We start from the raw sequence: 57,245 nt of genomic DNA, 5'->3' as shown, positions 1-57,245 counted from the left end.
TCGGCGAGGCGCCGACCGTGGACGTCATCACCAAGGTGATCGATCAGATCATCCTCCCCGCAGCACTCAAGCCGAGCGTCCTCAAGAGGGAGCTCGCCTTCGCCCACCCTTCCGCCACCAAGGAGAAGAAATGACCACCACCGCCCCCCTCACCGGGGACACCGCACCACCCGAGGGCGGCAGCCGCCACCTCGGCTGGGCGCTCGTCCTCATCTGCGTCGCGCAGCTGATGGTCGTCCTCGACGGCACCATCGCGAACATCGCGCTGCCCTACATCGGCACCGATCTCAAGATCTCCCAGGCCAACCTCACCTGGATCGTCACCGGCTACGCCCTGGCCTTCGGCGGCCTGCTGCTCCTCGGCGGCCGCCTCGGTGACCTCTACGGCCGCCGCCTCATGTTCATGTCGGGTCTCTCGATCTTCGCCGTCGCCTCCCTCCTCGGCGGCCTGGCGCAGAACGAGGGCCTCCTCCTCGGCGCCCGTGGCCTGCAGGGCGTCGGCGCTGCGCTCGCCGCTCCGGCTGCGCTCGCGCTCATCGCCACCACGTTCCCGGCCGGCCCGCAGCGTGCCCGCGCGATGGGTGCCTACGCCACCATGTCCGGGGTCGGGGCCGCCATCGGCCTCATCCTCGGCGGCTGGCTGACCGGCCTGGACTCGGTCTTCGGCCTCGACGTCGACGGATGGCGCCTGACCTTCCTCATCAACGTCCCGATCGGCATCATCGCCGCCCTCCTCGCGCCGCGCGTCCTGGCAGAGTCCGAGAAGCACCACGGCGAGCTCGACATCCCGGGTGCCGTCACCGGCACGCTCGGCCTGCTCGGCATCGTCTTCGGCCTCTCCCGTGCCGGTGAGGAGGCCTACGGATGGGGCAACTGGCAGACCCTCGCCTCGCTCGGCGCGGGCGTCGTGCTGCTCGCCGTCTTCGTCCTCATCGAGTCCCGCGTTGAGCACCCGCTGCTGCCGATGCGCATCTTCGCCGACCGCACCCGCGTCACCAGCTTCATCGCGATGATGATCGCTCCCGCCGCGATGATGGCGATGTTCTTCTACCTCAGCCAGTTCATCCAGCTGATCATGGGCTACAGCTCACTCCACGCCGGCTTCGCATTCCTGCCGTTCTCGGTCGGCATCGTGATCGGCGCGGGCCTCTCCTCCAACCTGGTGAGCCGCATCGACCCGCGCTACCTCGCCGGCGTCGGCACGCTGATCGCCACCTTCTCGCTCTACATGTACTCCCAGGTCCCGGTCCACGACTCGGCCGCCGACGTGCTCAAGGCGATCGGCGCCAACCAGCCGGTAGGCCACGACATCAGCTACTGGGGTCACCTGTTCCCGTGGATCGTCGCCATGGCGATCGGTATGGGCATGGTCTTCGTGCCGATGATGCAGACGGCGATGCACCACATCTCCGACCACGACTCGGGCATCGGCTCGGGCGTGCTCAACACGATGCAGCAGGTCGGTGGCGCCATCGGCGTCGCGGCCCTCTCCACCGTGGCGCTGCACTACTTCAACGGCACCTCGGACAAGATCGCCGGCCCGCTGGCGCAGGCACTCGGCGACAAGGGCTCGGCCCCCGTCCCCGGCTCCGACATGACCGTCCTGCAGGCTGCCGTCTACCAGGGCAGCTTCCCCGAGGGCGCCACCCACGCGTTCCTCGTCGGCGCGGTCATGATGCTCGTCGCCTCGGCGCTCATCTGGGTCTTCCTCAACGTGAAGCACTCCGAACTCGCCACCGACGGCCCCGAGGGTGTGCATGCGATGTAAGTGAGCGGCCGAGCCGCTTGCGAGCTCATGCCGCGAGCGCACGAGCAACGGCGCGAAGCGTCGTCCGTCGGCTGACGACTGACCCAGCAACACCACGCGGCGGCCGCCCCGATCGGGGCGGCCGCCGTCGTCGTACGTCGACAGGGATTCAGACGTGCGCGGGAGTCAACTTCTCCTCGATCGCGGAGACGAAGGCGGGCAGGTCGTCGGGCTTGCGACTGGTGATCAGGTTGCCGTCCACGACGACCTCCTCATCGACCCACTCGGCGCCGGCGTTGCGCAGATCCTGCTCGAGGCTCGGCCAACTGGTGAGGCGGCGGCCCTTCGCGAGTCCCGCATTGACCAGGAGCCACGGGCCGTGGCAGATCACGGCGATCGGCTTGCCCGCACCGTCGGCCTCACGGACGATGCGCTGCGCCTCCTCCTCCAGCCGGAGATGATCGGCGTTGACGGTGCCGCCGGGCACGACCACCGCATCGACGGCGGTCACGTCGAGGTCGGCCAACGAGCCGTCCACCTCGACCTTCTGGGACTTGTCGGTGTCGCCCTGGACTGCCTGGATGGCCTCGCCGCTGGCCGAGTAGACCCTGACCTCGGCTCCGGCCTCACGCAGCCTGTCGCGCGGGACCAGCAGCTCGGGCTCCTCGAAGAAGTCGGTGGCGATGATGGCGATCTTGGTGCCGCTCAGGTGGGACATGGGTACCTCCTTGTGGTGAGAGTGCTCTCCACAAGGAGGTACCCGACGGACAGGGAGGGATTCAGGCGCTGATGGCCTCGGGCTCACCCGGGGCGGTCAGCGTCGTGCCGTCCGCCGTGCGAACGGAGATCTTGCGCGGGCGGGCGCGCTCTGCGACGGGGATGGACAGGCGCAGGACGCCGTGCTCGTAATGGGCGTCGACCTGCTCGAGGTCGAGGTTGTCGCCGAGGACGAGCTGGCGGCTGAAGAGGCCGGTCGGACGCTCCGACGCCAGCATCTCCCAGTCACCGTTGCGCGCCGGGCGCTCCGCCTTCACCGTCAGGACGTTGCGCTCCACGTCGACGTCGAGCGTGTCCGGCGCGATGCCGGGCAGGTCGAACTCGACGATCAGCTTCTCCCCTTCGCGCCAGGCGTCGATCGGCATGACCGCCGGCCTGGTGCTCGTGCCATTCCCGAGGACCTCGCGGGCAAGCCTGTCGAAGTCTCGGAACGGGTCGGTCCTCATCAACATGGTTCACCTCCAATAGGAATGGGTTGTCGCGACCTGTCTGGTCGCTCACCTCCTGAAATAGCACCGGTTGAAGCCCCTTTCAAGGGCTGATTCTCAACCGTTCAGCGACGCGGCGCTGGTGCGCGCGAGGGCCAGCGCGGCCCGGGCGTCCGGAGCGCCGGCGAGGCCGCACGACGGCGTGATCACGAGCCTCTCGCCGACCTCCTCGGGGTCGAGACCGAGCATGTCCAACCAGCGCAGGCCCCGCTCCGTGACCTGCTTGTCCCCGGTCAGCTCACCGGTCGCCGGTACGACGCCCAGCGCGACTCCCACGCCTGCGTCGAGTGCCTCGCCGAGCTCGTCGAGATCCGCAGCGCGGAGCATCGCGCAGTCGGCGCTCAGCGTGGCCGCTCCGGCTCCGCGGACCAGGCCCCATGGCACGCCCGGAGCACATGAGTGCACCCACGGCTCGGCACCCTCGTCCGCGATCGCAGCGAGGACGCTGGCCAGAAGGTCCGACGCCTCAGGGATGTCGATCCGACGGTGCCTGCCGAACCCGCTGGCCGTCGGCACCTGGGCGTCGAGCACCGCAGCCAGCGCCGGCTCGTCGACCTGGATGATCAGCCGTGTTGCTCCGCTGATGCGGCGACGCAGCTCGCGGACATGGTCGCGTGCGGCCTCGGCGAGGGCCTGCGCCAGCTCGCGGCGGGCACCGTGGTCGGCCAGCAGCTTGTCGCCGCGGGGCCGCTCGACCGTGGCCGCCAGCGTCCACGGCCCGGCCAGCTGGGCTTTGAAGGCACCCTGATAGCCCTGCGTCAGCTCCTCGACCGTGTCGAGGTCCTGCGCGAGCAGCGAGCGCGCACGTCGCTGGTCGAGGCCGGCCGACCCGTCGGTGCCGGTCAGTCTCCAGCCGGCGGGCTGGAGGTCGGCGTCGAGCGGGAGCAGGGACAGCGTGCGACCGATCATCGTGGCACCGGCTCCGCGGACGGGCAGCTCGACGACGTACGGCAGGCCGACGGGCTCCGCAAGCTCGCCGAGCACGATGCGCTGGGCTTCGGCGAAGTCCTCGCCGGGCATCGACCCGATGCCCGTCGCGATCATCGCCACAACCCCACAAATGCACGGTTGCGCGCCGGCGCATCGGCGGGCACGCGGCGCGTAACCCCACAAATGTGCCGTTGTGGCCACGCCGCGGGACGGACGTCCATCATCCGGTGACCCGGACCGTCGAGGCGATCGTGCAGGAGCCGACGACACGGGTGCCGTCGTAGATGACCGCCGCCTGCCCCGGGGCGATGCCGTACGCCGGGTCGAGCAGCTCGATCTCGACGCCATCGACACCGACGGTCACGACGGCGCGGTGCTCGTCGCCGTGCGCGCGGAGCTGGACGGTGCACTCGGTGGGGACGCCGCCGGCTGGAGAGGCGCCGGCCCAGAGGGGGCGGATGCCCGAGATGTGCGAGACGGCGAGGTGCTCGCGCGGCCCGACGGTGACCGTGCCCGAGACGGGCTCGATGTCGAGGACGAAGCGCGGCTTCCCATCCGCTGCAGGCACGCCGAGGTGGAGTCCGCGGCGCTGGCCGATGGTCATGCCGAGGGTTCCGCCGTGGCGACCGACCTCTGCTCCGGCCTCGTCCACGATCACCCCCGGAGTGGTCCCGACGATGTCCGGCATCTTCTCGGCCAACCAGCCGGAGGTGTCGCCGTCGGCGACGAAGCAGATGTCGTGCGAGTCCGGCTTGTCGGCGACGAGCAGCCCGCGTCGAGCAGCCTCCTCGCGCACGAGCGGCTTCGGGGTGTCCCCCAGGGGAAAAAGCGAGTGCGCGAGCTGCGACTGGGTCAGCACGCCGAGCACATAGGACTGATCCTTGCGGTCGTCCGACGCCCGGTGCAGCTCCACGAGCCCGTCAGCACCCGAGCGGAGGACGGCATAGTGCCCGGTCGCGACGGCGTCGAAGCCCAACGCCAGGGCACGGTCGAGCACCGCGGCGAACTTGATCTTCTCGTTGCAGCGCAGGCAGGGGTTGGGCGTGCGGCCGGCGGCGTACTCGGCCATGAAGTCCTCGACCACGTCGGCATGGAAGCGGTCGCTCATGTCCCAGACGTAGAAGGGGATCCCGAGGACGTCGGCGGCACGGCGGGCGTCGTTGGAGTCCTCGATGGTGCAGCAGCCCCGTGCTCCCGAGCGGTAGGACGCCGGGTTGCGCGACAGCGCGAGGTGGACGCCGGTCACCTCGTGGCCGGCCTCGGCGGCGCGTGCTGCGGCCACAGCCGAATCCACACCGCCGGACATGGCAGCGAGCACCTTCACGAGAGCGGGCCTCCGGAGCCGCCGGCGCGCCGGGCGCGCTCCACGCACGGACCGAGCGCGGCGAGCAGTGTGTCGACGTCGTCCTGGGTGGAGGTGTGGCCGAGCGAGAAGCGCAGCGAGGCACGCGCCATCTCGTCCGAGGCGCCCATGGCGATGAGCACGTGCGACGGCTGCGGCACCCCGGCCGAGCACGCCGATCCGGTAGAGCACTCGATCCCCTGGGCGTCGAGCAGCATCAGCAGGGCGTCACCCTCGCAGCCCGGGAAGGAGAAGTGCGCGTTGCCCGGCAGGCGGTCGATCGGGTCCCCGTTGAGCACCGCATCAGGAACCACCGAGAGCACGCCGCGGATGAGCCGGTCGCGCAGGGCACCGACCCGGTCGGCGTACTCACCCTGCGTCTTGACCGCAAGCTCGACCGCGGCGGCGAAGCCGGCGATGGCGGGCACGTCGATGGTGCCGGAGCGGATGTCGCGCTCCTGCCCGCCACCGTGGACGAGCGCGGTGATGGAGAGCTCGCGCCGGGCGAGGAGGGCGCCGACGCCGTACGGGCCGCCGACCTTGTGCCCCGTCAGCGTCAGCGCATCCACTCCGACCGAGGCGAAGTCGACGGGCAGCGCGCCCACGGCCTGCACCGCGTCCGAGTGCACCGGGATGCCGTACGCCGTGCACAGCTCGACCACGTCGGCGATCGGCTGCACGGTGCCGACCTCGTTGTTCGCCCACATCACACTGACGAGCGCGACGGACGCAGGGTCACGCTCGATGGCCCCACGCAACGCCGGCAGCGACACGCGGCCCGCTGCGTCGACGGGCACCAGCTCGATCGAGAAGCCTTCGGCGGTGGAGAGCCAGTGCAGCGGGTCCAGCACGGCGTGGTGCTCCACGGCGGTCGCGAGCACGCGCACCCGGCGGGGATCGTCGTCGCGACGGGCCCAGGCGATCCCCTTCAGCGCGAGGTTGTCGGCCTCGGTGCCGCCGGAGGTGAAGACGACCTCGCCCGGCCGGCAGTCGAGCGCGGCGGCGATGGTCTCGCGCGACTCCTCGACCACGCGGCGGGCGCGCCGGCCGGAGGCGTGCAGCGAGGAGGCGTTGCCCACGTCGCGCAGGTGCTGCGTCATCGCCTCCAGCGCCGCGGGGACCATCGGCGTGGTCGCGGCGTGATCGAGGTAGACGGTGCTGCTCATGACCTCCCAAGACTAGGTCGTCACCGCGCGTTCACCGAACGCCCCTAGCCTCGCGGATGTGATCGAAGACCTGCGTGAGTACATCGACCGACTCCAGATCGACGGCCACACGATCGGCGAGGACCACGACGACGACCCGTTCCTGATCGACGCGACCGGCCGTGCGGTCGACACCTGGCGTGAGAACTATCCGTACGAGGAGCGGCTCGGCCGCGACGAGTACGACCTGCAGAAGTACGCGCTGCAGGTGGAGCTGATCAAGTTCCAGAACCACCAACAGAAGACCGGTGAGCGCCACGTCCTGCTCTTCGAGGGCCGGGACGCAGCCGGCAAGGGCGGCACGATCAAGCGCTTCATGGAGCATCTCAACCCGCGCCACGCCCGCACCGTCGCGCTGGTGAAGCCGAGCGAGCGTGAGCGCACGCAGTGGTACTTCCAGCGCTATGTGCAGCACCTGCCTGCCGCCGGTGAGCTGGTCCTCTTCGACCGCAGCTGGTACAACCGGGCCGGCGTGGAGCGGGTGATGGGCTTCGCCTCAGACGAGGAGTACGAGACCTTCATGGACCAGGCGCCGAAGTTCGAGAAGATGCTCGTCGACGCGGGCATCAAGGTCACCAAGCTGTGGTTCTCCGTCACGCAGTCCGAGCAGCGGACGCGCTTCATCATCCGCCAGATCGACCCGGTCCGGCAGTGGAAGCTCTCCCCCATGGACCTCGAGTCGCTCGACCGCTGGGACGCCTACACGGCCGCGAAGGAGGAGATGTTCCGCCGCACGGATACCAAGGCCGCGCCGTGGATCACGATCAAGTCCAACGACAAGAAGCGCGCCCGCCTCAACGCGATCCGCTACTTCCTCTCCACGGTCGACTACGACGGCAAGGACGACATCGTCGTCGGCTCCCCCGACCCCAAGATCGTCAAGCGCGGCCGTCGCGCCGTCGGCGACTGAGCGTCAGTACGCACTGAGGACGCGCTCGGCCTCGCGGGCCGCACCTTCGTTGAGTACGCCGGCACGCGACCCGGCGAGCTTGGCAGCGATGTGCTCGTCGACGGTCACCGGTGCATAGATCGCCGGGTGCTCCTCGTCCACGAAGGCCGGCAGCGGCCCGATCACGGCCTCGGGGTCGCCGTCGAAGAAGAGCGCGGCGGAGCGGCGCCGGTTGATGGTGCCGATGCCCTGCTCGTCGACGACGATCGGCGGCTTCACCCGGTGCAGCGTCGAGAGCCACTGCTCATTGGTCAGCCGCGTGGTGAGGTCGCCGAGGTTGATCAGCAGCGCACCGTCGGCGGGCTGCACGTCATGCCACCCGCCGTCGCCACCAAGCACCTGGAGTCCCTTCACCTGGTCCGCCCAGAGGATCGTCACGATCCCGTAGTCGGTGTGCTCGCCCATGCCGATGAGGTCCTCGTCGAGCTCGATCCGGGTGCCGGCGGGCAGCGCGTAGTTGTTCATCCGCAGGACCTCGATGGGGTTCCGGGAGAGGCCCGCGAAGAAGCCGCGCTCGAGGCCGAGGGCGTCCTCGAAGATCTCCGTCATGGTGCGGGCGACGCGGCCCGCCTCGGCGAACCACTCCTGCACCGCATCCTGGAACGACACCACGTCCGGCCAGGTGTTGCCCTCGCGACCGATGTTGAAGGCCTCGAAGAAGTCCTTCATCCGCGTCTCGGACTGCACGCCCGCACTCAGCGCGAGCGACTCGGACTTCGGAGCGGTGTAGCCGCGGTTCTCCGAGGCGGGGCGGATGAGGGCGCACTTCGCGTCGAGCGGCTGGTCGAAGAACGTGTCCATCGCGGCCGCGAAGGCGTCAATGGTCTGCTGGGCGATCCCGTGGCCGACGATCTGGATGAAGCCCACGTCGCGGCAGGCCCCGTCGATCTGCGCGGCGACGCGCTCCCGCTCGGCGGACGAGCCGTGGTCGACGTACGGCGTGATGTCGACGGTGGGGACGATGAACTCAGGCATGACGACTCCCTTGGTTCCCGGAGGTGTCTGGCCCCTGACGGCCGCCGTTGGAACTCGGGTGCGTTCAGTCTAGCCGCGGTGGGTTGCTGCTGTGTTACAGCAGGACGAGGTCGTCGCGGTGGATGACTTCACGGGCGTGGTCGGCGTCCAGGTCGCCCGTCGACCGGCCGGCGAGCTCTGGGATCTCGTCGGCGTCGAAGGCCACGAGCCCGCGTGCCACGACCGCGCCGTCGGGGCCGACGACGTCGACGGGGTCGCCGGCGTGGAAGCCGCCCGTCGCACCGGTGACACCCGCGGCCAGCAGCGACGCACCCCGCTCCACCAGGGCCCGTACGGCGCCGGCGTCGACCTGCACGGCGCCCGCAGGCTCCGTGGCGTGGGCCAGCCACAGCTGACGCGCCGAGGCTCTGCGGCCGGTGGCGTGGAAGAGCGTGCCGGTGTCGTCGCCGCCCAGAGCGGCGGCCGCACGGTCGGCGGCGGTCAGGACGACGGGGATACCCGCCTCCACTGCGATCCGGGCGGCGTCGATCTTGGTGACCATGCCGCCCGTGCCGATGCCGGCGGCACCGGCCTTGCCGATCACCACGTCCTCGAGGTCGGCCAGGGAGCGGACCTCGTCGAGGCGCTGAGCGCCGGGCTGTGACGGCGGGGCGTCGTAGAGACCGTCGACGTCACTGAGCAGTACGAGCAGGTCGGCCCGGACGAGGTGGGCCACGAGTGCGGCGAGGCGGTCGTTGTCGCCGAAGCGGATCTCGGAGGTGGCGACGGTGTCGTTCTCGTTGACGATCGGGAGCACGCCGAGCTCGAGAAGCTTCGCGAAGGTCTGACGCGCGTTGCGGTAGTGACTGCGACGCGTGACGTCGTCGACCGTCAGCAGGATCTGGCTGGCCGTCAGGCCATGACGGGCGAGCTCCTCGGTGTAACGGTGGACGAGCAGGCCCTGGCCGACCGAGGCCGCGGCCTGTTGCGACGCGAGGTCATGGGGCCGACGCGAGAACCCCAGCGGCGCAAGGCCTGCGGCGATCGCGCCCGAGGAGACGAGGACCACTTCGGCCCCACGCTTGCGTGCCTCGGCCAAGGCATCGACCAGCGCGCTGACCCGCTCGGGGTCGATGCCGCCCGCGGCGGTGGTGAGCGAGGAGGATCCGACCTTGACGACGATCCGCTTCGCGCTGGTGACCTGCGACCTCAACGACGTCGTCACGGACTACTCGCTCTTCTCCGCAGGCTCCCCGGGGTCGGACTCCGAGAGGTCGAAGAGGTCGGCGTCCGGGTCCTCCGCGGAGCCGATCTCGTAGCCCATCGGTCCGTCGACGTAGTTGTTCCTGTCGAGGCGGCGGGCGACGTCGGCGCGGGTCTCGCCCTCGGCGCGTTCCTCCATCAGCTCCTGGATGTCGCGGCGTCGCTGGGCGGCCGGACGGTCCTCGGTGAAGCGCTGGTCCTCGCCGCGGCGGCCGAGCATCTCGGCTCCGGCCTGGACGGAGGGGCGGAAGTCGAAGACGACGGCGTTCTTGCCGGGGTCGCCGATGATGACGGCGTCGCCCTCGTGGGCGCCGAGTTTGGTGAGCTGGTCCTCGACACCGAGGCGGTTGAGCCGGTCGGCGAGGTATCCCACGGCCTCCTCGTTGTTGAAGTCGGTCTGGCGGACCCACCGCTCGGGCTTGTCGCCGCGGACGACCCAGCCGTCGTCGGACGGGGTTATCTCGAAGTCGACGTGCGTGCCGAAGCCGCGAGGGCGGAGCACGATCCGCTGCGGCTCGACGGCGGGCTTCTCCTGACGCGACTCGGAGACGATCTGCGCCATCGCGAAGATCAGCTCACGTGTGCCCTCGCCACTCGCGGCCGAGATCGGGAAGACGCGGTAGCCCTTGGCCTGCAGGTCGTCGATCGTCATGTCGGCGATGTCGCGGCCGTCCGGGACGTCGATCTTGTTGAGCGCGACGAGGCGAGGACGGTCCTCGAGGCCGCCGTGACGGGCAAGCTCGTTCTCGATGATGTCGAGGTCGTCGAGCGGGTTGCGGCCCGGCTCGATGGACGCGGAGTCCAGCACGTGCACTAGCGCGGCGCAGCGCTCGATGTGGCGCAGGAACTCGTGACCGAGCCCGCGACCCTCGCTCGCACCCTCGATCAGGCCGGGTACGTCGGCCACGGTGAACGTGGTGTCACCGGCCGTGACGACCCCGAGGTTCGGGACGAGCGTTGTGAACGGGTAGTCGGCGATCTTCGGCCGGGCGCGGGAGATGGCCGCAATCAGGGAGGACTTGCCGGCGCTCGGGAAACCGACCAGGCCGATGTCGGCGACGACCTTGAGCTCGAGGCCGATCTCGCGCTCCTCGCCGGGCTCGCCGAGGAGGGCGAAGCCGGGGGCCTTGCGCTTGGACGAGGCCAACGCGGCGTTGCCGAGACCGCCGCGACCGCCCTCGGCGATGACGAGCTCGGTGCCCGCGCCGACCATGTCGGCCAAGACGTTGCCCTTCTCGTCCGTGACGACGGTGCCGTCCGGGACGGGCAGGATCAGGTCGGCGCCGTGCGCGCCGTTCTTGTGGTCGCCCGCGCCCTGGCCACCGTTGGTGGCGGTGCGCTTGGGTGAGTGGTGGTAGTCGATCAGCGTGGTGACGTCGGGATCGACGCGCAGGATGATCGAGCCTCCCGGACCACCGTTTCCGCCGTCGGGGCCGCCGAGCGGCTTGAACTTCTCGCGGTGGACGGAGGCCACGCCATGGCCGCCCCGCCCCGCAGCGACGTGGAGACGCACGCGGTCGACGAATGTGGGAACAGCCATGGGATCAGTCTTTCAGTAGAACAGTTGAAGAAATGGACGAAGGGCGTCCCGTATTCGGGACGCCCTTCGGTTCACGCTTGGTTGCGGAGCGTCACTCCGCGGCCGGGACGATGTTGACCACGCGACGACCACGACGCGTGCCGAACTCGACCGCACCGGCGGTGAGGGCGAACAGGGTGTCGTCGCCGCCGCGACCCACGCCGGAGCCCGGGTGGAAGTGCGTGCCGCGCTGGCGGACGATGATCTCGCCCGCGTTGACGACCTGGCCGCCGAAGCGCTTCACGCCGAGGCGCTGGGAGTTCGAGTCGCGGCCGTTCTTGGTGGACGCCGCACCCTTCTTGTGAGCCATCTCTTCAGTCCTTTTGAGTGATCGAAATGAGGGAGATCAGTCAGCCAACAACGCTCACGCGTTGATCGCGGTGACCTTGACCTGGGTGTAGTGCTGGCGGTGACCCTGGCGCTTCTTGTAGCCGGTCTTGTTCTTGTACTTCTGGATGATGATCTTGGGGCCCTTGGTGCCACCGACGACCTCAGCCGAGACGGACGCCTTGTCGAGACCGGTCGCGGTGACCTTCTCGCCGTCGACGAGCAGGACGACAGGGAGGGTGACCGAGGTGCCGGCCGTCGAGCCGCGCTTGCCCTCGACAAGGTCGATCTCGATGACGTCGCCGACGGCAACCTTCTGCTGCTTGCTGCCAGCCTTCACGATCGCGTACACCGCGGTCTCCTTCAACGAACTGTCGTACTGATGGATGAATCTGAGTCTTGTGGCTGTGCGCGCACGCCAAGCCGATACGGGGCACACACAACGAGGGTCAATACTAGGCGGCGGGCGTCGACACGGCAAAACCGCGACGACCCGCGCCACCTCACGCGCGGCTGGCGCCCCGGCGGGTGCGGGTGACGACCTTCGGCGGCGGCGTCGCCTCCACCGGAGGAGCGGCGGGAACATCGTCGGCACTGACCTCGACGACGGCGGCCTCGCCGGTCGAGATGACCGCCGTGCTGGCACCACGACGACCGCGGGTCCGGGTGATCACCTTCGGCGCCTGCGGCTCCGCCGGTACGTCGACCACGAGCTCGTCCGGCGCCGCGTCGGGCGTGCTCTCGGGCTCGATCTCGACCACGACCTCATCGGTCAGGTCTGCGGTGGTCTCGAGCTCCTCGTTGCTCTCCAGGACGGTGTCCCCGTCGAGCGGAGCCGCCTCGGCGTCACTCTCGGCCAGCGCGTCGTCGGCGTGGACGACCTCGTCGTCGTACTCGTGGCGCGGGAGGGAGGCGATCACCTTGGGCGACGGGATCGCCGGGGTGGGCTCGGGCGTGGGGGCCTCGTCGCCACCGCCGTTGCGACCCTTGCCGCCGCGACGACGGCGGCCGCGGGGCTGCTCGTCGGGCTCGACCTGCGGGGCGCCGGAGGTGGCGACCGGGTGGTCGTGGACGACGATGCCGCGGCCCTGGCAGTGGCTGCAGGTCTCGGAGAAGGCCTCGACGAGGCCGGTGCCGATCCGCTTGCGGGTCATCTGGACCAGACCGAGCGAGGTGACCTCGGCGACCTGGTGACGGGTGCGATCGCGGCCCAGGCACTCCACCAGACGGCGGAGCACGAGGTCGCGGTTGGACTCGAGGACCATGTCGATGAAGTCGACGACGATGATGCCGCCGATGTCGCGCAGCCGGAGCTGGCGGACGATCTCCTCCGCGGCCTCGAGGTTGTTCTTGGTGACCGTCTCCTCGAGGTTGCCGCCGGAGCCGGTGAACTTGCCGGTGTTGACGTCGACGACCGTCATGGCCTCGGTGCGGTCGATGACGAGCGAGCCGCCCGAGGGCAGCCAGACCTTGCGGTCCAGGCCCTTGGCGATCTGCTCGTCGACGCGGTAGACGGCGAAGAGGTCGGGAGCCTGCTCCTGGTACTCCTTGCCCATCGCGTCGGTCGCCGTGCGGGTCGTCTCGTGCTTCTCGAGGCGCTCGGCCAGGTCGGGTGCGACGTGGTCGACGTAGTTCTTGACGGTCTCCCATGCGTCGTCGCCCTGGATGACGAGCTTGGCGAAGTCCTCGGTGAAGAGGTCGCGGACCACCTTGAGCGTCAGGTCGGGCTCACCGTAGAGGAGCTGGGCGTTGCCACCCTTCGCGGCCTTGCCCTCGATGTCCTCCCAGCGGGCCTTCAGGCGCTCGACGTCGCGGGTGAGCTCCTCCTCGGACGCACCCTCGGCCGCCGTACGCACGATGACGCCGGCGGTGTCGGGGACGATCTCCTTGAGGACCGACTTGAGGCGGTTGCGCTCGGTGTCGGGGAGCTTGCGGGAGATCCCGGACGTCGTGCCGTCGGGGACGTAGACGAGGAAGCGGCCGGCAAGGGAGATCTGCGAGGTGAGGCGTGCTCCCTTGTGGCCGACCGGGTCCTTGGTGACTTGGACGAGGACGGTCTGGCCGCTGGAGAGGACGGACTCGATCTTGCGCGGCTGGCCCTCCTTGTGGCCGAGCGCGGACCAGTTGACCTCGCCGGCGTAGAGGACCGCGTTGCGACCCTTGCCGATGTCGATGAAGGCGGCCTCCATGCTCGGCAGCACGTTCTGCACGCGGCCGAGGTAGATGTTGCCGATCATCGAGGTCTGGGACTCGCGGGCGACGTAGTGCTCGACGAGGACCTTGTCCTCGAGGACACCGATCTGCGTGAGGTCGCCACGCTGGCGGATGACCATCACGCGGTCGACGGACTCGCGGCGGGCCAGGAACTCGGCCTCGGAGACGATCGGGGCGCGGCGGCGGCCGGCCTCGCGGCCGTCGCGCCGGCGCTGCTTCTTGGCCTCGAGGCGCGTGGAACCGGAGATCGAGGTGATCTGCTGTTCGAGCGGGCGGGACTCACGGACCTTGACGACGGTGTTGACGCCGGGTTCGTCGTCCGAGCCACCACCGGAGTCACCGGCGCGGCGACGGCGACGACGGCGACGGGAGCTGCCGCCCTCGCCGTTGCCCTCGGAGTCGTCGTTGTCCTCGTCCGTGTCGGTCTCGCCGGCCTCGGCGCTGTCGGTGTCATGGCCCTGCTCGGCGGAGTCCTCGGAGTCGTCCTCCTCCCCCGCGTTCGCGGAGGCGGGCTTGCGTCGGCGGCGACCACCACGACGGCGACGACGGCGGGCCGGCGTGGAGCCGTCCTCGTCCTCACCGTCGGCGTCGCTCTCGGTATCACTCTCGGTGTCGTCGACGTCCTCGTCGTCGGCACCGCCGGCAGCCTCAGGGATCTCGGTGGCCTCGACCTCATCCGTCACGAGCACACCGTCGGAGAGAACCTGGGCTTCGGCATCCTCCTCGTCCGCCTCGGACTCACGCTCGACGACCGGCTCCGGCTTGGGCGCGGCGGCCTTGCGGGTGCGCTTGCGCGGAGCGGCCTTCTCGGGCGCCTGGAAGAGCGCGGCCGGAGCGGCGGGACCGGTGGAGGCCTCGGGCTCGGAGGCGGCGGCCTCGACGACCGTCTCGGCGGCGGGGTCGGTGACCGCACCGTCGGTCAGGTCGGGAGCAGGGCCGTCGGCGAGGGCGTCGGGGGCCTTCTTGGCGGTGGTCTTCTTCACCGCGGTCTTCTTGGCCGCGGTCTTCTTTGCGGCGGTCTTCTTCGCAGCGGTCTTCCTGGCCGGCTTCTCCGGCGCCTCGACAGCCGCCTCGGAGAGGGCGGTGGCCGGGTCGACGACGGTCTCGGCGACGGGGTCGGCGGCGTCCGCGGTCAGGTCGGGTGCCGGGCCGTCAGCCAGGGCGTCGGGAACCTTCTTCGCCGCCGTCTTGCGGGGAGCCCGCTTGGCGGGCGCCTTCTTCGCCGCCTTCTTGACCGGGGCGGCGCTCTCGCCCGCCTCGACGGCGGGACCGGATTCGGTCGTGGTGGAGTCGACGGTCAGGTCGTCAGCCATAAGGGCACTTCTCCTCGGCCCCGCCGTGAGCGGCAGGGCGTGTATGGCGCCGTGGGCGCAAAAGCTTGTCAGGGCGACGACGCGTCCTGCGCGCTCGCATCAAGGATCGGTATCGCCCGCCACCTGCCGCGGTCGCATGCTCTCTCACTGACAGCCCCTGTCACCGGCTGCCGAGCCGCGTCGCGTCTGGCGACTGACGTGTCGTCCCCGTGTCTCCCGCTACCCGGGGGTGCTGGGCGTCGAGATGACGGATGAGTCGTCGGGTCCCACTCAGCACCTGCGGTACAGCCACGTGCTATCGCGAAACCGTGGTCAGTATCGCACACGGATGGTGTTCACCCGTGGTCAACGCGCAGTTCAGAGCGCCGGCTGGCTCGAGAACGGGTCGCTGATGGCGCCCGTCGACTCGTCGAACGGACCCTGCGTGAGGCGCGTCAGGAGCGGCAGGCCGCCGTACTCCGCCCCCACCTGGAGGCCGCCGAGGGAGGCCAGCCCGGACATCACATCGTCCGGTCGTACGGCGGGCGTACCGTGCTTCAGGACCAGCGAGATGCGGACGCCCTCACCGAGGGACTCGACGCTCATGGAGACGACCGCGGCGCGGGCATCGAAGGAGCGCATGCCCTTCTTGGTCATCCGCTCGACCGGGACCTCGTCGGCCTTCAGGAAGACCTCGACGGCGGCGGCCGCCTGGATCGGCGGCACCGGTACGTCGATGTGCCAGCTCGAGGCCTGCATCAGGTCGGCCAGCGAGCCGCCCGGTGACTCCACGACCTCCTCGATGTCGAGACCGACCGGCAGCGCCCCGACCAGGAGTGCCTTGACGTGGGCCGGGTCGACGACCTGCGCGAGTCCGATCTCGACGTACTCGGCCTCGCTCGCCGCCCCCGTCGGGGACGCGCCGGCGTACGAGACGCGCGGGTGCGGGTTGAACCCCGAGGAGTAGGCCATCGGGATCTTGGTGCGCATCAGGGCGCGCTCGAAGGCGCGGGAGAAGTCGCGGTGGGATGTGAAGCGGAGCCGCCCGCGCTTGGCGTAGCGGATCCGAAGCCGCTGGACCGGCGGTGCCTGCTGTTCGGGGATCTCGCGTGCCACGTGGGCATTCTCGCTGAGAACGCGGCGGCCGACCGAATCGGCTACTCGAGGCTGTCGAGGTCGACCGTCCCGCCGGTGCGCCAATAGAAGCCGTCGCGCCGGGTGAGGAACTGCTCCTCCACGAGGTAGCGGCGCAGGGCCGCGACGTCGGGATGGAACCGGCGGAGACGGCCGTTGACCTCGGTCTCCGGGTAGACCTCGCCGAGCTCGAAGGACTGGGCGAGATGGTCCAGGACGAGGAGGCGCTTGCTGCGCTTCGCCGGGATCGAGGTCAGGCTGCCGTCGGTCGCGAGGAAGCGCGCCAAGGTACGGGCGTCCTGCTCATCCACGGGCGCGACATTAATGGATGAGCAGGCGCCCCCTGCTGAAAGTCGGCGGCGCACATACCTTGCGCCGGCTTGCCTCCGATGATAGGATCGGCACAAGCACTAGCACCCACGCCGACCGCGGGAGAAGCGATGGCAGACACCCCCACCACGGACGACATCCGCGGCTTCGGGATGTCCATCGCCCGGCCGATCGACGGCGACCTGGACAGCATCTGCACCGAGCTCGGTGAGCTCGAGACGCTGAAGCACCAGATCGAAGCCCGCCAAGCTGCTCTCGCCCTCGAGGTCGACCGGATGATGCGCGAACGTGCCGCGGCCCAAGGGATTCCTGCTGAACGGCAGGGCAAAGCCGTGGCCGAGACCGTCGCCCGCGCCCGACGGATCTCGCCGGCCCACGGCCGGACGGTCATGTCCCTGGCGAAGCAGCTCCGGGCGCTGCCACGGACGTTCGCTAGGTACGCCGCCGGGGAGCTGTCCGAGTTCCAGGCGACGCTGGTGACTCGCGAAGCCAGCATCCTCGAAGGCCCGGATGCGCAGGCCTTCGACCGGCGGTTCGCGAACACTGCCGGCCTCAGCGAGCTGGGCAACCGCAAGATCGCCCACCGCGCCCAGACCATCGCCCTCGCTCTGGACGAGGAGGCGGTCGTACGCCGTCGGGACAAGGCCGTCGAGGACCGACACATCACCGCCACCCCCACCGATCGTGGCGACGGGATGGGTTGGCTCAAAGCCCTCATGCCCATCGAGCAGCTCGCCGCCGTCAAGGACACCCTCGAGGCTTCTGCGGACACCGCCCTCGCCCTGGGTGTGGACGCCACCCGCGGCCAGGTCATGGTCGACACGCTCATCGCCCGCCTCACCGGTGCTGACAGCGGCACGCCCGCCACGGTGGCGTTGGAGCAGCCCTCCCACCCGGTCACGATCAACCTCCTCATGACCGCCGAGGCGTTGTTGGACAACGACCACACCCAGCCTGCGATCCTCGCCAGCCACGGACCCATCCCGACGAGCCTCGCCAAGCGGCTCATCGAGACCGCGATCCTGAGCCTGCAGAAGGTCGAGCTCCGCCGCCTCTTCACCGCACCCCACACCGGTGAACTGGTCGCGATGGAGTCCAAAGCACGGCTCTTCCCCAAGCAGCTCGCCCAGTTCATCCGACTCCGCGACCAGATCTGCAGGACACCGGGCTGCGGCGCGAGGATCGCCCACATCGACCACGTCGAGGACTGGGACTCGGGCGGCGAGACCACCGTCGTCAACGGTGAAGGCACCTGCCGCCAATGCAACTGGGCCAAACAGGTCATCGGCCACCAGGACAGTGAGCCACCACCCCTGCGAACACCGCCAGAGCCCGGCGTACGACCACGCCACCACCTCGTCGTGGCCTACGACAGCGAGTTCACCCTCGCCGCCTAGGCCTCCCTGCGCTCAAGTCGGTAGTGCAGACGGGTCACCCAACGACCTCGGAGGCGGAGCTCATGATCAGTCCGCAGGACACCGGCGGGGTCGACGTACACGTGGAACGTCTCGTGCAGAGGGACTCTGACAGCGTGCGCGGACCCGCGCTCCTCGACGACCACATATGCACCGTCCTCCCCGAACCGACCTGACGGAGACTCGAGGAGCAGAGCGCCCTCCGCCGTGACGCTCGGACGGAGGAAGACCTGGACGTTGCCGGCCTCCAGTGGAAAGGCGACGTGGACACTCATGTGGTCAGACCCCGGCAGGCGCCGTGCCGAGTAACAGCCGCTGAAGACGTGGCGCCCGCTCCCCCGCAGCATCCGCTCCCAGGCGGCACCGACCTGAGCGCCCGCAGCGTCGCTGATCAGGGTCACGCGACTGTCCATTCCGTGTGCGACGTCGAGCGGCCGCATCGGCAGGGCGAGTTGCTCGACCCGACGGCCATAGAGACGGGAGATGAGTTCGCCGCCCGGCCAGAAGAGGGGCGACCAGGCGGACCAGACCTCGAGGCGCCAGTCGGCGGTGTGCTCGTAGAAGTCCCGGATCTCTGGACGGAGCGCGGCAGCCGAGAACCCGGGACCGTCCAGCATGGCCATGGAAGGCAGTAGCCCTCCGCCGACGGAGTTGTGCTCGAGGCGCCCGCCGAGCCGCTCGGCCTCCGCGTCCAGCCACGAGTCGGCTACCCGGGGCGACAGGCTCGTCGGCGCGGCCAGCCAACTGTCATCGCCCGCGAGGTTTACGGCTCGACCCGCGACGCGCCAGAACCCTCTGACGCCCGCATCGAGCCAGTGGCTCACGGTCAGACCACCGAGAGCGGCAGGAGCTTCTGACCCGTCGGGCCGATCTGGATCTCGGTGCCCATCTCCGGGCAGACGCCGCAGTCGTAGCAGGGGGTCCAGCGGCAGTCCTCGATCTCGATGTCCTCACCGTTGGCGGCCGCGAGGGCGTCCTCCCAGTCACCCCACAACCAGTCCTTGTCGAGGCCGGAGTCGAGGTGGTCCCAGGGCAGGACCTCGTCGTAGCCGCGCTCGCGGATGGTGAACCACTCGGCGGTGACTCCGGTCCCGGCGAGAGCCTTCTCGGCGGCGGACATCCAGCGCTCGAAGGAGAAGTGCTCGCTCCAGCCGTCGAAGCGGCCCCCGTCGCGCCACACCTCTTCGATGATCCGGCCCACGCGACGGTCGCCACGCGAGAGGAGTCCCTCGATCATGCCGGGCTTGCCGTCGTGGTAGCGGAAGCCGATCGCGCGACCGAAGCGCTTGTCCTGCTGGACCTCCGCGCGCAGCTTGCGCAGCCGCTCGTCGGTGGTCTCGTGGTCGAGCTGCGCGGCCCACTGGAACGGCGTGTGCGGCTTGGGCACGAAGCCACCGATGGAGACGGTGCAGCGGATGTCGTTGCGACCCGACACCTCGCGGCCGGTCGCGATCACGCGCTTGGCGAGGTCGGCGATGGCCAGCACGTCCTCGTCGGTCTCGGTCGGGAGGCCACACATGAAGTAGAGCTTCACTTGGCGCCAGCCGTGGGAGTATGCCGCCGCGACGGTGCGGATGAGGTCGTCCTCGGTCACCATCTTGTTGATCACCTTGCGCATCCGCTCCGACCCGCCCTCGGGGGCGAACGTCAGCCCGGAGCGACGGCCGTTGCGCGAGAACTCGTTGGCGAGCGTGATGTTGAAGGCGTCGACGCGGGTCGACGGCAGGGAGAGGGAGACGTTGGTGCCGTCGTACCGATCCGCGAGGCCGCTGGCGATGTCACCGATCTCGGTGTGGTCGGCCGACGAGAGCGAGAGCAGCCCGACCTCCTCGAAACCGGACTTGGAGAGGCCGTTCTCGACCATGGCGCCGATGGTGTTGATCGAGCGCTCGCGGACGGGACGCGTGATCATGCCGGCCTGGCAGAAGCGGCAGCCACGCGTGCAGCCGCGGAAGATCTCGACGCTGAAGCGCTCGTGCACGGTCTCGGCGAGTGGCACCAGCGGCTTGGCCGGGTAGGGCCAGGCGTCGAGGTCCATGAGCGTGTGCTTCCGCACCCGCCAAGGGGCGTCGGGGTGGTTGGGCGTGACGGCCTCGATCTCTCCGGTCTCGGCGTACGCGACGTCGTAGAACTTCGGGACGTAGATGTTCCCGCTGACGGCCAACCGCCGCAGCACCTCGTCCCGCCCACCGGGGCGGCCCTCGGCCTTCCACTCACGGATCACCTCGGTGATCGCCAGCACGGCCTCCTCGCCGTCACCGAGGACGGCGGCGTCGATGAAGTCGGCGATCGGCTCGGGGTTGAAGGCTGCGTGGCCGCCGGCGAGCACTACGGGATCGTCGATTCCCCGGTCGGCGGCGTGCAGCGGCATGCCGGCCAGGTTGATCGCGGTGAGCATGTTCGTGTAGCCGAGCTCAGTGGAGAAGGAGAGCCCGAGGACGTCGAAGTCACGCACGCTGCGGTGCGCGTCGACCGTGAACTGCGGGATGGCCTCGCTCCGCATGATCGCCTCGAGGTCGGGCCACACCGAGTACGTGCGCTCGGCGAGGACGCCGTCACGCTCGTTGAGGATCTCGTAGAGGATCGCGACGCCCTGGTTGGGCAGGCCGACCTCGTAGGCGTCGGGGTACATCAGCGCCCAGCGGACAGTCTGTCCCGAGGGCGTGTCCGCGCCGCAGTCCCAGTCCTTGACCGTCGAGTTGAGCTCGCCGCCGACGTACTGGATCGGCTTGGAGACCCGGCCCAGGTGGGGCTCGAGACGGGGGAAGAGGGACTCGCCGGACATAGGTCAAGCCTAAGTCCGGAGTACGGCGACGGCCGAACCCGCGAGCAGCCGGAACTCAGACGACGTCGTGCCCGGCGCCGCCCGCGACCTCGGCCTCCTTGGCGGCCCGCTGTGCGGCAGCCGCCGAGGCGGCGTTCGTCTCGCGCAGGACCACCTCTGGCATGAAGAGGAGCACCAGGAAGGCGAGCAGCCCGATCCCGACGATCATCACGAAGACATGGGTCATCGAGTCCGCGAAGCCGACCTTGAAGGGGTGCGCGACCGGAGCACTCATGTCGTTGATGACCGAGGAGTCCTTCTGGATACCGGCCAGCAGCGACGAGTCACCGGAGAGCACCTGCTTGTCGACCGCGTTCGGCGTCAGGGTTCCGGCCTGCACCTGCGCGGCGACCTTCGGCAGTTCGTCCTTCATCGCCGAGGAGATGTTTCCACCGACCGTGCTGAAGAGCACGGAGAGGAAGACCGCGACGCCGATGGTGCCGCCGATCTGGCGGAAGAAGGTGGCCGAGGCCGTCGCCACACCGATCGCCTGAGGCGGAACCGCCGACTGCACCGTGAGGATCAGCGGCTGCATACAGTTGCCGACGCCGTAGCCGACGATGAGCATGAAGAGCATCACGACCCACAGGTGGGTGTCGGCGCTGATGGTGGTGAGCAGGAACATCCCGAGCGCCATGAAGAGCGAGCCGATGATCGGGAAGATCCGCGGGCGACCCGTCTTCGAGGTGATCCGACCGGAGATCATGGCGGCCGACATCAGCCCGACGACCATCGGCAGCATCAGCAGGCCCGACTGCGTCGGCGAGGCGCCGTGGACGATCTGCATGTAGAGCGGCAGCATCATCATGCCGCCGAAGAGGCCCATGCCGACCAGGACGCTCGCGACGACGGTGACGGCCGCGGCACGGATCTTGAAGAGTGAGAGCGGGATGAGGGCGTCGCGTCCCATGAACGCCTCGGCCGCGATGAAGAGCACGAGGCCGACGGCACCGACGATGAAGCACAGCAGCGCGCGGCCCGAGCCCCATCCCCAGTCCTGCCCCTGCTCGGCGACGGTGAGGAGCGGCACGAGGCAGATGACGAGGGCGACGCCGCCCATCCAGTCGATCTTCGCCTCGCGCTTCACGTGGTGGACGTGGAGTGTGCGGTAGACGACGACGAGCGCGAGGATCCCGATCGGCACGTTGACGAGGAAGACCCAGCGCCACCCGGCGATGCCGAGGATCGAGTTCGCGCCTGCGAGGAGCCCGCCGATGACCGGCCCGAGCACGCTCGAGGAGCCGAAGGTGGCCATGAAGTAGCCGGTGTACTTGGCACGCTCGCGGGGGCTCACGATGTCGCCCACAATCGCGAGCACCAGCGTGAACAGACCGCCGGCGCCGAGGCCCTGGAAGGCGCGGAAGGCGGCCAGCTCGTACATCGAGGTGGCGATCGTGCAGAGCAGCGACCCGACGATGAAGACAGTGATGGCGAACATGAAGAGCTTCTTGCGGCCCCAGAGGTCGCCGAGCTTGCCGTAGATCGGCGTCGTGATCGTCGACGTGATGAGGTACGCCGTCGTGACCCAGGCCTGGATGTTGAGGCCGTGCAGGTCGTCGGCGATCGTCCGGATCGACGTCGAGACGATCGACTGGTCGAGCGCACCCAGGAACATCCCGAGCAGCAGACCCGTGAGGATCGTCAGGATCTGCCGGTGGGTGTACTCACCCTGTGCGGAGTCGGACGCGGGGACGGGGGTCGAGGAGTTCGTTGCCATCGTCAACGAGCCTAGCCCCCGCGGCTCACAGTGCGACAGCGGCGCGACGGACCCACCCGTGGCGGTTGCGCCAGGCGCCGATCCCTCGACAGACGAGATAGATCGAGAACGAGATCGTGGTGACGTAGGGGCTGATCGGCACACTGCCGCCCAGGGCGAGCAGGATCCCGCCGATCACCGAGACGAAGCCGAAGAGCATGCTGAGCAGCGGCATCACCCGGGGCGACGCGGTGACACGCATCGCCGCGGCCGCAGGCGTGCAGATGATGCTGAGCACCAGCAGGGCACCGATGATCTGGATCGAGATCGCGACCGCCAGCCCGAGCAACAGCATGAAGACCGGCGACAGGAGTGCGACCGGCACACCGCGCGCGGCGGCGAGCTCCGGGTCGGTGCTCGCGAAGACGAGCGGGCGCCAGATCACCAGCAGGCCGACGACCACGACCGCCGCCGTGAGGATCAACCACTTCAGCTGGGGCGTGTCGATCGCCACGATCTGGCCGGTGAGCAGTCCGAACTTGTTGGCCGCCCGGCCGTGGTAGAGCGCGAGGAAGAGCACGCCGAGTCCGAGCCCGAAGGGCATCAGGACACCGATGATGGAGTTGCGATCGCGCGCCTTCGCCCCGAGCGCGCCGATGATGACGGCCGCGATGAGCGAGCCGACCAGCGAGCCGGCCACCACGCTGACACCCAGCAGCAGCGCCGCCGTCGCACCGGCGAAGGAGAGCTCGCTGACGCCGTGGACGGCGAACGGCAGGTCGCGCATCATCACGAAGCTGCTGATCAGGCCGCCCACCAGCCCGAGCACCGCACCGGCGATGAGGGAGTTGTGCACCAATGGCAGCAGCTCGCTGTAGTTCGCGAAGTTGAAGATCTCGTGCCAGACGTCGGTGCTCACAGCGCCGGCTCCCCGTGGTGGTCGTGGGCATGGTCATGGTGATGGGCGTGCTCGGGCGAGTCGGGGATGCCCGCGACCAGGATGCGGCCGCCGGTGCGTACGACCTCGATCGGTGCTCGGTACAGCGCGGTGAGGGTCTCCGAGGTGAGCACCTCATCGACCGTGCCGACCCGGAAGGCTCCGCCCGCGAGGTAGAGCACGCGGTCGACGTACGGGAGAATGGGGTTGATCTCGTGGGTCACGAAGACGACCGCCGTTCGGTGCTCGCGCCGGCGGCGGTCGACCAGGCTCGTGACCACCTGCTGGCTGGCGAGGTCGAGCGAGAGCAGCGGCTCATCACACAGGAGCAGCTCGGGATCGGAGACCAGCGCCTGCGCGATCCGGACGCGCTGCTGCTCACCTCCGGAGAGCAGTCCCACCGGCATGTCGGCGAACTCGCGCGCGCCGACTCCCTCGAGAGCCTCCTCGACCGCACGCCAATCGGTGCGACCCGGGATGCCGATTCCCCACCGGTGGCCGTCGAGACCCTGGCGTACGACGTCGCGCGCCCGCAGCGGGGTCGTCGGGTCGAGGCGTCGCTGCTGCTGGATGTACCCGATGTGCCGGCTTCCGCGGCGCGCGGGCCGCCCGGTGACCTCGAGCGAGCCGGCGCTGAGTGGCTGGAGCCCGAGGATCGCGCGGAGCAGGCTCGACTTGCCCGAGCCGTTCGAGCCGAGCACGGCGAGGAACTCCCCCGGCTGGAGGTCGAGGTCGAGCCCGGACCACAGGCGATGTGTCCCGTAGCTCAGCGCGGCGCCGTGGAATCGCAGCGCTGAGCCGCGGGAAACCTCCGTCATGTGATCCATCGTCGCCGATCAGCCGAGTGCCGACTGAATCTGGGCGAGGTCGTCAGCCATCCATGCGAGGTAGTCCTGTCCGTCGGGAAGGGTCTCGCGCACGCCGACGACCGGGATGCCGTTCTCCTTGGCTGCCTTCAGCACGGCGTCGGTCTCCGGGCCGGTGGTCTGCTCGTTGTAGGCGAGGATCTTCACGGCCTTCGTCGCGAAGAGGTCGGTGGTCTCCTTGAGCACGGCCGGGGAGACGTCCGTGCCCTCCTCGATGCCCTCGCTGAACTCCTCCGGCGTCTTGTTGACCAGGCCGGCCGCCTCGAGCAGGTAGAGCGGCACCGGTTCGGTGATCGCGGCACCCTCGCCGGCGTGCTTCGCCTTGATCGCGGCCTCGGTGGCCTCGAAGCCGGCGAGCTTCTCGTCGAACGCCTTGGCGTTGGCGGCGTACGTCGACGCGTGGGTCGCATCGGCCTTCGCCAATGCGGCCTCGATCTGGTCGGCGATCTTCTGCACCGAGGGGAAGTCGTACCAGATGTGCTCGTTGAGCTCCCCGCCTGCCGGAGCGGTGTGACCCGAGATGTCGACCGCGTTGAGCACCATCGGGTCGCCCTTGGCGGTCTTGAGCATCGAGTCGATGAAGTCGTCGTACCCGCCGCCGTTCTCCACGACGAGATCGGCCTTGGAGAGCGCCAGCTGGTTCTGGGTGTTGGCCTCGTAGGAGTGCGGGTCCGCGTCGGGGTCGGAGATGATCGACGTGATCTCAACCGTCGATCCGGCGAGGTCGCCCGCGACCTGCTTCACCACGTCGCCCCACACGTTGGTGGACGCGACGACGTGGACGGCCGTGTCTCCGTCCGACGCGCCGCTCGTGCCGCAGCCGGCCGTGACAGCCATCATGACCGCGACACCGACACTCCACTGCAATGACCTCATGTCTCGACCCTAACCTACTAATGGGAATCGTTCCTAGTCCCACCTACGTTGGATGCGGGAATGATTCCCGGATAGGTTGGCTGCGTGACCACCTCGCCCGAGCGCCGGCGCTCCACCACCCAAGGAGACGCCGTCAAGGACGCGTTGCTCGGCCAGGACGGTTTCCGCTCGGCCCAGGACGTCTACGCCGACCTCCGCGCCGGTGGCCAGAAGATCGGCCTGTCGACGGTCTATCGACACCTGCAGGCCTTCACCGACCACGGCCTCGTGGACGTGATCCACAACGCCGACGGGGAGACGACCTACCGGTACTGCGGCGACTCCGCCGCCGGTCACCACCACCATCACCTCGTCTGCCGCCGCTGCGGTCGCGCGGAGGAGGTCGAGGGCCGTGCCGTCGAGCGATGGGCCGACGAGATCGCCAAGAAGTTCGGCTACGCGGACGTCGACCACACCATCGAGGTCTTCGGCACCTGCCCCGACTGCGCCGCGGCGACTCAGCCGTAGAGCGGCTGGGCGTCTCGCAGGCCGAGTCGGCCGCTCAGAGCAGCCGGACTCGCCGCCTGGCTCGCGTGCATGTTCTGCAGCAGCCCGATGGCGAGCAGGCTGGCGAACATCGAGCTGCCGCCGTACGACAGGAGCGGGAGGGGGACGCCGGTGACGGGCATGATGCCGAGGCACATCCCGATGTTCTGGAAGGCCTGGAAGCCGAACCAGCAGGCGATGCCCGCAGCCGCGACCCGGCTGAAGGGGTCCTGCGCGCGGCGGGCGATCGAGAGTGCCCGCCACAGGACCACACCGAGCAGCAGGATGATGGCGGCCGCGCCGACCAGGCCGAGCTCCTCGCCCGCGACGGTGAAGATGAAGTCGGTGTGCTGTTCGGGCACGAAGCCCGCACGCGTCTGGGTCCCGTGGAAGAGACCCTGGCCGAAGAGGCCGCCGTTGCCGATCGCGATGCGCGCCTGCTCGGTGTTGTAGCCGGCGCCCTGGGGGTCGAGCGCGGGGTTGGTGAAGGCCATGAAGCGGTCGACCTGGTAGGCCTTGAGCACTCCCCCGGCGACGGCGACGACGGCCGCGAGGATGCCGCCGCAGGCCAGCAGCGCGAGCCACGGTTTGGGCGCACCGGCGGCCGCGAGCACACCGAAGACGGTGGCGGCGAGGACCAGCGTGGTGCCGAGGTCGGGCTGCGCGATGATCAGCAGCGCCGGGAGCGCAGCCACCGCAAGCATCACGAGGACGTCGCGACCAGTGACGCCCCACAGGCCGCGCGAGCGCTCCGACAGGACGAGCGCCATCCCGACGACGACCGCCAGCTTGGCGAACTCCGAGGGCTGCAGGCTCATCCCGCCGACGTCGAGCCACGAACGGGAGCCGTTGATCGTCACACCCGAGGTGAGGACGAGAAGAAGCCCCGCGATCGCGCCGAGGTAGATGAGCGGAGCCGCGATCCGCATCCAGCGGTGGCCGACGATCCACGCGGCGGCCATCAGTGCGAGGCCGATCAGCACGTTGGTGAGCTGCTTGCGGAAGAAGAGCCCGGAGTCACCGCCGGTCAGCGCGTCACGGTTCGCCGTGGCAGACCAGACCAGCAGCACCGACAACGTCACGAGGGCCAGGACGGCGCCGAGCAGGAGACAGTCGATCCGGCGCAGCGGGTTGAGGGGGTTCACTTCGAGTCCTTCGCGGTGGACACGGGCGGCAGGATGGCGCCGTCCTTGGCGAAGGTGGGCAGCGCCTTGGGCGGCGTGAGACCGGGGATGGCCGTCTTGGACGCCTTCGGGCTGCCGTCGTCCTGGATGCCGTACAGCGTCTTCCAGATGTTCTCCACCGGGACGCCCGCGGTGCCGGAGCCGGTACCGCCCTGGGTGACCATCATCAGGACGACGTAGTTCTTGTCGTACGTCGCGACCCACGATGTCGACTGCTTGTTCTCCACCTCGGCCGAGCCGGTCTTGCCGCGGATGTGGACCTTGTCGAGGTCGATGTCGTGGAACTTCCACGCCAGGGTGCCGACCTTCGGCGTGCCGAGCAGCGCGTTGTTGACGTAGTCGATGCTCTTCTTGGAGACCTTCACGTGGCGCACCAGCGTCGGCTTGATCTCCTTGAGCACGGTGCCGTCCTCGGAGACGATCGCCTTGCCGACCGTGGGCTCGTAGAGCTTGCCGCCGTTGGAGATCGCGGCGTACGCCCGGGCGAGCTGGAGGGGCGTGACCATCGTGTCGCCCTGGCCGATGGTGAAGTTGGCCGCGTCACCCTGGCGGAAGTAGTTGCCCTCGAGGCAGAACTCGTGGGCGTAGACCTTCATGAAGGCGGAGGTGTCCTTCGCCTTGCCGGCCTTGATCTTCTCGTCCAGGTCGCAGTAGGTCTGCCGGGTCTGCTGGAAGTAGGCGTTGCGCCAGATCCGGTCTCCCACGCGGCCGCTGGCCTCACCCGGGAGGTCGACGCCGGTCGGCTTGCCGAACCCGAACGAGCGCGCGGCCGCACCGAGCGGGTCCTTGGCCTTCGCGTTGGCGGGATCGGAGCCGTACTTGTTCCAGAAGTTGAGGCCGACGCGGTAGAAGAAGGTGTCGCACGAGACCTCGAGGGCGCGGGCGAAGGTGATGTTGCCGTAGGACTCCGACTCGTAGTTCTTGAACCAGCGGTTGCCGATCTGGAGGCCGCTGGAGCAGCCGAGGGTCGTGTCGGTCGACATGCCGCCACTGATCGCGCCGGTCGTCATGATGGGCTTCCACGTCGAGCCCGGCGCGAACTGCCCCTGCGTCGCGCGGGGCAGCAGGGGGTCACCCGACTTCTCGCTGGTCAGGTCCGTGAGCTGCTTCTGCGTGATGCCACCCACCCACACGCTCGGGTCGTACGTCGGCTGGCTGGCCATGGCGACGATGCGGCCGGTCTTCGCCTCCATCACGATGGCCGCACCGGAGTCGGCCACGTAGTTCTTGTGCGTCACCGGGTCGTACGTCGCGCGCGCGGTCGTGATGGCGTCGTTGAGCTGCTTCTCCACGGAGGCCTGGACCTTCGCGTCGATGCTGGTGACAAGGGTGTCACCGGCCTGCGCCGCCGTCGTGGAGCCGACACCGGTGGGACGGCCGAGTGAATCGACGGGGACCGAGGTCTCGCCCGGCAGGCCGCGGAGCCACTCGTCGTACTCCTTCTCGACACCGGCCCGGCCGACCGACGAGGTCGCGTTGATCGAGGGGTCGTTCGCCTTGGTGGCGGCGGCGTACTCCTTGTCGGTGACGGGTGAGAGGTAGCCGAGGACGTGCGCGAGGTTGATGCCGTAGGGCTGGGGGTAGGCGCGCACCGACTGCTGGTCGGCCACGACGCCCGGGTAGTCCTCGGGCTGCTCGAGGATGGCGAGCGCGACCTTCTCCGGCACGTCGCTGGCGATCGGGACGGGCTCGTAGCGCGAACCGTTCCAGTCGTCGAGGTCCTTCTGGATCTCGGCGACCTTGACCCCGGTCGCCTTGGTCACCCGCTTGAGCAGCTCGGCGCGGTCGGCGCTGTCGAGCTGGGCCAGCGTGTTCTTGTCGATCGAGACGACCCACGCCTTGCGGTTGGTGACGAGCGGGCGCCCCATGTCGTCGACGATCAGCCCGCGCGCGGGCTGGACCGTGACGTCACGGACCGACTGCGAGGAGGCCTTGGCGCGGTAGGTCGGACCCTGGTCGACCTGCAGCCACCAGAGCCGGACCAGCAGCGTGGCGAAGAGTGAGAAGACCAGCGCCTGCAGCACGATCAGCCGCAGGCGTGAGGTCCGTGAGGTCCGGGAGGAGTCGGCCACGCTCAGGTCTCCGGCGTGGGTCGCGGCGTCGGGCCGGGCGTGAGGTCGGGAGCAGCGTCCGGGACGAGGCGCCGGAACGCGAGCATCGCGGCCGGCACGACGAGCGCCGCGAGGACGGCGTCCCACACCAGCCCGCCGAGGATCGGCTGGAGCAGGTCGTCCATCGGCAGGGGTGGGTCGCGCAGGATGACGCCACTCAGCGCGAAGATGCTCAGGCCGGCGAAGCTGCAGGCGACCGCGGTCGCGAGGACCGTCGGGAGACGCAGCTCGGCGGGTCGGCCCGTCTCATCGACCGTGGCCTCGCGCACCCGGCCGGCGACGTACCCGATGAGGAGGAGGGCGAGCGCCCACCGGCCGGCGAGGTGGTCACTCGGCGGCGCGAGGTCGACCAGGACGCCCGCGGCGAAGCCGAGCACGAGGCCGAAGTGGCTGCCGCGCACGAGCGCGCCGGCGACGACGACCAACAGGACGAGGTCGGGCACGGTGCCGCGCCACGCGAAGGCGTCGAAGACGCTCACCTGCAGGATGAGCGCGACGCTCACGAGGACCGCCGCGAGGGCCCAGGGGGCGACGCGACGCAGGTCGATCGGGCTCTGGATCGGCGTAGCGGTCACTTGAGCTCACCGTCCACGTCGATGACGGCGCGGTCGCTCTTGGTACCGCTCGGGACGGCGACACCGACGAGGTCGAGGCTGGAGAAGCTGACGTACGGCGTCACGCGGACGTGCTGGGTGGAGTCGCGCAGGTTGGAGTAGACCGAGTCGACCACACCGATCGGGACACCGGAGATGTACGGCGCCCCCTTCCCGCTCCCCCAGGTGACGACCGTGTCTCCCTTCTCGGGCACGTCGGTCTGGTCGATGAGTTCGAGGTCGAGCTTGGCTCGCGAGCCGAGGACGCCGGTGCCGTGCAGGAACCCGGCCTCCATCGTGGAGCCGACGCGGCCGCCGACGACGGAGTCGGCGTCGGCGATGAGCAGCACCGTGGCGGTGGAGCGGGTGACGCGGAGCACCCGGCCGACCAGCCCCTTGGCGGCGACGACGGTCATGTCCGCGGCGATGCCGGCGTCGGAGCCGGCGTCGATCGTGATGGTCCGCTCGAAGCTCTGGGCGGCGCCGTACCCGACGACGTGGGCGGGCACGACGGCGTAGCCGATGTCCTGCGCCTCGGACATCAGGCCGTCGTACTCCGCGAGCCGGTTGCGGCCGTAGTCGCTGGTCTGCACCTTCTGGGTGAGGTCGGCGTTCTCGGCCTTCAGCCGCCGTACGTCGGCACGGAGCGAGCCCTGCGTGCGCGCCCAGTCCGGGATGCTGGTCACAGGGCGCGCGACGGTGGCGGCGCCGGTCTCGAGCGGGCCGTAGATCTCGCCGGCGAGGCTGCGCAGAGGCGTGAGCGCCGGGCTGGTCAGGTCGAGCACGATCAGGACGGCGCAGGCGAGCAGCAGCGCGACGAGGGTGGAGCGACGGCTGCTGCGCGGACGCGTCTCCAGGCCGCCGCGCTTGTTGAGCCGCTCCTGCGGCCGTTCGAGCAAGGTCATCAGGCCACGTTCCGATCAGTGATGAGCACGCTGCGGAGCAGGGCCGCGTCGTCGACGCAGCGCCCGGCGCCCGCGATGACGGCGTGGGCCGGGTCCGGGGCGAGCAGGACGGGCAGGTCGAGCTCACGGCTGAGCATCATCTCGATGCCGGGCAGCAATGCGCCGCCGCCGGCCAGGACGAGGCCGTGGTCGCGGATGTGGTCGGCGAGGCCCGGCGTCGCGTCGAGCGTCGCGGTGATCGCGTCGATGATGTCGGTGAGCGGCTCGGTGAGGGCGTGGCGCAGGTCCGCGCCGGTGACGGTGACCGTGCGGCTCATCCCGCTGATGTCACGCGAGGTGATGTCGAGCGACTCGGCATCGGCCATCGGCCAGGCGGTGCCAAGCTCGAGTTTGAGGTCCTCGGCGATCTGCTCGCCGACGATGAGTCCGCGCTCGGCGCGGAGCCACGCGGCAATGGCGCGGTCCATGTCGGCGCCGTTGACCTTCGCGCTGGTGGAGGTGACGACACCGCCCAGGCTCAGCACGGAGATCTCGGTGAGGCCGGCGCCGAGGGTCACGACCATGGTGCCCGTCGGCCGGTGCACGGGGAGCTCGGCAGCGATCGCGACGAGGAGGGGCGAGTCGACGAGGAAGACCTGACGGGCACCGGCCTGGTAGGCCGCCTCCTTGACCGCGCGTCGCTCGACGCCGGTGGTCACCGCAGGGACGGCCAGGAGCATGCGGGGTCGCGCCAGGTAGCGGCGCTGGTGCACCTCGTGGACGAGTGACTCCAGCAGGTCGACGCAGCCGTCCACGTCGGCGATCACGCCGTCCCGGATCGGCCCGGGTCCGCTCGTGGACGTGGGCACGCTGAACACCACGCCTCTGCCACGCGCGTAGACCTGCGTGGTGGACGTGCCCAGATCGACCGCCATGTCACGGCCGACGAATCCCATCGCCATCGTGAAGCCCCATGTCCTGTTTCGGGGAAGAGCGGCACGACAGGACCCCGCGCCTCCTCCGAGGCTAAGCGGGTCGTACGCCGACGGGCGGTCGGACACGCCGTGACGGATGTGACTGGTGTGACTCTCGGGCGGCTAGGAGACGGAGCGCGGTGCGCCGCGAGGCGTGAGGTGGTACCAGCTGGAGCGGCTCACGCCGCTGGCGACCAGGCCGGCGCCGAAAGCCTCGAGGAACTGCTCGCGCACGACGGTGCGCCAGGCGCTCGCCTGCTCCGGCATCGTGCGGCGCAGCGCCACGACGTCCCGCGGCACCCGGAGCCAGCGGCTGTCGCCCTCGGTGCGCAGGAACGGGTCGCCGTCAGGACCGTCGGCGACGGGCTCCCCACCGAGCGGCACCTCGGGTGCCTCCGGCTCCGGCTCGGGGGAGAGGTCCCAGACCGCGACCAGGCGGTCGGCCTCGTCCTCGCCGTTGAGGTCGTCGGACATGACGCCGTAGAACGCCTCCTCGTACTCCGAGGCCGTCGCACCGAGCACACTGAGGTTGAACCGGGCGTTGCGCGCGACGAGCGGGTCGAAGGTCCAGCGGATCTCGGTGAAGCCGTGCTGCAGGGCCCACTCACGCTGACGCAGCTTCAGCGCCCGCCCGGTCCCCCGGTCCACCGTCCCCGGGGCGACCGCTGCCAGCAGCGAGTACGCCGACCCGGCCGGTGTGCCGGGCGTGAGGACCGCGGCGCCGAGGAGCCGCTCGCCGTCCCGCGCGACGGTGACGGCACCACCGGCGTGGATGAGGCTCTTCATCACGTCGCTGTGGAGCGGGGCACCCTCGTCGGTGCGGCCCCAGACCTCGGTGAAGAGGTTCGAGACGGCCCGCACGTCGGGCATCGAGTCGACTTCGACGATCTCCACGTGCGTCACCCTTCCCAGATCGCCGGTCGTCAGTCTCAGGCCAGGCCGGGGAACCAGAGCGCGATCTCGCGCGCTGCGGACTCCGGGGAGTCCGAGGCGTGCACGAGGTTCTCGCGTCCGGAGCTGGAGAGGTCGCCGCGGATGGTGCCCGGGGCGGCCTTGCGACCGTCGGTGGCACCGTTGAGCGCGCGGACGACGGAGATCGCCTCGTCGCCCTCCAGGACGAGGGGCATCAACGGGCCGGACGTGATGAAGTCGCGCAGCGGCGGATACCAATCCTTGTCGACGTGCTCGGCGTAGTGCTTGTCCGCCATCTCGGCGTCGACGGTGCGGAGGTCGAGCGTCACGATCGTCAGGCCCTTGCGCTCGTAGCGGTGGAGGATCTCACCGGCGAGGCCCCGCTTCACAGCGTCGGGCTTGAGGATCACGAAAGTACGCTCTGACATGGGCCGAGCCTATCGAGCGGCGTCGTACGCGGCGAAGGCGGCAGCACGCTCCCGCTCGATCCTCCGGCCGAGCAGGTCGGCCATGCCCCAGAGCAGACCGAAGATCAGGCCCAGCACGACCATGATCCCGACCACTGCGCCCAGCGCGACAGCGGCGACCTGAATCGCCCAGCCGACGTAGTAGGCCCACGGCCGGCGAAGCATCCCGGCGCATCCCACGCAGAGGACGAGCAGCCCGACGCCGATCAGCACGGCGGTCCCGGTGGAGACGTCGTGGACCGAGATCATCACCGGCGTGGTGAGGCCGAGCGTGATCGCCTCCAGCGACAGTACGGCGGCACACATCCCCCGACGCGGGGACTTGGTGCGCTCGGGATCGATCGCGGAGTCGAGCGGGCTGAGGTCGTTGCTCTGCTCGTAGTCGGTCACTTCGGGCCTCCCAGCAGGTGACGCGCCTCGCCGACCGTGACGACCGAGCCGGTGATGAGGACCGCGCCCGAGCTGAGCGAGTCGGCGGAGTCACTCTCGGCCAGGGCGGTGGCGGCGTCGATCGCGCTGGCCAGGTCCGGGATGACGCTGACGCGGTCCTCCCCGTAGATCTCGCGGGCGAGCTCGCCGAGGCGCTCGGCGCGCATCGAGCGCTGCTGGCTGTTCTGCGTGACGACGAGGTGCTCGAAGTGCGGCTCGAACGCGACGAGGAGACCCTCGACGTCCTTGTCCCCCATCACGCCGACGACTCCGACGAGCGGGCTGAAGGAGAAGGCCTCGTCGAGCGCGGCCGCGGTGGCCTCGGCACCCGATGGGTTGTGCGCCGCATCCAGCACAATCGTCGGCGAGCGGCGGATGAGCTCGAGCCGGCCCGGCGAGGTCACTTTGGCGAAGGCGTCACGGATGAGCTCGTCACCCAGTCGCTCGTCTCCGGCAGCGCCGGTGAAGGCCTCGACCGCCGCGAGGGCGAGTACGGCGTTCTGGGCCTGGTGCCGCCCGTAGAGGGGCAGGAAGAGGTCGTCGTACTCACCGCGGAGGCCCTTCAGCGTCACGACCTGGCCACCGACGGCGGGGGTCGACGAGACGACACCGAAGTCGCGGCCCTCCAGCAGCAGTGTGGCGCCGACCTCGGCCGCCCGCTCCTCGAGCACCGCCATCACGTCGGGCTCCTGGAGGGCGACGACCGCGGTCGCACCCTCCTTGATGATGCCCGCCTTCTCGCGGGCGATCGCGGTCACGGTGGTGCCGAGGTACTGCGTGTGGTCCAGCCCGATCGGCGTGATCACCGCGACCGTCCCGTCGGCGACGTTGGTCGCGTCCCACGAGCCACCCATGCCGACCTCGATCACCGCAGCATCGACGGGCGCCTCGGCGAACTTCGCGAAGGCCATGCCCACGACGGCCTCGAAGAAGGAGAGCGGGTGCGGCTGGTCGAGGTCGACCATGTGCGTGTACGGCGCCACGTCGTTGAAGGCGTCGACGAACTGCTCGTCGGTCAGCGGCTCGCCGTCGATGGAGATCCGCTCACTCATCCTCTCCACGTGCGGGGACGTGAAGCGGCCCGTGCGCAGATCCAGTCCGCGCAGCAGGGTGTCGATCATCCGGCTGGTGGAGGTCTTGCCGTTGGTGCCGGTCAGGTGGATGACGGGATAGCCCCGCTGGGGGTCACCGAGGAGCTCGGTGAACGCCTGGATCCGATCGAGGCTCGGCTCGAGCTTGGTCTCGGGCCAACGCGACAGCAGCGCGTCCTCGGCCTCAGCGAAGGTTTGGGCGGGACGTGCGGAAGTCTGGTTCATGTCCTGACCAGTCTAGGATTTGCTCCCATGCACGCTGAAGTTCCCGAGAAGCCGGCGCTCGAGGGTCTCGAGGACAAGTGGTCCGCCACCTGGAAGTCCGACGAGACCTACGCCTTCGATCGCACGCAGCCGCGTGAGAACGTCTACTCGATCGACACTCCCCCGCCGACCGTCTCGGGCTCGCTGCATGTCGGCCACGTCTTCTCCTACACGCACGCCGACCTGATCGCCCGCTTCCAGCGGATGCGCGGAAAGTCGGTCTTCTATCCGATCGGCTGGGACGACAACGGCCTGCCGACCGAGCGTCGCGTGCAGAACTACTTCGGCGTCCGCTGCGACCCGTCCGTCGCCTACGACCCCGACTTCACGCCACCCGAGAAGCCGGACCCCAAGAAGCAGATCCCGATCAGCCGACGGAACTTCGTCGAGCTGTGCTCGCAACTCGTGGTCGAGGACGAGAAGGTCTTCGAGTCACTCTGGCGCGCGCTCGGCATGTCGTACGACTGGAACCACCAGTACACGACCATCGGTCGCGACGCGCAGGAGGTCTCGCAGCGTGCCTTCCTGCGCAACCTCGCCCGCGGCGAGGCCTACCTCCAGGAGGCGCCGACGCTCTGGGACGTCACGTTCCAGACCGCCGTCGCCCAGGCGGAGCTCGAGGCGCGCGAGTACCCGGGTGCCTACCACCGGGTCGCCTTCCGTTCGAAGGACAGTGCCGGCGGCCCGATCTATATCGAGACCACGCGTCCCGAACTGATCCCGTCCGTCGTCGCCCTGATCGCGCACCCCGACGACGAGCGCTACCAGAAGCTCTTCGGCACGACTGTGACGTCTCCTGTCTTCGGCGTCGAGATCCCCGTCCTCGCGCACCCGGCCGCCGAGCCGGACAAGGGCGCGGGCATCGCGATGTGCTGCACCTTCGGTGACCTGACCGACGTCCAGTGGTGGCGTGAGCTGCAGCTGCCCGTCCGTACGGTCATCGGCCGCGACGGCCGCTTCACCCGCGAGACGCCCGAGTGGCTGGTTTCGACAGGCGCAACCGACGGAGCCTCCTTCTACGAGTCGGAGCTGGCCGGCAAGACGACCCACTCCGCCCGCGAGGCGATGGTCGCCCGACTTCGTGAGACGGGCGAGCTGGAGGGTGAGCCCAAGTCCACCCAGCGGATGGCGAACTTCTACGAGAAGGGCGACAAGCCGCTCGAGATCGTCTCCACCCGCCAGTGGTACATCACCAACGGCGGCCGCGACACCACGCTGCGCAACGCGCTCCTCGCCGACGGCGCCCAGATCGACTGGCTGCCCGGCCACATGCAGCACCGCTACGACAACTGGGTCGGTGGCCTCAACGGCGACTGGCTGATCTCGCGTCAGCGCTACTTCGGCATCCCCTTCCCGGTCTGGTACGCCCTCGACTCCGAGGGTGAGCCGCAGTACGACAAGCCGCTCCTCCCGACGGAGGCGCAGCTCCCGATCGACCCCTCCTCCGACGTCCCCGAGGGCTACACCGCCGACCAGCGTGGTGTCCCCGGCGGCTTCATCGGCGACCCGGACGTGATGGACACCTGGGCGACCTCGTCGCTCACCCCGCAGATCGTCGGCCAGTGGAAGGGCGACGGTGCCGAGGGCGATGACCTCTTCTCCCGGATCTTCCCTATGGACCTCTGCACCCAGGGCCACGACATCATCCGCACCTGGCTCTTCTCCCGCGTCGTGCGCTCGCACCTGGAGGAGGGGCAGGTTCCGTGGAAGCACGCGATGCTCTCGGGCTGGATCCTCGACCCGGACCGCAAGAAGATGTCGAAGTCCAAGGGCAACGTCGTCGTCCCGACCGAGATCCTCGAGAAGTTCGGCGCCGACGCTGTCCGCTGGCGCGCCGCGCTCTCCCGGCCGGGGCTGGACTCGCCGTTCGACGAGACCCAGATGAAGGTCGGCCGACGGCTCGCGCTCAAGGTGCTCAACGCCTCCCGTTTCGTCCTCGACGGCGAGTTCGGCGTCGGCGCGACCGCCATCAACAACGCCGCGATCTCGGAGGCCGTCGACACCGCCCTCGTCGCGAAGCTCAAGGACGTCATCGAGGCCGCCACCGACGCGTTCGAGGCCTATGACTACACCAGCGCGCTCGAGACGGCCGAGAAGTTCTTCTGGGAGTTCTGCGACGACTACCTCGAGCTGGTCAAGGAGCGTGCGTACGGTCGGCCCGAGGCCGGCATCGCGCCTGCCGCGACCGAGTCGGCCAAGGCCACGCTCGCGCTGGCGCTGCACGTCCAGCTCCGGCTCCTCGCGCCGTTCCTTCCCTACGCGACCGAAGAGGTCTGGTCGTGGTGGCAGGCCGCCGAGAACGGTTCGATCCACACCAGCCACTGGCCCGAGGCCCTCGAGCTGGGTGCGGCCGCTGCGGCTGACGCCTCGCTCCTGAGCGGCGTCGCCGCCGCCCTCACCGGGCTGCGTGGCGTGAAGTCGCAGGCCAAGGTCTCGATGCGCGCCGAGCTCTCCTCGGCGACCGTCACGGGGCCGACCGCGCTCGTGTCAGCCGCCGAGAAGGCCCAGGGCGACCTCTGCCGCGTCGCCAAGGTGACGGGGCAGATGACCTTCGTCGTCGACGACAGCCTCACCGAACTGACCGTCACGGCCGACTTCGCCCCCGTCGCCCAGGCGTAAGGGACTGGGCGCGGGACGCCCGACCCGCAGCAGATGCGCGGTGGTCGGGCTCAGCGGCGCTTCGAGCCCTTCCAGCTGCCGTGCCCGCGGTCGTGCGAGTCCGACGTCGAGGCGACGCCCGCGTGACTCGTGGACCTGCTCGCGGACCTACTGGTGGAGCGGCTGGCCGTGGTGTGCCCGCGGGCGACGCCGTGGGCCGCGGTGGTCTTGGCGACCTTCGTGTGGCGCACCGCTCGCCCGCGCGAGGACGAGCGGGTGCCGGTCGATCCCTGGTAGGTGGACCGGACGGACGCCTGGGACTTCGTCGACGCGACCGATGCTGAGGAGCTCGAATTCGAGTTGGAGGAGGACGACGACGCGGACGAGGACGCGGAGCTCGTGGTGGACGCCGCAGAGCTGCTCCGCACTGGAGTCGTGGTCGCGGCGGCGGCCGATCCGGCCGAGGAGGCGCTCTGGGCGCCCGTGACGACCGTCGTGACCGACGTGGTGACCTGGCCGTCCGTGCTCGTCACCACCTTCTTCCCCGACTGCTGGGCCGTCGTGGCGATCGCGGCACCGACGCTCGCGGCAGGTGCCTCAGCGCTCACGCCGCGAGTTCGGCTGGAGCGCGCCGATCGGGCGGTCGAGGCCGCCGCGATGTGCGTGGTGACCGCATCCGGGACCACGGCACGCGTCTCGGAGGGCTCCTGGCGGGCCACGATCGAGATGCCGGAGGCGAGAACCTCTTCGGGCACGGGCGCCAGCCGCGCGCCGGCCACGACCGCCTGCGCAGGAGCGCTGAACAGTCCGCCGAGCGAGTCGGTACGCATCCCGTTCGCGAGGACGACGATCGAGGCGATCAGGAGCACGGCGAAGGCTGCGAGCGGTGCTCGCTGCTCGTTGCTCATCCTGCCACCTCCCCTGCCCGATCAGGTTGTTCGGACATTCTGGCAAGGGGCGGGACCGGATACCAATCCGTCCCGGCATAAATGGCTCAGAGTGACTAGGCCGACTTCTTCTTGGGCTTTTCTGCTGCGGAGACCGGCACCAGGGTCGGCGCCTCCTCCCCGTCGACCACCGCCCGCGTCACGATCACCTTGGCGACATCGCCGCGCGAGGGCACCTCGTACATCACGTGGAGGAGCACCTCCTCGATGATCGCGCGCAGGCCACGGGCACCGGTCTGTCGCTCCAGCGCCTTGTCGGCGACGGCCTCGATCGCGTCGGTCGTGAACTCCAGCTCGACCCCGTCGAGGTCGAAGAGCTTCTGGTACTGCTTGATCAGGGCGTTGCGCGGCTCGGTGAGGATCTGCACGAGAGCCTCCTGGTCGAGCTTGCTGACGCTCGCGATCAGCGGCAGGCGGCCGATGAACTCTGGGATCAGCCCGAACTTGGTGAGGTCCTCGGGACGGACGTACTGCAGCAGGTCCTCGGCCTCCTTCTCGGCAGCCGTCTTGACCTCCGCGGTGAAGCCGAGGGACTTCTTCCCGACGCGCTGCTCGATGATGTGCTCGAGACCGGCGAAGGCACCGCCCACGACGAAGAGGATGTTCGTCGTGTCGATCTGGATGAACTCCTGGTGCGGGTGCTTGCGTCCACCCTGCGGGGGCACCGAGGCGGTGGTGCCCTCGATGATCTTCAGCAGCGCCTGCTGCACACCCTCACCCGACACATCGCGGGTGATGGACGGGTTCTCGGCCTTGCGGGCCACCTTGTCGATCTCGTCGATGTAGATGATGCCGGTCTCGGCCTTCTTGACGTCATAGTCAGCGGCCTGGATGAGCTTGAGCAGGATGTTCTCGACGTCCTCGCCGACGTATCCCGCCTCGGTGAGAGCGGTGGCATCGGCGATCGCGAACGGCACGTTGAGCATGCGGGCGAGCGTCTGGGCCAGGTAGGTCTTGCCGCAGCCGGTCGGGCCGATGACGAGGATGTTGGACTTCGCCACCTCGACGACCTCGTCCTTGGAGTGCTTGCCCGACCCGCCGGCTGCCGGCTGGAGACCGGCCTGCACCCGCTTGTAGTGGTTGTAGACCGCGACGGCGAGCGCCTTCTTGGCCTGCTCCTGACCGATCACGTAGGAGTTCAGGAACTCGAAGATCTCCCGCGGCTTGGGCAGCTCGGCGAGGTCGACGTCGGCGCCCTCCGAGAGCTCCTCCTCGATGATCTCGTTGCACAGGTCGATGCACTCGTCGCAGATGTAGACACCCGGTCCCGCGATGAGCTTCTTGACCTGCTTCTGCGACTTGCCGCAGAAGGAGCACTTGAGGAGGTCGCCTCCGTCACCGATGCGTGCCACGGTCAATCTCCTTACAGATCAGGCCAGAGCGGGGGTCTTGAGTGTCTCAAGAACCGAGTCGATAAGACCGTACGCCACAGCGTCCTCGGCGGTGAGGATCTTGTCGCGCTCGATGTCGTGACTGATCTCGTCCTCCGTCTTGCCGGAGTGGTCGGCCAGCATCTTCTCCAGGAGCGAGCGCATCCGGAGGATCTCGTTGGCCTGGATCTCGATGTCGGTCGTCTGGCCGAAGGTGCCCTCGGTGTAGGGCTGGTGGATCAGGATCCGGCTGTTCGGCAGCGCCAACCGCTTGCCCGGAGCTCCCGAGGCCAGCAGGACGGCGGCGGCCGAGGCCGCCTGGCCGATGCAGACGGTCTGCACGTCCGGCTTGATGAACTGGATCGTGTCGTAGATCGCCGTCAGCGCCGTGAACGAGCCACCGGGGCTGTTGATGTAGATCGAGATGTCCTGGTCGGGGTTCATCGACTGGAGGCAGAGCAGCTGGGCGATGATCGCGTTGGCGACGTCGTCACTGATCGGGGTACCGAGATAGATGATCCGGTCCTCGAAGAGCTTGGCCCAGGGGTCCACCCGGCGGAAGCCGTAGGAGGTGCGCTCTTCCCACTGCGGGATGTAGTAGTTCATGTCCGTCTCCCTCAGTTCTGGGTCTGCGCCTGGGCGGCGTTGGTGATGACGTGGTCGACGAGGCCGTAGTCCTTGGCCTCGTCCGCGGAGAACCAGCGGTCGCGCTCGGCGTCCTCGCGGACCTGGTCGACGCTCTTGCCGGTGCGCTCGGCGATGACGCCCAGGAGCGTGGACTTCAGCTTCTTCGACTCCTCGGCTTGGATCTTGATGTCCGAGGCGGAGCCGCCGATGCCCGATGACGTCTGGTGCATCATGATCCGGCTGTGCGGCAGCGCGAAGCGCTTGCCCGGCGCACCGGCGCAGAGCAGGAACTGGCCCATCGAGGCCGCCATGCCCACCGAGATCGTGACGACGTCGTTGGGGATGTAGTTCATCGTGTCGTAGACCATCATGCCGGCGTCGACCGAGCCGCCAGGGCTGTGGATGTGGAGGTAGATGTCGGCCTTCGGGTCGGCCGCCGAGAGCAGCAGCAGCTGCTTGTGCAGCTTCATGGTGTTCTCGTCACGCACCTCACCAGCGAGGAAGACGATGCGCTCCTTGAGCAGGCGGTTGTCGAGATCCTCGGCGAGGAAGTTGGTCTCAGTCACGTAGGCCAACGTAGTCGGCCCACCGGCGACTTCCACGGAAACCCGGGCCCTGTTCGCCGACAGCGGAAGGCGAACCACAGGCGCAGCGCCGTGGGCGTACGTCAGGCGAGCCAGCGCAGCAGGGCGTCGTGGAGATCGGGGTGATTGACGAGGGGGTGTTCACGCGTGTCGACCTCGAACCGCTCCGCCGTCGGGAAGAGGTCGACGACATGGCGCCCGGCCCGTGAGGCGCGGTGCCGGAACCAGAGCAGGTCGCCGATCACCCGGCCGAAGGGGTTGGGCCGTCCGACGAGCCGGTCGCTGACGACGAGGTAGTCGACGTGCGGCAGCGTCGGCACGTCGAGGGCCGACGTGGGCACGACCGCGATGCCCGCCAGGGCCTCGTCAAGACGCCGTCCGACACCCGCGCTCAGTGCCTCCGTGTCGGTTCCCAGTGCGGGCGTGCCGAGCGTGACGACCTCGGTCACCGCGTCCGCCCACGGCCGCTCCGCCAGGCTGCGTACGGCGAGTGCCGACCGCACCAGCAGGCCGGCATCGCCGTGCGCGACGATCACGAGTCGCTTCAGCGGCACCGGCCAGGCGTCGGCGACGTCCTGCAGCAGCGTGCTGAACACGAGCGCCGCCTCACCGAGCTCCGCGCCGCCGTCGTAGCGGAGGTCGAGGGTCGGCCAGCGGAGTGCGGCGGCCAGCCGGTCGGCGTACGAGCCACCGAGGGGGGCGGCGTGGGACCGCCAGACCTGCTCGCCCTCCCCCGCTGCGGGGACGAAGACGGCGAGGTGGTCGTCGGCCGCCGGGAAGAGGTGGCGCATGACCTCGGGGAGCGCGGGGAGATCGACTCCGTCGTGGCGGATCGCGAGGATCGGGCGCGGCGCGCCCTCGACTCCGATGACCTTTGCCAGTGGGTTCGTCAGGGCCGCGAGCGGCTTCACGGCGGGCATGACGGCCTTCACCGCGGGGGCGGCCGCCCTGACGGCCGGTGCAGCGGCGGCCCTGGCGACGGGGGCTGCGGCGCGGGCCGCCTCCAGCACCGGGCGGCGCGCCTTGCCGAGGCGGCGGATGAGTCCGCGGATACCCGAGCGCCGGCGAGCCTGCGACCGCGGACCAGCCTGCTGCCGGGTGCGTTCTCGAGGCGCGTCGATCCTGACGACCTGTCCCGTCGCTGAACCGGCCGGGCCTGTCGAGGTCATGGGAGAAAGCGTAGTGCCCGACCCCTGTCGGGATCGGGCACTGCACAGGTTGTCTCAGCAGACGCCGGTCACTCCTCGGTGGAGCTCTCCTCAGTCTCAGCCGCCTCGGCCGTCTCGGCCTCGGCAGAGGCCGGGTCACCGATGCTGCCGTCCGGCAGCAGGTTCTTCAGCTCGACGACGTTGCCGTCGCTGTCCTTGACGGTCGCGGCCTCGACGATCTGGGCGAGCGCCTTGCCACGGACGATCTCGGCGGCGTACTCCTGCAGGTGGTGCGGGTGCTCCTGGATGTGAGCGAAGGCCTGCTGCGGGTCCTGGCCCTGGTTCTGCGCGGAGCGGATGATGTGCTGGGTCAGGTCCTGCTGGGTGACCTCGAACTGCTCGCTCTTGGCGACCTCGTCGAGGAGCAGCTGCGCGGCGATGGCATCGCGGACGCGGCGCTCGAGGTCGGACTCGAACTCCTCGATGGTCTGGCCCTCCTCCTCGAGGTACTTCTCCATCGTCAGGCCGGCCCACTGCAGCTGCTGCTCGAGCTGGCCGCGACGGGTCGTGAGCTCCTCGGCGACGAGACCCTCGGGGAGCGGGATCTCAACCTGCTCGAGCAGGGCCTCGAGGACCGCGTCGCGGGCGGCGGCGGCCTGCTCGAGGCGCTTGCCCCGGCCGAGGCGCGCAGCGATGTCCGTCGTGAGCTCCTCGAGGGTGTCGAACTCGGAGGCGAGCTGCGCGAACTCGTCGTCGAGCTCGGGGAGCTCCTGCTCCTGGACCTGGTTGACCTTGACGTTGACGTCGACCTCCTGGCCGACGAGGTCGCCACCCACGAGGGTGGAGGTGAACGTCTTGTCCTCGCCCGCGGAGAGGCCGGTCGCGGCCTCGTCCAGGCCGTCGAGCATGCCGCCACGACCGATCTGGTAGCTGAGGCCGACGGCCTCGGCACCCTCGACGGGCTCGCCGTCCTTGGTGGCCGAGAGATCGATGACCACGAAGTCGCCGTCGGCGGCCGGGCGCTCGACGTCCTTGAGCGTGCCGAAGCGCTCGCGGAGCGCCTGGACCTGCTCGTCGATGTCCTCGTCCGTCACGGTGACCGCGTCGACGGTCGCCTCGATGCCGGCGTACGACGGGACCTCGAAGACGGGCTTCACGTCGACCTCGGCGGTGAACTCCAGCGGGCCGTCGGCGTCGAACTTGGTGACCTCGACCTCAGGCTGGGCCAGCGGGGTGATGTCGTTGGCCTGGATCGCCTCGACGTACTTCTCGTTGAGGATCTCGTTGAGGGCCTGGTCGCGCGCGGCGCCCGGGTACTGGCGCTCGATGACCGCCGCGGGCACCTTGCCCTTGCGGAAGCCGGGCACGTTGATCGACTTGGCGATCTGCTTGTAGGCCTTGTCGATGCTCGGCTTGAGCTCCTCGGCGGGGACCTCGACCGTCAGCTTGGCTCGGGTGGGGCTCAACGTCTCGACAGCGCTCTTCACGGCGGTACTTCCTCTAGTCATATCGGTTTGGATCGCAGTCGGGATGACAGGATTTGAACCTGCGACATCGTGCTCCCAAAGCACGCGCGCTACCAAGCTGCGCCACATCCCGCAGGGTGGGCTTTCCGACTGCGGAAGCCCCCTCGAGGGGATGACGGGAATCGAACCCGCGTGGCCAGTTTGGAAGACTGGGGCTCTACCATTGAGCTACATCCCCGCTCGTGCCTCACGGCACAGCGGCCAATCGTGCCACACCGCGGGAGCCGTCTCACAACCGGCCGGCGCGCTGCGCGCGCGGGCTACAGGCGGTGTACGACAACCATGGTCCGGTCGTCGTCGCGGGCGCCGAGGCTGGTCACGAGCCGCTGGGCGGCACCGACGAGGTCGACCTGGACCTGCCTCTCGGCCTCGCGGGCCAGGAGGTCGATACCGACGTCGATGTCGCGGGTGGGCTCCTCGACGACACCGTCGGTGTACATCATGATCGCCTCGCCCTCGGCCAGTGTCCCGACCGCAGGGTCGAAGACGGCAGCGGGCAGCAGGCCGAGGAAGACGCCGTGGCTCTCCAGCCGCTCCCACCGGCCGCTCGTGTCGACCCGACGCAGTGCGGGCGGGTGCCCGGCGGTGCGCAACTGGAAGTCGCCGGTGGAGACGTCGACCACGAGGTGCACGGCCGTGGCGAAGCCCTCCTCCCACTCCTGTCGCAGGAGGTACGCGTTCGCGCTGCAGAGGAACTCATCAGGTGGGATCGAGCCGATCAGGCCGCCGAGTGCACCGCACAGCAATAGCGCACGGCTGCCGGCCGCCTCGCCCTTGCCGGAGACGTCGACGACCGCGATCTCCACGAGGTCACCCGTCCGTGCCGCGACGATGAAGTCGCCGGCGAAGAGGGTTCCTCCCGCCGACGTGATCGCCGTCTCGGCCATCCAGCCTTCCGGGAGATCGGGGACCTTGGCCTGGCGCAGGATCCGGTCACGTAGGTCCACGAACATGGACTCGCCCTGGACGCCGGCGACCCCGAGGCGGACACGCCGGAACGCGGTGAGCATCACGATCAGCCCGAGCGCGAAGACGACGGCCGTGGCCGTGGCGGTCTTCGGCGTCGCATCCGAGACCTGGCTGACGCTCAACACCGCGAGGGCGAGGATCCCGACGACGAACCACGAGAGGAGCCGCGGGCTGAGCAGCAGGCTGGCGATCACGAGCGGGATGAGCAGCAGGTTGAGCGAGGCCCAGGTCTGCCAGGCGATCAGCCCGGCGAAGAGCACAGCCATCACGGCGAGCAGCAGCGCGAGACCACGCTCGCCCATGAGCTGACGTCGCCAGTTCACCGCCTACCTCCCCCATGCTGTGAGCCCCCTGTGCGCGAACGGTAAGGCCTCTGGCACCTCGGGCACCAGAAGAGATTGCGTCCCTCCACCTCGACCGTGCGGACGGCGGCCCCACAGACCAGGCACGGCTGGCCGGTTCGGCGATAGACGTAGACCTCGCCACCGTGGTCGTCCCTGCGGGGTTCGCGCCCCATGGCCTCGGGCTCGTGCTCGGGGCGCACTGTGTCGATCCGGTTGCGCTCGACCCCGAGCCGCATCAGTGCGACGAGGTCCTCCCACATCGCCTGCCACTGCGCCTTCCGCAGGCTCCGCCCGGGTCGGTGCGGGTCCAGCCGGTGCCGGTGGAGGAGCTCGGCCCGGTAGACGTTGCCGACGCCGGCGAGGACCGACTGGTCCATCAGCAGGCTGGCGAGGGTGCGCTCGGTCCGGGAGATCCGGGCCCAGGCGCGGTCCGGGTCGGCGTCGTCGCGGAGCGGGTCGGGGCCGAGCTTCGCCACACAGGCCTCGACCTGTGCCGGGGTCCACAGGTCGCAGGCGGTGGCACCGCGGAGGTCCGCGAAGGCTCGGTCGCCGACGAGCCTCAGGCGGACCTGCCCGACCGGGGCGGGCGGACCCTGCTCACCAGCTGGAGCGACGTACGGCGTCAGCGCGAGCTTGCCGTAGAGACCGAGGTGGATGTGGACGAACCGCTCCCCCTCGAACCGGAGGAAGAGCTGCTTGCCCCACGCCTCGGCGCCCTCGAACAGCGCGCCGTCGAGCTGTCGTGCCTCGGCGTCGAAGCGCCCCTGCGGCGAACCGACCCGCACATGCTGTCCGGCGAACGCCTCGGTGAGGTCGAGGGCGAGCCGGTGGAGGGTGTGCCCCTCAGGCATCCTGATCTTCGGCCGGGCCGAGGCCCTTGGCCGACTCCGGCAACGCCGGACGCACACCGGACGCGTCGTAGGCGTCGAGCTGGGCGATCCGGCGGACGTGCCGTTCGTCCTCACTGAACGGCTCGGCCAGGAAGATCTCGACGAAGCGCGTCATGTCCTCGAGGCTGTGCATCCGCCCACCGACGGCGACGACCTGCGCGTTGTTGTGGTCGCGAGCCAGCTTGGCGGTCTCGTCGCTCCAAGCCAGCGCGCACCGGATGCCCGTGACCTTGTTGGCCGCCATCTGCTCGCCGTTGCCGGAGCCGCCGATGACGACACCGAGCGAGTCGAGCCCGGCGTCGCGGTCGCGCCTGACGCCCTCGGCCGCACGGATGCAGAAGACCGGGTAGTCGTCGAGGGCGTCGTAGACGAAGGGGCCGTGGTCGACGACCTCGTGGCCGAGCTCGGTCAGGCGAGCGGTCAGGTGGGACTTCAGGTCGAGGCCAGCGTGGTCGCAGCCCAGGTGAACGCGCATGGTCGAATCCTTTCAGCCCAGCCGGGCGAGCTCCTCATTGACGATCGACGGGTCGAGCTTGACGAAGACGGGAGTCGGCTTCTCCACCGAGGCGCCGACCGAGATCGGACGGCTGCCCCACTGCGGGACGTCTCCGTAGTCACCGGTGATCACCGGATAGGTGCGCGACGCATCGTCGAGGTCGGTGACGTCCTCGATCCGCGGGAGCGGGGCGATCCGCCCACTGCCGCCCAGCGTGGCGTCGACCGCGTTCGCCGTGAACGGCAGGAACGGGCTGAGCAGCAGGTTGAGGTCGTTCACGGCCTGGGCCATGACGTGGAGGATGGTGCCGAGCCGCTCCCGGTCCGCGGGATCCTTGGCCAGCTTCCAGGGCTCATTGTCGGAGACGTACTTGTTGACCTCGCCGACCACACGCATCGCCTCGCTGATCGCCGCCTTCTGTCGGTGCGTGGCGATGAGGGTGCCGACGGTGTCGAACGCGTCGGCCACCGTGACGAGCACGGCCCGCTCGGGGTCGCCGAGCTCGCCGGCGCCCGGGATCTCGCCGAAGTTCTTGTGGATCAGCGTCGCGGTGCGGTTGACCAGGTTGCCCCAGCCAGCGACGAGCTCGTCGTTCGTACGCCGGACGAACTCGGCCCACGAGAAGTCGCTGTCCTGGCTCTCGGGACCGGCGACGGCCACGAAGTAGCGGAAGGCGTCGGGCTGGTAGCGCTCCAACAGGTCCTTCACATAGATCACGATCTTGCGCGAGCTGGAGAACTTCTTGCCCTCCATGGTGAGGAACTCGCTCGAGACCACCTCGGTCGGAAGGTTGAGCTCACCCAGCTGGTGGGCGCTGCCACCGTGCGACCCCTTGCCGTTGTAGGCGAGCAGCTCCGCCGGCCAGATCTGGCTGTGGAAGGTGATGTTGTCCTTGCCCATGAAGTAGTAGCTCAGCGCCTCAGGCCGGTTCCACCACTCGCGCCATGCGTCCGCATCGCCTGACCGGCGGGCCCATTCGATCGAGGCCGAGAGGTAGCCGACGACGGCGTCGAACCAGACGTACAGCTTCTTCGTCGGGTTGTCCTGCCACTCGGGCAGCGGGATCGCGATGCCCCAGTCGATGTCGCGGGTCATCGCGCGCGGCCGGATCTCCTTGAGGATGTTCTGGCTGAACCTGATGACGTTGGGCCGCCACAGGCCGGTCGCCTCGCGCTCATCGAGCCATGCGGTCAGCGCCTCGGCCAGCGCGGGCAGGTCGAGGAAGAAGTGCTGGGTCTCGATGAACTCCGGCGTCTCGCCGTTGATCTTGCTCTTCGGGTTGATCAGGTCGGCGGGGTCCAGCTGGTTGCCGCAGTTGTCGCACTGGTCACCGCGCGCACCGTCATATCCGCAGATCGGGCAGGTGCCCTCGATGTAGCGATCGGGGAGCGTCCGCCCCGTGGACGGAGAGATCGCACCCTTGGTGGTCTGCTCGACGAAGTAGCCGTTCTCATAGACCCCGGTGAAGAGCTCCTGCACCACGGCGTGGTGATTGCCCGTCGTCGTACGGGTGTAGAGGTCGTAGGTGAGACCGAGGCCGACGAGGTCCTCGACGATCAACCGGTGATTGCGGTCGACCAGCTCCTGCGGTGTCACACCGGCCTCGTCAGCAGCGATCAGGATCGGGGTGCCGTGCTCGTCCGAGCCGGAGACCATGAGCACGTCGTGACCGGCCATCCGCATGTACCGGCTGAACACGTCGGAGGGCACGCCGAAGCCGGCGACATGGCCGATGTGGCGCGGGCCGTTGGCGTAGGGCCAGGCCACTGCGGAGAGAACTTTGGTCACCGGACGATCCTAGTGAGCCGGCCTCGACATGGTCCGGCTCAGGGGTCGTACCGGTGGACGCGCTTGGCGGCGCGACGCCGGATCTCGGGCAGCAGGTTGTAGAGCCGCTGCCCCGGGCATGAGGTCTCGTTGGTGTCGCGGTGCCCGTCGATCACGGGGAGCCGCACCCGTGTGCCCGTCGGGTACCGGTCGCTGCCCTGGGACCGTACGACGACAGTCCCCCGCGGATGGCCGCCATAGGCGTCGAGCTTCCAGGCGGCCAGCCGCACGATCGCTCTGATCGCCTGCCGGGGCGGCGCCTGCCTACCGAAGCGGCCGATCACCGCGACGCCGACCGACTCATGGTTGAAGCCCAGTGTGTGCGCACCGCGCACCGGCTTCGTCGCTCCGCCGCTGCGGCCGACCCAGATCCGGCCGAAGCGATCGATGAGGAAGTTGTAGGCGATGTCGAACCAGCCCAGTGTCTTCGTGTGGTAGCGGTACATGCCGCGCAGCAGGGCCGGCACGTCCTCCGGTGCATAGTTGTTGGGCGTGGCGGTGTGGTGGATGTGCACCTGCCGGATCTTCCGGATGTACCTCCCCGTGCCGTTCCGCCACGTCGGGTCCGCGCCCCACGCCTTGCGTGAGTAGAGGTGCGGCTCCGGTGCTCTCGTGGGTCTGGTCGACCGGCGCTCCGGCGTGGCCGTCCGGTCGGACGGCAGGGTTCCGGGATCGATCAGGGTGAGCTGCAACTGCTTCGCCCTGCCCTTCTTGACGCGGACGCGGACGCCGTCGGAGGCGCCGACCCACATCGCGTCGGTGGCACGCAGCGACGGGTCGCCCTCGTGCGCGGGCCGGTCCTCCATCTCAGGCGCGCGTCGCCATCCCGACCAACCGCCGCCGATCCGGTGCGTCCGCACCACGATCACCGGCGTGCCGCGGCCTCGCCACGTGAGCCCGAGCATGGAGAACCGGGTGGTGCTCATCTCGGAGCTGACCGCGCCCGCTGCGCTCCGCTGCAGCGGCACGGCTGAACTTCCCGCGCCGAGCGGCACCTCGAGACTCCTGACCGGCGAGCCCGGGGAGTCCTGGCGCAGTTGCAGCACGCTGCCAGCCGCCAGATCAGCTGCCGGCTCTCCTCGTGGGCTTCCGCCGGGGTCGAGGCGCTGCAACGCGATCAGGCCGCCTGCGATGAGGACAAGGCTGACGACGGCGACCGCCATGGGTCGGGGTGTGCGAGGACGTGGGTGCCCGAGTGCATCCATGCCTCACATCATGCGTCACTCCAGTCACAATCGTCACATGCGGGTGAGCCCCGGCGTTGCGGATGCGGTCAGGCGGGCGCCTGCCAGGGCACCGGCCGGCCGGCGTACGCCGCCAGGTGCTCGTAGGCGTGGGAGCCGTCCGGCGCCCGCCGGGCGTCCTGCCAGGCCCTGCCCTTGCGGGTCGGGCCGAGCGTGCGGTCGAGGGTGACCAGGGCACGTTGGGCGACCGGCTCGTCCAGGTCGGCCGTGGAGCGACCGAGCGCCACCGCGAGATCCCAGGTGTGGATCGCGATCTCCGCGCTCTGCCAGTCGGGGTCGCCGACCATGAGCGCGTCGGCCGCGGAGACCTCGCGCCACAGGTTGATCAGGGTGTTGCCCCGGGTGCGGAGCTCGTCGCCGAGGTGGGCCGCGTAGTCCTCGCGGCCGTTCCAGCCCGGCGGTGAGCCCTGGAGCATGGTCACGAAGACACGGGGCTGGGCGATCAGGTGGTTCGCGAGTCGACGTACGTCCCATTCGGTGCACGGCGTGGGACGCTCCAGGTCGGCGGCCGTGACGGTGTCGAGGATCGTGGCGGCCTGCTCAAGCGAGCGGATCAGCGCGAGGATCCCCATCTGGCCGTCGGCGTTGATGGAGACCTCGACGGCCTCGTCGGAGCCGTCCGTCACGAGAAGTCGAGCTCGTGGGTGCGGGCCCGCTTCAGCTCGTAGACGTAGGGGTACTTGGTGACGAGGACGAAACCGTCCCAGAGCTCGCCGGCCTCCTCGCCCTTGGGCGCCTTGGAGATGACGGGCCCGAAGAAGGCCTGGCCCTCGAAGGCGATCGTGGGCGTGCCGACGTCGTTGCCGACCTGGTCCATGCCGAGGTGGTGCGACTTCGCGATGAAGTCGTCGTAGGAGGAGTCGTCCACGGCGTCGATCAGCTCGGCCTCGAGGCCGGCGGCGGCAAGCGACTCGGCGATGACGTCGCGCGTGAAGCTCTTCTTCTCGAGGTGCTTGGCCGTGCCGAGTGCGGTGTAGAGCGGCAACAGCGCGTCCTTGCCGTGCTTCTCCTCGGCGGCGGCGAGAACGCGGACAGGGCCCCAGGCGTCCTTGAGGTAGTCGCGGTACTCCTGCGGGATGTCCTTGTCCTGGTTGAGGTAGGCGAGGCTCATGATGTGCCACGTCACCGAGACGTCACGGACCTTCTCGACCTCGAGGATCCAGCGCGAGGTGATCCACGCGAACGGGCAGGCCGGGTCGAACCAGAAGTCGGCATTGGTGGTCATGCCGATCAGGCTACTTCTTGCCGTTGTGGCCCTTCTTGCTGGACTTCTTGGTGGTCTTCTTGGCGACCTTCTTCACAGCCTTCTTGCCTCGCACGGTGACCGTCGCGGCCGCCTTCGTCCGCATGAACCGGGCGTCTCCGCGGTAGAGCACCTTGATCGGGCGCACGCCCACGCCGGGGTGCGTGAAGTGGATGCGGACCACACCCTTCGACATGGTCGCGTGGTGCAGCTCGTTGCCCACCTTGATGTCGACGCGACCGGACGGCTTCCGCCCGCCGGGCGGCGTCAGGATGACCTTGATCCAGACCGACCTGGCGCTCTGGACGTCGCTGCGGATGGTGGTCGTGAGCGGCGTGACGATGCCCTTGACGGGCGCCAGGGTGAGGGTGCGCGGCAGGAAGCCGTGCGCCGAGATCGCGACACGTGCGGAGATGGTCGTTCCGACGTCCGCCGCCGTCAGTCGGTACGTCGACCCCGACGCACCCGCGATCGGGCGGCCGTCACGCAACCAGCCATAGGCCTTCGTCACGTTGGCAGGCACGGTCGTGGTCACCCCTGCGGTGAGCACCTGTCCGACCTGGTGCGTGCCCTGGATCGCTGCGGCGGTGACGCGGATGTTCGGCGCGAGGACGGGTGCGGTCGGGGCCGTGGCCCGCACGAGGCTCTTGTAGCCCGGCTTGGCCGCGGTCACCCGGGCGCTGATCCGGGCGTTGGCCTGCGCCGGGCCGGGGACGAAGCGGGTGCCGGTGGCGCCGGCGATCGGCGTGCCGTCGGCGAGCCACTGGACGCTGACGGAAGCCGCACCGGGGGCGTAGGCGCCGGGCTCTGCCGTCAGGGGCTCGTCGACCTGCGGTGTCCCGATCACGGTCGGGTCCTCGGTCACCACCTGGGTGCCGGGCAGGACGGCAGCGGAGGCCGCGGACGACGAGGCGGCGGTGGCGTAGCCGGCGTGCGCTGCGGTGACCCGAACCTGGAGGGCCTTGCCGAGCTGCGCCGCGGCTGGCGTGAACGTGGCGGTGGTGGCGCCGGGAATGGCCACGCCGGCGGCGTACCACTGGTAGCCGTAGCTGGTCGGGGCCGGCGACCACGTGCCGACCTTCGCCGTGAGGGCGACGCCGACCGTCGGCGTACCGGCGATGCTCGGGGCGACCGTGGCGGTCTCGGCGCTGTCCTTCAGGTGGATGAAGCCGCTCGGCCAGCGGTTGCCGCCCTTGTGGAGCTGGCGCCAGGTGAACTCACTGCCGTAGTTCGACTCCGAGATCTGGATGTCCCCGTTGGCCAGCACGGCCTCGACGCGGGCGACGTGACCGGCCGAGCCGACGCCGTTGGTGTTGGCCTTCCACCACGCCACGGCGCCGACCATCGGGGTCGCGTTGGTGAGGGAGCCGAATGAGCCGCCCCAGTAGGTGGCGTTGCCCAGCCCGGGCTTCAGCTGTGCCGGTCGCGCGGCCGGCATGCCGGCGCGGATCATGCGGTAGGCGACGTAGTTGGTGCAGTTCACGCCGGAGTACATGTTCCAGTACATCGAGCCCTTGGCGGTCTTGTAACCGTCGTGGCTCATCCCCTTGGAGGCACAGGAGTCGAAGCCCGAGCAGAGGGTCGTGGACGCCGCGACGGCGGTGGCCGCCCGGGTTCCGCTCTGGGCCGAGACCGACCAGAGCACAGGGACGAGAGCCAGGACGAGGGCACCGAGAAGCGCTCGTCGTGACATATGGGACACCTGTGACTGGAGTGGCACGTGGGGGACCATATGCGAATTCCGTCAAGACCGACACGCCGGGGATGGAACTACATTTCTGTAATTCTCGAATCGTTACCGGAGGGGTCCCAACCGCCCGCGGGAGGTGGGGTCCCGGGTGACAGAATCCCGTCATGCCAGGAACCAACCTCACTCGTGCCGAGGCCGCCGAACGCGCCGCCCTCCTCGATGTCACGAGTTACGCCGTCGAGCTCGACCTCACCACGGGCGACAAGACCTTCGCCTCGACGACCACGCTGACCTTCACCTCATCGACCGTCGGAGCGTCGACCTTCGTCGATCTGGTCGGTGCCACCTCCCCCGAGATCACGCTCAACGGGTCGGTCCTGGCCGCGGAGTCGGCGTACGTCGACCACCGCATCCTCCTCTCGGACCTGGCTGCCGAGAACGTGCTGGTCGTCAAGGCGGACCTGCCCTACAGCCACACGGGCGAGGGCCTGCACCGCTTCGTGGACCCCGCCGATGGCAAGGTCTACACCTACACGCAGTTCGAGGTCCCTGACGCCCGTCGCGTCTTCGCGACGTTCGAGCAGCCCGACCTCAAGTCGACCTACACGTTCACCGTCACCGCGCCCGACCACTGGGTGGTCGTCTCCAACTCCCCCACGCCGGAGCCGGAGTCGCTCGGCGACGGCAGGGCGGTCTGGCGCTTCGCCGAGACCAAGCGGATGTCGACCTACATCACCGCGCTGATCGCCGGCGAGTACGTCGGCGTTCACGACACCTACGAGGGCAAGCACGGCACGATCGAACTCGGCCACTACTGCCGTGAGTCGCTCGTGCCCTACCTCGACCGCGACGCGCTCGTGAAGATCACGCGTCAGGGCTTCGCCTTCTTCGAGGAGGCGTTCGACTACCCCTATCCGTTCGGCAAGTACGACCAGCTCTACGTGCCGGAGTACAATATGGGCGCGATGGAGAACGCCGGCGCGGTGACGTTCCGCGACGAGTACCTCCCCCGGTCCCGCCAGGCCCGCTCCTTCTACGAGCAGCGCGCCAACACGATCCTCCACGAGATGGCCCACATGTGGTTCGGCGACCTCGTGACGATGCGCTGGTGGGACGACCTCTGGCTCAACGAGTCCTTCGCCGAGTGGGCGGCCTACCACTCCGCGGCGAGCGCGACCGAGTTCACCGATGCATGGACCGGCTTCGCCAACGCCCGCAAGATCACGGGCTACACCCAGGACCAGCTGCCCACCACGCACCCGATCGCGGCGGACAACTTCGACCTGCAGGCCGTCGAGGTGAACTTCGACATGATCACCTACGCCAAGGGCGCATCGGTGCTCAAGCAGCTGGTCGCCTGGGTCGGCCTGGAGCCCTTCCTCACCGGCCTGCGTGCGTACTTCAAGGAGTTCGAGTTCGCGAACCCCGAGTTCAAGGACCTCCTGGCCGCCCTGGAGAAGTCCTCGGGTCGCGAGCTCGCCTCGTGGGGCACCGAGTGGTTGCAGCAGGCCGGCGTGAACACGCTGGCGCCGGAGTTCACGCTGGCGGCCGACGGCACGTTCGAGTCGTTGAAGGTGCGCCAGACGGCCCACCCCGACTGGCCCACGATCCGTCGCCACCGCCTCGGCATCGGCTTCTACAACTCCAGTGAGAGCGGCGTGCTCAGCCGCACCGACTATCTCGAGGTGGACATCGAGGGTGAGGTCACCGAGATCAAGGAGGCGGTGGGGCTGGCCCAGCCGGCGCTGCTCCTGCTCAACGACAACGACCTGACCTACGCCAAGATCCGCCTCGACGAGCACTCGCTCGCCACCGCGCTCACAAGTCTCTCCACGATCGACGACTCACTGGCACGCGCGCTGGTCTGGGGCGCGGCCTGGGACATGACCCGCGACGCCGAGATGTCGGCATCGGACTACATCCGCCTCGTGCTCACCAATATCGGCGCCGAGACGGACCCCTGGGGCCTCACCCGCATCCCCGTCAACGCCGCGCTGGCGTTGGCGCAGTACTCCGCACCGTCCCACCGCACCCAGCTCCTCGCCACCTGGGAGACCGGCCTCCGTGATCTGCTCACCGGGGCCGAGGCCGGCGGTGACCACCAGCTCACCTTCGCCCGTGCGTACGCCGCCGCGGCCCGTTCCGAGGCGGCCGTGGCCGATCTCCGCGGACTCCTCGACGGTTCGCTCAGCTTCGACGGCCTCGTCGTCGACCAGGACCTGCGCTGGACGCTGCTGACCGGTCTCGCGGCCGCCGGTGGCGCCGGGGAGGCCGAGATCGCCGCCGAACTGGGGCGCGACAACACCATCTCCGGCCAGGAGAAGGCCGCCGCCGCACGCGCCGCGCAGCCCACGGCCGAGGCGAAGGCCACCGCCTGGCAGACGGTCATGGTCGACACCTCCACGCCCAACGAGACGATGCGCTCCACCGCGATGGCCTTCCACCAGCCCGGCCAGGAGGACGTGCTGGCGCCGTACACCGAGTCCTACCTCACCGCGGCGGACACGCTGTGGGAGCACCTCGGCTCGCACAAGGCGTCGGTCGCGCTGATCGCGATGTTCCCGCGCTTCGCCGCCTCGGCCGAGCTGCTGGCGCGCTGCGATGCGTGGCTCGAGTCCTCGCCGGCCGAGCCGGGCGCGAAGCGCTACGTCCGCGAGGGTCGCGACACGGCCGCCCGCGCGCTCGCCGCCCAGGCGCGTGATCTCGACTGATCCCGGCAACGCAGAAAGGCCGCCCCTCGGGGCGGCCTTTCCGTCATCGGTCGGTGGCGCGTACGCGCGTGCCAGACCTCAGTGCGCGTCGGGGCGCTCGCTGCTCATTCCGTCGGCAGGGATCGGCTGACCGCCGGTCAGCCCCTCACCCTTGAGCAGGCCGGGCAGGAGGACGAGGAGGGAGATCACGAGGGCGGCGGCGATCGGGATGATCAGGATCACGAGGAACCAGTCGATGCCGGCCACGTGGGTCCGGTCGGCCCAGCCGTCAGGCACGTCGGTGAACAGTCGGGAGGTCATCACAGGCTGAGCATACTGGCCGCATGCATCTCGACACCCAGCGGATCGACGACCTCAGCCACGGCCTGATCGGAACCCCGGTGGCGATCGCCTGCCTTGTCCTCCTGGCCTGTGTCCTCAACGTCGTCGCACGACTCCTGATCGACCGCGTGATCAGCCGCGCCGAGGCCGGCGTACTCCCTGACCGGCTGCGTTCCGCGGCCGCCGCGGCCCGGCGTACGCAGCGGGCGAAGACGATCGGGAGCCTGCTCAAGAGCGTCGTGGCCGGAGCACTCGTCGCCGTCTTCGGCACGATGGTGCTCGACCAGGTCGGCGTCAACGTCGCCCCGATCATCGCCAGTGCAGGAGTCGTCGGGCTGGCCCTGGGCTTCGGGGCGCAGTCCCTCGTGAAGGACTACCTGTCCGGCCTCTTCATGATCTTCGAGGACCAGTACGGCGTCGGCGACCGTGTCATCGTCGGCGCAGTCGGCAACGACCTCGCCACCGGAGTGGTCGAGGCCGTCACCTTGCGCATCACGACGCTGCGTGCCGACGACGGCACGATCTGGCATGTCCGGAACGGCGAGATCCTCCGCGTCGCCAACCAGACCCAGGGCGTCTGAGCCCTACGCCAGTGCCGCGTCCAGCGTGATCGGAACTGCGGCGAGGGCCTGAGACACGGGGCAGCCCTCCTTGGCGGCGGTGGCGAGCTCGACGAACTTCTCGTTGATCAGCCCGGAGACCTTTCCGCGGACCGTGAGCGCGATGCCGGTGATGCCGGTGCCGGGGGTGAACTCGACCTCGGCGGAGACGGTCAGCTCCTCCGGCGGGGTGCCGTTCTGCGAGAGGCCGTTGGAGAACGCCATCGAGAAGCATGCCGAGTGCGCGGCCGCGATCAGCTCCTCCGGACTCGTCTTCCCGTTGGCGCTCTCGGCCCGTGAGGGCCAAGAGACGTCGTACGTGCCGATCCCGGAGGACTCGAGCGTGACCTTCCCGGCGCCCTCGAAGAGGGTGCCTTCCCAGACAGTGGTGGCGGTGCGTGTGGTTGCCATGCCTCGATCCTGCCACGACGTGGGCACGACGTAGGCAGGTGGAGCCGTGCACAATGGACACCGTGGGCACCGGGGGGCAGACCTTCTTCGATCAGATCGGAGGGCTTCCGACGATTCAGAGAGTCGTCGCGAAGTTCTACGAAGGCGTTGTCGACGACCCGATCCTCGGACCGATGTACCCCGTGGACGACATGGCCGGCGCCCAGGAGCGGCTCACCCACTTCCTCGCTCAGTACTGGGGCGGTCCCTCCACCTACTCCGAGCAGCGGGGTCATCCGCGCCTGCGGATGCGGCACGCGCCGTACGCCGTCACGCGGGAGGCGCGCGACCACTGGCTCGCCCTCTTCCGGGCCGGACTCGACGAGGTCGACCTCACGCCCGAGCAGGACGCCGAGTTCTGGTCCTACGTCACCCGCGCCGCGGACTTCATGATCAACGCGGACTCATGACCGTCTCCATGCCAGCGGTGAACCAGACCGTGGCGCTGCACACCAGCGGCGGCGGGCAGTACAGCGCCCTCGTGCTGCGACACGAGGACGGCTGCGCGGTCGTCGCGCGACCGAATGGGCTCACCGAGCCCGAGGGGCTCGAGCCCACCGTCACCATCGACATCACCTGGTCCGGCGACGTCGGACAGCACCTCGTCCCCGCCGAGATCGTCGCAGCCGCCGTCGAGCCGGGGCTGCAGACGTGGACGTTGCGGCCGATCGGGGTGGCCCTCGAGCTCGACCGTCGCCTCTTCCCCCGGATCGACCTCAATGTCCCCATGACCCTCGGCATCGTCGGCCAGCGGACCGCGCTCGGGACCTGTCTGCTCGTGGACCTCAGTGAGGTCGGCCTGCGAGCCCGACTCGACCGCACCGAGGCCGAGCAGCTCGATGCCGACACCGAGCTCGCGATCCGCTTCACCGCCGACGGCGTCGACTTCACCATGCTCGGGCGGGCGCTCCGCCTCAAGGCGGTCGGCGCCGAGGAGGACCTCGTCGACGTGGTCATCCTCTTCGACCTCACTGCCGACAGCCGGGCCCTGCTCCGGGCGGCGCTCGCCGCCGAGGTCGACGACTGAACCTCCGGGAACGGCTTCTCCTGACGAGGTAACACCCACGGCCGGTCGCGACATG

At 69.4% G+C, this 57,245-nt stretch carries 53 protein-coding genes, 2 tRNA genes and 1 pseudogene (1 of these 56 cut by a window edge); 10 read left to right on the top strand and 46 right to left on the bottom strand.

The features are described 5' to 3' along the window. Both LH076_RS04235 and LH076_RS04230 read left to right on the top strand, forming a co-directional pair. A protein-coding gene (locus tag LH076_RS04235; RefSeq protein WP_227782754.1) for a TetR/AcrR family transcriptional regulator crosses the window boundary here: on the top strand, positions 1-134 show its end. 517 nt of this gene lie to the left of the window's left edge; the window shows 134 of its 651 coding nt (coding positions 518-651); the start codon falls outside the window, past its left edge; its stop codon occupies positions 132-134. Further along, the gene (locus LH076_RS04230; RefSeq protein WP_227782753.1) at positions 131-1,768 is read left to right on the top strand and encodes an MFS transporter; all 1,638 of its coding nucleotides are present in this window, start codon (positions 131-133) and stop codon (positions 1,766-1,768) included. Before LH076_RS04235 ends, LH076_RS04230 begins: the two co-directional genes overlap by 4 nt. 148 nt (positions 1,769-1,916) lie before the next feature. On the opposite strand, the gene LH076_RS04225 is transcribed toward LH076_RS04230, so the two are convergent. The 5 genes from LH076_RS04225 to LH076_RS04205 all read right to left on the bottom strand — a co-directional run bounded on the left by LH076_RS04225 (position 1,917) and on the right by LH076_RS04205 (position 6,450). Continuing rightward, positions 1,917-2,465: a type 1 glutamine amidotransferase domain-containing protein gene (locus tag LH076_RS04225; protein WP_227782752.1), complete on the bottom strand. Its 549-nt coding sequence runs from the start codon at positions 2,463-2,465 to the stop codon at positions 1,917-1,919. A gap of 61 nt (positions 2,466-2,526) precedes the next feature. Further along, a complete protein-coding gene (locus LH076_RS04220; protein ID WP_227782751.1) occupies positions 2,527-2,976 on the bottom strand; it encodes an Hsp20/alpha crystallin family protein in 450 nt (149 codons plus the stop codon). Positions 2,977-3,069: 93 nt separating this feature from the next. Further along, positions 3,070-4,056 carry a methionine synthase gene (locus tag LH076_RS04215; RefSeq protein ID WP_227782750.1) on the bottom strand — a complete coding sequence of 329 codons (987 nt, stop codon included), beginning with the start codon at positions 4,054-4,056 and terminating at the stop codon, positions 3,070-3,072. Between the two features lie 106 nt (positions 4,057-4,162). Beyond that, positions 4,163-5,266 carry a tRNA 2-thiouridine(34) synthase MnmA gene (gene mnmA / locus LH076_RS04210; protein ID WP_227782749.1) on the bottom strand — a complete coding sequence of 368 codons (1,104 nt, stop codon included), beginning with the start codon at positions 5,264-5,266 and terminating at the stop codon, positions 4,163-4,165. Further along, positions 5,263-6,450 carry a cysteine desulfurase family protein gene (locus LH076_RS04205; protein WP_227782748.1) on the bottom strand — a complete coding sequence of 396 codons (1,188 nt, stop codon included), beginning with the start codon at positions 6,448-6,450 and terminating at the stop codon, positions 5,263-5,265. The genes mnmA and LH076_RS04205 overlap by 4 nt, the downstream gene beginning before the upstream one ends. Positions 6,451-6,508: 58 nt before the next feature. On the opposite strand from LH076_RS04205, the gene ppk2 reads away from it, so the two are divergent. Further along, positions 6,509-7,399, top strand: a complete 891-nt coding sequence (ppk2, locus tag LH076_RS04200; protein WP_227782747.1) for a polyphosphate kinase 2 — start codon at positions 6,509-6,511, stop codon at positions 7,397-7,399. Positions 7,400-7,402: 3 nt separating this feature from the next. Here ppk2 and LH076_RS04195 read toward each other — a convergent pair whose 3' ends face one another. From LH076_RS04195 to LH076_RS04160, 8 genes are all read right to left on the bottom strand, one after another. Next, positions 7,403-8,413 (bottom strand): isopenicillin N synthase family dioxygenase, encoded by a 1,011-nt coding sequence (locus tag LH076_RS04195; RefSeq protein WP_227782746.1) that lies wholly within the window; start codon positions 8,411-8,413, stop codon positions 7,403-7,405. A 94-nt stretch (positions 8,414-8,507) separates the two neighbouring features. After that, positions 8,508-9,617: a glutamate 5-kinase gene (proB, locus tag LH076_RS04190; protein ID WP_227782745.1), complete on the bottom strand. Its 1,110-nt coding sequence runs from the start codon at positions 9,615-9,617 to the stop codon at positions 8,508-8,510. 3 nt (positions 9,618-9,620) lie between these two features. Next, positions 9,621-11,195, bottom strand: a complete 1,575-nt coding sequence (obgE, locus tag LH076_RS04185) for a GTPase ObgE (protein WP_227782744.1) — start codon at positions 11,193-11,195, stop codon at positions 9,621-9,623. Between the two features lie 91 nt (positions 11,196-11,286). After that, the gene (rpmA, locus tag LH076_RS04180; RefSeq protein ID WP_227782743.1) at positions 11,287-11,544 is read right to left on the bottom strand and encodes a 50S ribosomal protein L27; all 258 of its coding nucleotides are present in this window, start codon (positions 11,542-11,544) and stop codon (positions 11,287-11,289) included. Between the two features lie 54 nt (positions 11,545-11,598). Next, positions 11,599-11,913: a 50S ribosomal protein L21 gene (gene rplU / locus LH076_RS04175; RefSeq protein ID WP_227782742.1), complete on the bottom strand. Its 315-nt coding sequence runs from the start codon at positions 11,911-11,913 to the stop codon at positions 11,599-11,601. Positions 11,914-12,064: 151 nt separating this feature from the next. Next, entirely contained in the window at positions 12,065-15,088 is a 3,024-nt protein-coding gene (locus LH076_RS04170) for an Rne/Rng family ribonuclease (protein ID WP_227782741.1), read from the bottom strand. Between the two features lie 357 nt (positions 15,089-15,445). Next, on the bottom strand, positions 15,446-16,183 hold the full coding sequence (locus tag LH076_RS04165; RefSeq protein WP_227782740.1) for a TIGR03936 family radical SAM-associated protein: 738 nt from the start codon (positions 16,181-16,183) through the stop codon (positions 15,446-15,448). A 41-nt stretch (positions 16,184-16,224) separates the two neighbouring features. After that, a complete protein-coding gene (locus LH076_RS04160) occupies positions 16,225-16,512 on the bottom strand; it encodes a DUF2087 domain-containing protein (RefSeq protein ID WP_227782739.1) in 288 nt (95 codons plus the stop codon). Positions 16,513-16,641: 129 nt separating this feature from the next. On the opposite strand from LH076_RS04160, the gene LH076_RS04155 reads away from it, so the two are divergent. Further along, a complete protein-coding gene (locus LH076_RS04155; protein WP_227782738.1) occupies positions 16,642-17,928 on the top strand; it encodes an HNH endonuclease in 1,287 nt (428 codons plus the stop codon). Here the strand turns inward: LH076_RS04155 and LH076_RS04150 are convergent. The 6 genes and pseudogenes from LH076_RS04150 to LH076_RS04125 form a co-directional block, all read right to left on the bottom strand. Then, positions 17,925-18,770, bottom strand: coding sequence for a hypothetical protein (locus LH076_RS04150; protein ID WP_227782737.1), 846 nt, complete (start codon positions 18,768-18,770; stop codon positions 17,925-17,927). The genes LH076_RS04155 and LH076_RS04150 overlap by 4 nt on opposite strands. Before the next feature lie 2 nt (positions 18,771-18,772). Beyond that, positions 18,773-20,731: a TIGR03960 family B12-binding radical SAM protein gene (locus tag LH076_RS04145; protein ID WP_227782736.1), complete on the bottom strand. Its 1,959-nt coding sequence runs from the start codon at positions 20,729-20,731 to the stop codon at positions 18,773-18,775. A 55-nt stretch (positions 20,732-20,786) separates the two neighbouring features. Next, the gene (locus LH076_RS04140) at positions 20,787-22,487 is read right to left on the bottom strand and encodes an MDR family MFS transporter (RefSeq protein ID WP_227782735.1); all 1,701 of its coding nucleotides are present in this window, start codon (positions 22,485-22,487) and stop codon (positions 20,787-20,789) included. A gap of 25 nt (positions 22,488-22,512) precedes the next feature. Continuing rightward, the gene (locus LH076_RS04135) at positions 22,513-23,385 is read right to left on the bottom strand and encodes a metal ABC transporter permease (protein WP_227782734.1); all 873 of its coding nucleotides are present in this window, start codon (positions 23,383-23,385) and stop codon (positions 22,513-22,515) included. A 314-nt stretch (positions 23,386-23,699) separates the two neighbouring features. Next, positions 23,700-24,221: pseudogene (locus tag LH076_RS16990) on the bottom strand (metal ABC transporter ATP-binding protein); the annotation flags it as partial. A gap of 18 nt (positions 24,222-24,239) precedes the next feature. Next, positions 24,240-25,145 carry a metal ABC transporter solute-binding protein, Zn/Mn family gene (locus tag LH076_RS04125; RefSeq protein WP_227782732.1) on the bottom strand — a complete coding sequence of 302 codons (906 nt, stop codon included), beginning with the start codon at positions 25,143-25,145 and terminating at the stop codon, positions 24,240-24,242. A gap of 84 nt (positions 25,146-25,229) precedes the next feature. Between LH076_RS04125 and LH076_RS04120 the strand changes: the two genes are divergently transcribed. After that, on the top strand, positions 25,230-25,652 hold the full coding sequence (locus LH076_RS04120) for a Fur family transcriptional regulator (RefSeq protein ID WP_227782731.1): 423 nt from the start codon (positions 25,230-25,232) through the stop codon (positions 25,650-25,652). On the opposite strand, the gene rodA is transcribed toward LH076_RS04120, so the two are convergent. The 9 genes from rodA to LH076_RS04075 form a co-directional block, all read right to left on the bottom strand. Further along, positions 25,643-26,815, bottom strand: a complete 1,173-nt coding sequence (gene rodA / locus LH076_RS04115; RefSeq protein WP_227782730.1) for a rod shape-determining protein RodA — start codon at positions 26,813-26,815, stop codon at positions 25,643-25,645. The two genes, LH076_RS04120 and rodA, sit on opposite strands and share 10 nt — an antisense overlap. After that, on the bottom strand, positions 26,812-28,926 hold the full coding sequence (gene mrdA / locus LH076_RS04110; protein ID WP_227782729.1) for a penicillin-binding protein 2: 2,115 nt from the start codon (positions 28,924-28,926) through the stop codon (positions 26,812-26,814). Before mrdA ends, rodA begins: the two co-directional genes overlap by 4 nt. Positions 28,927-28,928: 2 nt before the next feature. Further along, a complete protein-coding gene (gene mreD / locus LH076_RS04105; protein ID WP_227782728.1) occupies positions 28,929-29,540 on the bottom strand; it encodes a rod shape-determining protein MreD in 612 nt (203 codons plus the stop codon). After that, on the bottom strand, positions 29,537-30,463 hold the full coding sequence (gene mreC, locus LH076_RS04100) for a rod shape-determining protein MreC (RefSeq protein ID WP_227782727.1): 927 nt from the start codon (positions 30,461-30,463) through the stop codon (positions 29,537-29,539). Before mreC ends, mreD begins: the two co-directional genes overlap by 4 nt. Further along, positions 30,463-31,404: a rod shape-determining protein gene (locus LH076_RS04095; RefSeq protein ID WP_227782726.1), complete on the bottom strand. Its 942-nt coding sequence runs from the start codon at positions 31,402-31,404 to the stop codon at positions 30,463-30,465. The genes mreC and LH076_RS04095 overlap by 1 nt, the downstream gene beginning before the upstream one ends. Before the next feature lie 135 nt (positions 31,405-31,539). Beyond that, on the bottom strand, positions 31,540-32,310 hold the full coding sequence (locus LH076_RS04090; protein ID WP_227782725.1) for a hypothetical protein: 771 nt from the start codon (positions 32,308-32,310) through the stop codon (positions 31,540-31,542). A gap of 35 nt (positions 32,311-32,345) precedes the next feature. Continuing rightward, entirely contained in the window at positions 32,346-32,756 is a 411-nt protein-coding gene (gene ndk, locus LH076_RS04085; protein WP_227782724.1) for a nucleoside-diphosphate kinase, read from the bottom strand. A gap of 9 nt (positions 32,757-32,765) precedes the next feature. Beyond that, positions 32,766-33,185 carry a DUF4233 domain-containing protein gene (locus LH076_RS04080; RefSeq protein WP_227782723.1) on the bottom strand — a complete coding sequence of 140 codons (420 nt, stop codon included), beginning with the start codon at positions 33,183-33,185 and terminating at the stop codon, positions 32,766-32,768. Continuing rightward, positions 33,182-34,540, bottom strand: coding sequence for a bifunctional folylpolyglutamate synthase/dihydrofolate synthase (locus LH076_RS04075; protein WP_227782722.1), 1,359 nt, complete (start codon positions 34,538-34,540; stop codon positions 33,182-33,184). Before LH076_RS04075 ends, LH076_RS04080 begins: the two co-directional genes overlap by 4 nt. Positions 34,541-34,567: 27 nt before the next feature. Between LH076_RS04075 and valS the strand changes: the two genes are divergently transcribed. Then, positions 34,568-37,198, top strand: a complete 2,631-nt coding sequence (gene valS, locus LH076_RS04070) for a valine--tRNA ligase (protein WP_227782721.1) — start codon at positions 34,568-34,570, stop codon at positions 37,196-37,198. A gap of 50 nt (positions 37,199-37,248) precedes the next feature. Here the strand turns inward: valS and LH076_RS04065 are convergent, their stop codons facing one another. The 16 genes from LH076_RS04065 to LH076_RS03990 form a co-directional block, all read right to left on the bottom strand. Continuing rightward, positions 37,249-38,085 (bottom strand): hypothetical protein, encoded by an 837-nt coding sequence (locus LH076_RS04065; RefSeq protein ID WP_227782720.1) that lies wholly within the window; start codon positions 38,083-38,085, stop codon positions 37,249-37,251. Between the two features lie 95 nt (positions 38,086-38,180). Further along, on the bottom strand, positions 38,181-39,476 hold the full coding sequence (gene clpX / locus LH076_RS04060; protein WP_227782719.1) for an ATP-dependent Clp protease ATP-binding subunit ClpX: 1,296 nt from the start codon (positions 39,474-39,476) through the stop codon (positions 38,181-38,183). Positions 39,477-39,494: 18 nt separating this feature from the next. Further along, positions 39,495-40,100: an ATP-dependent Clp protease proteolytic subunit gene (locus tag LH076_RS04055; protein WP_227782718.1), complete on the bottom strand. Its 606-nt coding sequence runs from the start codon at positions 40,098-40,100 to the stop codon at positions 39,495-39,497. 11 nt (positions 40,101-40,111) lie between these two features. Next, positions 40,112-40,687, bottom strand: a complete 576-nt coding sequence (locus LH076_RS04050) for a ClpP family protease (protein WP_227782717.1) — start codon at positions 40,685-40,687, stop codon at positions 40,112-40,114. Positions 40,688-40,788: 101 nt separating this feature from the next. After that, a complete protein-coding gene (locus LH076_RS04045) occupies positions 40,789-41,874 on the bottom strand; it encodes a hypothetical protein (protein ID WP_227782716.1) in 1,086 nt (361 codons plus the stop codon). Between the two features lie 68 nt (positions 41,875-41,942). Then, positions 41,943-43,340 carry a trigger factor gene (gene tig / locus LH076_RS04040; protein WP_227782715.1) on the bottom strand — a complete coding sequence of 466 codons (1,398 nt, stop codon included), beginning with the start codon at positions 43,338-43,340 and terminating at the stop codon, positions 41,943-41,945. Between the two features lie 38 nt (positions 43,341-43,378). Beyond that, positions 43,379-43,452 (bottom strand) — tRNA-Pro (locus LH076_RS04035). A 34-nt stretch (positions 43,453-43,486) separates the two neighbouring features. Further along, positions 43,487-43,557: transfer RNA gene (locus tag LH076_RS04030), tRNA-Gly, on the bottom strand. 82 nt (positions 43,558-43,639) lie between these two features. Then, positions 43,640-44,671: a PP2C family protein-serine/threonine phosphatase gene (locus LH076_RS04025; RefSeq protein WP_227782714.1), complete on the bottom strand. Its 1,032-nt coding sequence runs from the start codon at positions 44,669-44,671 to the stop codon at positions 43,640-43,642. After that, the gene (locus LH076_RS04020; protein WP_227782713.1) at positions 44,668-45,543 is read right to left on the bottom strand and encodes an Fpg/Nei family DNA glycosylase; all 876 of its coding nucleotides are present in this window, start codon (positions 45,541-45,543) and stop codon (positions 44,668-44,670) included. The genes LH076_RS04025 and LH076_RS04020 overlap by 4 nt, the downstream gene beginning before the upstream one ends. Next, complete coding sequence (locus tag LH076_RS04015; RefSeq protein ID WP_227782712.1) at positions 45,536-46,057, bottom strand: ribose-5-phosphate isomerase; 522 nt, start codon at positions 46,055-46,057, stop codon at positions 45,536-45,538. Before LH076_RS04015 ends, LH076_RS04020 begins: the two co-directional genes overlap by 8 nt. 12 nt (positions 46,058-46,069) lie before the next feature. Further along, positions 46,070-47,866 carry a methionine--tRNA ligase gene (gene metG / locus LH076_RS04010; protein ID WP_227782711.1) on the bottom strand — a complete coding sequence of 599 codons (1,797 nt, stop codon included), beginning with the start codon at positions 47,864-47,866 and terminating at the stop codon, positions 46,070-46,072. A 38-nt stretch (positions 47,867-47,904) separates the two neighbouring features. Then, positions 47,905-49,068, bottom strand: a complete 1,164-nt coding sequence (locus tag LH076_RS04005; RefSeq protein ID WP_227782710.1) for a peptidoglycan recognition protein — start codon at positions 49,066-49,068, stop codon at positions 47,905-47,907. A 110-nt stretch (positions 49,069-49,178) separates the two neighbouring features. Beyond that, entirely contained in the window at positions 49,179-49,775 is a 597-nt protein-coding gene (locus LH076_RS04000) for a maleylpyruvate isomerase family mycothiol-dependent enzyme (protein ID WP_227782709.1), read from the bottom strand. After that, entirely contained in the window at positions 49,772-50,374 is a 603-nt protein-coding gene (locus tag LH076_RS03995; RefSeq protein WP_227782708.1) for a DsbA family protein, read from the bottom strand. The genes LH076_RS04000 and LH076_RS03995 overlap by 4 nt, the downstream gene beginning before the upstream one ends. Before the next feature lie 10 nt (positions 50,375-50,384). Then, positions 50,385-52,085: a CHAP domain-containing protein gene (locus LH076_RS03990; protein WP_227782707.1), complete on the bottom strand. Its 1,701-nt coding sequence runs from the start codon at positions 52,083-52,085 to the stop codon at positions 50,385-50,387. Positions 52,086-52,246: 161 nt separating this feature from the next. Here LH076_RS03990 and pepN point away from each other — a divergent pair, with 161 nt between their 5' ends. After that, the gene (gene pepN, locus LH076_RS03985) at positions 52,247-54,793 is read left to right on the top strand and encodes an aminopeptidase N (RefSeq protein WP_227782706.1); all 2,547 of its coding nucleotides are present in this window, start codon (positions 52,247-52,249) and stop codon (positions 54,791-54,793) included. A gap of 78 nt (positions 54,794-54,871) precedes the next feature. On the opposite strand, the gene LH076_RS03980 is transcribed toward pepN, so the two are convergent. Continuing rightward, positions 54,872-55,093 (bottom strand): hypothetical protein, encoded by a 222-nt coding sequence (locus LH076_RS03980; RefSeq protein WP_227782705.1) that lies wholly within the window; start codon positions 55,091-55,093, stop codon positions 54,872-54,874. A 23-nt stretch (positions 55,094-55,116) separates the two neighbouring features. Between LH076_RS03980 and LH076_RS03975 the strand changes: the two genes are divergently transcribed. Further along, the gene (locus LH076_RS03975; RefSeq protein ID WP_227782704.1) at positions 55,117-55,695 is read left to right on the top strand and encodes a mechanosensitive ion channel family protein; all 579 of its coding nucleotides are present in this window, start codon (positions 55,117-55,119) and stop codon (positions 55,693-55,695) included. Between the two features lie 3 nt (positions 55,696-55,698). On the opposite strand, the gene LH076_RS03970 is transcribed toward LH076_RS03975, so the two are convergent. After that, positions 55,699-56,124: an OsmC family peroxiredoxin gene (locus LH076_RS03970; protein ID WP_227782703.1), complete on the bottom strand. Its 426-nt coding sequence runs from the start codon at positions 56,122-56,124 to the stop codon at positions 55,699-55,701. Between the two features lie 53 nt (positions 56,125-56,177). On the opposite strand from LH076_RS03970, the gene LH076_RS03965 reads away from it, so the two are divergent. Together LH076_RS03965 and LH076_RS03960 are read left to right on the top strand one after the other, a co-directional pair. Further along, positions 56,178-56,573 carry a globin gene (locus LH076_RS03965; RefSeq protein WP_227782702.1) on the top strand — a complete coding sequence of 132 codons (396 nt, stop codon included), beginning with the start codon at positions 56,178-56,180 and terminating at the stop codon, positions 56,571-56,573. Further along, complete coding sequence (locus LH076_RS03960) at positions 56,570-57,190, top strand: PilZ domain-containing protein (protein ID WP_227782701.1); 621 nt, start codon at positions 56,570-56,572, stop codon at positions 57,188-57,190. Before LH076_RS03965 ends, LH076_RS03960 begins: the two co-directional genes overlap by 4 nt. Positions 57,191-57,245 lie beyond the last annotated feature (55 nt).

The organism is Nocardioides sp. Kera G14 (assembly GCF_020715565.1).
Lineage (GTDB): Bacteria > Actinomycetota > Actinomycetes > Propionibacteriales > Nocardioidaceae > Nocardioides.
The sequence above is the reverse complement of the archived record's forward strand: the minus strand, read 5'-3'. Positions and strand labels throughout refer to the sequence as shown.

Bases quoted from the DNA above. Each gene is read 5' to 3' on its own strand.
- LH076_RS04230 (WP_227782753.1), top strand. From the start codon at position 131: ATGACCACCACCGCCCCCCTCACCGGGGACACCGCACCACCCGAGGGC.
- LH076_RS04225 (WP_227782752.1), bottom strand. From the start codon at position 2,465: ATGTCCCACCTGAGCGGCACCAAGATCGCCATCATCGCCACCGACTTC.
- LH076_RS04220 (WP_227782751.1), bottom strand. From the start codon at position 2,976: ATGTTGATGAGGACCGACCCGTTCCGAGACTTCGACAGGCTTGCCCGC.
- LH076_RS04215 (WP_227782750.1), bottom strand. From the start codon at position 4,056: ATGATCGCGACGGGCATCGGGTCGATGCCCGGCGAGGACTTCGCCGAA.
- LH076_RS04205 (WP_227782748.1), bottom strand. From the start codon at position 6,450: ATGAGCAGCACCGTCTACCTCGATCACGCCGCGACCACGCCGATGGTC.
- LH076_RS04195 (WP_227782746.1), bottom strand. From the start codon at position 8,413: ATGCCTGAGTTCATCGTCCCCACCGTCGACATCACGCCGTACGTCGAC.
- obgE (WP_227782744.1), bottom strand. From the start codon at position 11,195: ATGGCTGTTCCCACATTCGTCGACCGCGTGCGTCTCCACGTCGCTGCG.
- rpmA (WP_227782743.1), bottom strand. From the start codon at position 11,544: ATGGCTCACAAGAAGGGTGCGGCGTCCACCAAGAACGGCCGCGACTCG.
- LH076_RS04170 (WP_227782741.1), bottom strand. From the start codon at position 15,088: ATGGCTGACGACCTGACCGTCGACTCCACCACGACCGAATCCGGTCCC.
- LH076_RS04155 (WP_227782738.1), top strand. From the start codon at position 16,642: ATGGCAGACACCCCCACCACGGACGACATCCGCGGCTTCGGGATGTCC.
- LH076_RS04145 (WP_227782736.1), bottom strand. From the start codon at position 20,731: ATGTCCGGCGAGTCCCTCTTCCCCCGTCTCGAGCCCCACCTGGGCCGG.
- LH076_RS04140 (WP_227782735.1), bottom strand. From the start codon at position 22,487: ATGGCAACGAACTCCTCGACCCCCGTCCCCGCGTCCGACTCCGCACAG.
- LH076_RS04125 (WP_227782732.1), bottom strand. From the start codon at position 25,145: ATGAGGTCATTGCAGTGGAGTGTCGGTGTCGCGGTCATGATGGCTGTC.
- mreC (WP_227782727.1), bottom strand. From the start codon at position 30,463: ATGACCTTGCTCGAACGGCCGCAGGAGCGGCTCAACAAGCGCGGCGGC.
- LH076_RS04095 (WP_227782726.1), bottom strand. From the start codon at position 31,404: ATGGCGATGGGATTCGTCGGCCGTGACATGGCGGTCGATCTGGGCACG.
- ndk (WP_227782724.1), bottom strand. From the start codon at position 32,756: ATGTCAGAGCGTACTTTCGTGATCCTCAAGCCCGACGCTGTGAAGCGG.
- LH076_RS04075 (WP_227782722.1), bottom strand. From the start codon at position 34,540: ATGAACCAGACTTCCGCACGTCCCGCCCAAACCTTCGCTGAGGCCGAG.
- valS (WP_227782721.1), top strand. From the start codon at position 34,568: ATGCACGCTGAAGTTCCCGAGAAGCCGGCGCTCGAGGGTCTCGAGGAC.
- LH076_RS04065 (WP_227782720.1), bottom strand. From the start codon at position 38,085: ATGAGCAACGAGCAGCGAGCACCGCTCGCAGCCTTCGCCGTGCTCCTG.
- LH076_RS04055 (WP_227782718.1), bottom strand. From the start codon at position 40,100: ATGAACTACTACATCCCGCAGTGGGAAGAGCGCACCTCCTACGGCTTC.
- LH076_RS04045 (WP_227782716.1), bottom strand. From the start codon at position 41,874: ATGACCTCGACAGGCCCGGCCGGTTCAGCGACGGGACAGGTCGTCAGG.
- LH076_RS04020 (WP_227782713.1), bottom strand. From the start codon at position 45,543: ATGCCTGAGGGGCACACCCTCCACCGGCTCGCCCTCGACCTCACCGAG.
- LH076_RS04015 (WP_227782712.1), bottom strand. From the start codon at position 46,057: ATGCGCGTTCACCTGGGCTGCGACCACGCTGGCCTCGACCTGAAGTCC.
- LH076_RS04005 (WP_227782710.1), bottom strand. From the start codon at position 49,068: ATGGCGGTCGCCGTCGTCAGCCTTGTCCTCATCGCAGGCGGCCTGATC.
- LH076_RS03995 (WP_227782708.1), bottom strand. From the start codon at position 50,374: ATGACCACCAATGCCGACTTCTGGTTCGACCCGGCCTGCCCGTTCGCG.
- LH076_RS03990 (WP_227782707.1), bottom strand. From the start codon at position 52,085: ATGTCACGACGAGCGCTTCTCGGTGCCCTCGTCCTGGCTCTCGTCCCT.
- pepN (WP_227782706.1), top strand. From the start codon at position 52,247: ATGCCAGGAACCAACCTCACTCGTGCCGAGGCCGCCGAACGCGCCGCC.
- LH076_RS03980 (WP_227782705.1), bottom strand. From the start codon at position 55,093: ATGACCTCCCGACTGTTCACCGACGTGCCTGACGGCTGGGCCGACCGG.
- LH076_RS03975 (WP_227782704.1), top strand. From the start codon at position 55,117: ATGCATCTCGACACCCAGCGGATCGACGACCTCAGCCACGGCCTGATC.
- LH076_RS03970 (WP_227782703.1), bottom strand. From the start codon at position 56,124: ATGGCAACCACACGCACCGCCACCACTGTCTGGGAAGGCACCCTCTTC.
- LH076_RS03965 (WP_227782702.1), top strand. From the start codon at position 56,178: ATGGACACCGTGGGCACCGGGGGGCAGACCTTCTTCGATCAGATCGGA.
- LH076_RS03960 (WP_227782701.1), top strand. From the start codon at position 56,570: ATGACCGTCTCCATGCCAGCGGTGAACCAGACCGTGGCGCTGCACACC.